Here is a 57,671-nt window from a genome sequence, read left to right as displayed (position 1 = left end):
GCCCGAAATCCTTATCCCAAGTGGGCCGATCCCGTCCCGGGCATCCCGTATACGGCATCGGTTCGACGCGAAGGATCACAGCATGCCCATACTTCAGGATTTCATGATCGGTCGCCGGGCGCTCGTCGCCGCCGGTGGCGCGGCGACGCTTGCAGGCGGCCTGGGCTGGTCGGCTGTCAGCCTTGGCACAATCCCTCCGAAAGCTCACAAAGGAGCCGATCCCATGACTTATATTACTGCCAGTGACGGCGCGCAGATTTTCTACAAGGACTGGGGGCCGCGCGATGCGCAGCCGCTCGTCTTCCATCACGGCTGGCCGCTCACGGCCGACGAGTGGGACAACCAGCTGCTCTTCTTCCTCTCTCAGGGCTACCGCGTGATTGCCCACGACCGGCGTGGTCACGGCCGCTCGACGCAGACCGATCACGGCAACGAGATGGACACCTATGCCGCCGACGTCGCGGCGCTGGTCGCTTCGCTCGATCTCAAGGGTGCGGTGCACATCGGCCATTCGACCGGCGGCGGCGAAGCTGCGCATTATGCCGCACGCGCCAAAGCCGGAACGATCGCGAAGCTGATCCTCGTCGGCGCGGTTCCGCCGGTCATGGTCAAGAAGGCCAGCAACCCCGGCGGCCTTCCGATCGAGGTGTTCGACGGGTTTCGCACGGCACTCGCCGAGGACCGGTCGCAATTCTATCTCGATGTCGCCTCGGGTCCCTTCTATGGCTTCAACCGCGATGGTGCGAAGGTCAGCCAGGGCCTGATCCAGAATTGGTGGCGGCAGGGCATGGTCGGGAGCGCCAAGGCGCACTACGACTGCATCAAGGCTTTTTCCGAAACCGACTTCACCGAAGATCTGAAGAAGATTGCGGTGCCGACGCTCGTCATGCACGGCACCGACGATCAGGTCGTGCCGTTCGCCGACTCCGCGCCGCTTTCGGCGAAGTTGCTCGCGAATGGCACGCTGAAGGCCTATGAAGGCTTTCCGCACGGCATGGCGGCGACCCACGCCGATGTGATCAACAAGGATATCTTGGCCTTCATCCGGAGCTGATGCGAACGGCCGGGACGGATCGCGGTGTCCGTCCCGGTTCCATTGCGGCGATCCAGTTATCTGTCGGGGCGGCCTACCCACTTGCTGGCTGCCGGCGCACGATATCGCGCCATCGCCTGCAACAGACATGCCGGATCGTCCTCGACGATCAGCATCTCGCGGTGAACGGGCTTCAGAAAGCCCTGTCCGACGACATGATCGAGGAAGGTCAGCAGCCGGTCGTAAAAGCCAAGGCCGCTGAGCAGAGCGCACGGCTTCGCATGGGTCCCAAGCTGCGCCCAGGTCCAGACCTCGAACAGTTCCTCGAGCGTGCCTATCCCGCCCGGCAGCGCGATAAAGCCATCCGACAGATCCGCCATCAGCGCCTTGCGCTCATGCATCGAGCCTACGATGCGCAGCTCGGTCAACCCGAGGTGCGCGACCTCCTTTTCTACCAGCGCCTGCGGGATGACACCAATGACCCGGCCACCGCCAGCCAGCACGGCATCGGCGACGGCGCCCATCAGGCCGACAGCCGCGCCGCCATAGACCAGGTCGATGCCGCTCCGTGCCAGCTGCTCGCCAAGGCGCCGCGCAGCGCATTCATAGGCCGGCGAGATTCCGGTGCTCGATCCCGAAAAAACGCAAAGCCGGCGCGACGTCTCCTGCTTGGGCGCGGGGCTCATCAGCAATATCCGGGCTGACGGATATCGAGCAACCGGGCGCTTTCGTGCCACAGCGCTTCGGCTGTGTCGGGGTCGATGGCGAAAGGACGCACACCAGGCCCGCCGAGTTCGCCGTCCGCCTCGATGAAGGCAATGTCGCAGTCTTCGCAATAGACTCCGCCGAAACTCGCCAGAGCGGGCGACGTGGCGCACCAGATCGTCGTGGCGGCGCCTTGCTGCGGACTCTTGAGGTCGCGCCGCGGATCGACAACGGCCGTGCCGTCCGGATGCACCGCGCCGAACTGCTCAATCTCCTCCCGGCTCAAGTGACGCGCAAGCGGTCCCAGTATCGAACCGGGATGGACGGAAAAGGCGCGAATGCCGTGCTCGGCGCCGCGCGCGTCGAGCGCGACGGCGAAGAGGGCGTTTGCCGTTTTGGCCTGGCCGTACGCCAACCATTTGTCGTAGGCGCGGTGCCGGAAATCGAGATCGGACAGGTCGAGTCCGCCAAGTTGGTGCGCGCGCGACGACAGGACGACCACACGCGCGCCGCCGGCTGCGCTTCGAAGCCGCGGCCACAGCGCCGCTGCAAGACGGAAATGACCGAGATGGTTGACCGCGAACTGGCCTTCCCGGCCAGAGGCATCGCGGAACAGCGGGGTCGCCATGACTCCAGCGCTCAGGATCAGGAGATCGAGCCCACGCCCGCTCTCCAGAAAGCCCGACGCGAATTCCGCGATCGACGACGGGTCGAGAAGATCCATCGCGGCGACTTCGACCTTCGGAATATGATGGAAGGCTTGCCGGGCCGCGCCCGCATCGCGCGCGGGCACGATGACATGGGCGCCTTTTGATGCGAGAATCTTGACCGTCTCAAAACCCAGATTCGATGCGCCGCCGGTGACGATCGCGGTCTTCCCCGACAGATCGACACCATCGGCGACGTCGGCGGCGGTGGTGAAGGGGCCGAAGGGCGTATCGAGCGGAAATTGCAAAGCCGTCATGGGAAGCTCCTGTTCGATAGGGAACGGCGGGCCGCTATGCGGCCCGCCGGAAGGATGTTGGTCGAAGAAAGGCTTCGGCGCCGTCAGAAGCCAAGCGGCCTCCTCTCAGAAATCGACCGTGCGCGCCTCGAAGGCATTCTGGAATGCGGCCTCGCGCTCCGCCGCAGGGGGATATATCCACACCGTATTGACCTCCATCTTGACCTTCTTGGCCTCGGGTCCGGTGATCTCGACGGTCCGGGGCGACCATCCGCGGGTGAAGATCGCGGCATCGGGACCGAGATCGAGGCACACGACATAGGATGGCTGGTCATAGGGCAGGGTCGTTTCGCCCAGCAGGTCGGCTGCCGCGTTGTGCCCGGCGAAGGCGCCCAGGCGACGCGCGTGCTGGCACGACATCAGCGAAAAATTGCCTTTGTCGTCGGTTGCAGCCTTTGCGGTATCGCCTGTGGCGAAGATAAGCGGCGCTCCGGGCACCCGCAGATCGGGATCGACGATGACGCGGCCGAGATTGTCGCGCTCGCCCGGCAACTGAGCGGTCAAGGGCGAGGCGCGCATACCTGCCGACCAGATCACTGTGTCGGTCTCGATCCGCGCGCCATTGTCGAGCGTGACACCGCCTTCGTCGAGGCCGGAAACCCCCGATCCGACGATCGTCTCGATACCGAGCTCGCGCAGCCGTGCCTCGATATAGGGACGCGGTTCGTCGCCCATGTCGTGCGCGATGCACGGCCCCTGCTCGACGATCACCACGCGCACCGGGGTGTCCTGCCCGAGAATTTCGCGCAGTCGGTCGGGCATTTCGGTCGCGACCTCGATCCCCGTGAAGCCGCCGCCGACGACGACTACCGTATTGCGCGCCGAGGAATAGGGACGTTCAGCAAGCGCCTGCAGGTGTCGATCGAGCGCAACTGCGGCATCGCGCTCGTTTACGCTGTGACCAAAGTCTGCGAGGCCCGGGATCGGGGGTTGAAATCCGTGGCTTCCCGCCGCGACAACCAGACGATCATAGGGCAGCATTTCGGCCGAGCCGTCCACGCCCGTTAGACTGATGACGCCCTTCCCCGCATCGATCTCGTCGACCCATCCGGCACGATAATCGATGTCGGTCGCGGCGAACAGCTCGCCGAGGGGCGCCGTCATCGACGCGGGATTGCGTTCATAGAGGCGCGGCCTGACGATCAGCGCGGGTTCGGGCGCGACGACGGTGATGGTCAAATCCGCGGGCGAGACGCCCTTCTCATCACGCAGCCGCGCCGCCGAAAGGGCGGCCAGCAGTCCGGCGAAACCGGCTCCGATAATGACAATTTTCTGTGCCACGGGACTCTCCTTGCTGATTGGGCCTCCTCCGACCCGCTGAAGCGGGCGCGGGGAGGATCGGCCCGAGCATCGCGGACCGCCCGGCCCTCGCCTATCGTGCAAGGGGCTAGCGGCTTCAGGCCGATGGCGAGGCAGACCTATTCCTTGGGACAGGGCGAGGTGACGGAATGTCGCACCCATCAAGTTGGCGGGCTGGCGGCACCGACCTTCAGAATCGATACAGAAGGTTCAGCAAGCTCGCCGCGACAAGGTCGCGTTCAAGAGGAGACAGGCGCATCGCAAGGGCCACGAGCGTGACCACGGTTTCGAATATCTGGGACGGTGCGTTGCGAATATAAGCACCTGCCAGCAAAGGCGCCCTTCGAACCCCACTGCCCGAGCGCACCGCAAATACTGCGAAGGCGATAACGCTGGCGCATTGCGCAAGCGGCAAATTTACCGAAGCCCATAGGCACCCTCCGAATGCGAACAGCTGAGAAAGTCGGGCGCTCGATTGCGCCGACAGGAAGATATTTCTCCGAACGCTGTTCCAGAGAATGCGTGAAAGGGTTGGGGGGTGGCCTCGCATGATTTCTGCCTCGATGTTTCGATGGCAGATTGCGTTCAGGAATGATTTTCGACCATTCTACTCAATGGCCTAATGACCCTGTGCGAAAATATGGGGTCAACGCTTGTCTTGGCAAGCAGCGCCCGGAGCACGGGGATCAATGGCCGGCAGCAGAAAGGCCGCTTGCGATTAGCGTGGGTGGGAAAGCAGCCGTTCATGGTTAAAGAGAAACGATACGACATTTTTACTCGCGTGAGATTTCTGCTGCTGCCCTAAAGATGCCGAGGGCCCCACAATGCCAAAAAACTACCGCATCGAGCTGGGTGGTCCGCAGCTTGATGCGGTGGTCGGCATAGAAGCGGGCGCAATTACCCTCTTCCGGCGGCCGTCTATGCCGCCACAATCCCACGCATCATCGAATCTCCTTAGAACGCGGCGCTATTGGTGCCCTCGTCCCTAACCCCGCCTTTACCTGCCAAGTTGTGCACACCGCGCGACGAACGCGCCAGTCTATGGCGCTTTGATGCTATCGGGCCGCGCGGCCAGAGCCTAGCGTCTTCGTCAGGGTTTGCCAAAAAGATCATGCTGCATGGTGCCGTCCCGCCGCCAAGTCGCGCGGGCTTAGTGCACTGGCGCGCCTGCCAAAGTCCCAACCGCTCATACTGCCCGCAGGACCTTTCTGTGGGGGAAGGAGAAGTCATGCCCACGCATCACGGACTCAAAAATTTCACCGGCCTCCATTATTTGTGCACTCACAGCGTCAACCGCAGTGACCGGTTCGGCCGCATGTTCCCCCACGCCCCGCCGCTCTATATCGACCCGCGCGACCTCGCCGCGATCGCCGACAAAGACGGCCCGATGAAATCGACCGGCCCCGCGAAAAAGACCACGAGTGTCCCCGTCGGGCATATATTTTTCGGCCAGTTCGTGGACCATGACATCACCCTCGACCTTACCAGCAGCTTTGCGCGGCTCGATGCGGCCGAATCGACGGTCAATTTCCGAACACCGACCCTCGACCTCGACAATATCTATGCCGACGGCCCCGACGGTTCGCCTTATCTCTATCACAATGTCGCCGCGGGCGGAGCGGGCAGCGAGTTCAACGGCATCAAGATCCTGGTCGGCGCCGACGCCCCCGGAGCCACCGCGCTCCAGCAACAGGACCTCGCGCGCTCGGCTCACGGCCGCGCGATAATCGGCGATCCGCGCAACGACGAAAACCGCATCATCTCGCAGTTACAGCTCGGCTTTATCCGCTTCCACAATCGCGTCGCCGACACCCTTCATTCCAAGGGGCTGACCGGACGCAACCTGTTCGACGAATGCCGCCGCATCGTCACCTGGCATTATCACTGGGTGGTGGTGAACGATTTTCTCCGCGCGATGGTCGGCGCGCCGCTGATCGCCGACATCCTCGCCAATGGGCGCAAGATCTACCGGCCCGACGATTGCCCGTTCGGCGCCGACGCAGGTCCCGATCCGTTTATCCCGGTCGAATTCGCCGTCGCCGGCTTCCGCTTCGGCCACTCGATGATCCCTCAGCGTATCCAGATTCAGGCGGGCAAGCCGGCGCTCGAAGTGTTCGGCGCCACTCTCGGTTTCGGCTTTCAGCCGCTCGGTGATCTCAAGGGGGTGGTCGAATGGCCGCAAGTGCTCGATCTCAGCAACGCGACCGTCGATCGCGCCGACAAGCTCGATACAAAGCTTGCGGCCAATCTGCTTGACCTGCCGTTCGTCGGCGCCGGCGACGTCAAATCGCTGGCGCTGCGCAATCTGCTGCGCGGCCAGGCCTTCCGCCTGCCATCGGGCGAGCATATCGCCGAGGCGTGCGAGCGACCGGCGAACGAGATCGCCAAGGTGACGAACAAGGCTCAGACGCTCGCTGGCGCCGCAACGCCGGCGGCGACGCTGGCCGGCGGCACCCCGCTATGGCTCTATATCCTGGTCGAGGCAGCGGAAATCGGCCGCGAAACGAGTTCCGGCAATTTCGACAAGGGCGAGGGGCTCGGTCCGGTCGGCGGTCGCATCGTCGCCGAAACCTTGATCGGCCTGCTCGAACTCGACGACCGTGCCTATCTCGGAAGCAACCGCGCTTGGTCGCCCATCCTCGCCGCCGACAAACTCGGCCCGAATGGTGTGTTCACTCTACTTGACCTCCTGACCTTCTGACCCAGGCCTCCCCCTCCGCGCCTCCAAATCGGGGCGCGGAATGCGGACAGGCACAGGATCCGCAGAACGAGCTAAAAGGAAATGCGCGGGACGGATGCGACTGGCCGATTGCGACTGTCCTCTGTGGATGGCTCCCGCGTTGCAAGCATAAATTGATGATCGGCGTTTTGGTCGGTTGCAGTCGTCTGTCCGGCCTGTTGATGCAGTCGGTAGGGACTGCTGGCCCTGATGGAGTCCGCGAACCGGGTCCCGATCGGCTTTTCAGGCTATGACGCCTTTGACAGTCCATGGGTTGTCCCGGCTCCCGGTCTGACCGGTATCGCCATCACATCGCATCGCGCTTACAACATCGTAAAGCTGATCTCCTCAGCCAAGCTCCTTCTATTATCCTTCCAACATCGGGCCATGATGGCGCTGATAAACTTGCCCGCGCGTCATGAGCGCCCAAGCGATCCGGGCCATCTTGTTCGCCATGGCGACCGTCGCGACCCTCACGGGCTTGCGGGCCAACAGGGCGACGAGCCGCGGATCTGCCGTGTCAGGCTTGTATTTCGCGCGGCGGACCAACGAGGTCGCGCCTATGACCAGCAGCCGGCGCAGATATTTGTCCCCCATCTTGCTGATCCGCCCTAGCCGTTCCTTCCCGCCGCTCGACTTTTGCAGCGGCGTGAGCCCGAGCCAGGCGGCGAACTGCCGGCCAGAACGGAACTGGTGAGGATCGCTGACCGACGCAGCCAAATCCGTTGCGCCGACCGGGCCGATACCAGGGATCGTCGAGAGACGCTGCGCGACCTCATCGCTACGCTGGAGTGCTGCCAGCCGAAGTTCGATCGCGTGAAGTCGCGCATGGATGTCGAGCGCTTGCTGCGAGAGCATCGCTACGATCATTGCTGCGTCGTCCGGCACCTCCGGCGTGCGCTCGCTGTCGACGATCTGCCGTGCCATGATCAGCGCGCGATCCCGCCCTTCCGGAATGACGATCCCAAATTCGGCGAGCAGACTTCGGATCATGTTTATCAGCTGCGTTCGCTGACCGACGAGCAGGCTGCGGCTTCGATGCAGCGCCAGTGTCGCCTGCTGCTCACGCGACTTCACCGCAACGAAGCGCATCGTCGGCCGCGTGACCGCTTCACAGATTGCTTCCGCATCGACAGCATCGTTCTTCCCGCGCTTCACGTAAGGCTTGACGTAAGCAGGCGGCATGAGCCGCACCTCGTGCCCCAGAGCGGTCAGCTCGCGCGCCCAATGATGCGACGTGCCGCAGGCCTCGATGCCAACAAGGCACGGCCCCGCCTTCGTAAAGAAGGGCAGAAGCTGAGCACGGCGAAGCGTCTTTTGCACTACGACATCGCCCGCTGCATCAACTGCGTGAACCTGAAAAACATTCTTGGCCAGATCGAGGCCGATCGTGGTAATCTCCATGGCGGATGGCTCCTCTGCTCGGGTTTGCATGACAGCAACCCATCTTGGCACCTAGATGCCGTGAGCGGGAGCCATCCACCTCATCCGCTTTTGGGGGCCAAACAGAGAGATCGGACGTTCCGCCATGAGTCAGAGCGCTCGCTCTCGGGATATCGAGGCGCCGGACCTTGAAGCCCTTTGCCGAAGAACCAAGGTTGCCGCGCTTTACCTTGTGCCTACGAATGACAATCCAACCACGACAACGTTGAAAGCGGACGAGCGCCTGGCGATTGCCGCAGAGATCCTGCCGCGCACCAGCTATGCCAGTCATCCCTGCGGCTATCATCTTTGGGTATCGCTTGGCGCCGGCGGCAACGCGGCGCAGGTCAGCGGCGCGCTCGCCGGCGCGGGCATGACCGCGATACCGGCGGACAGCTTTTCACCCAGCTATACAAGCGCCCCGGCGCTGCGCGTGTCGCTTGGCGGAACGATTGAGGCATCGGGCTTGCGCCGCGGGCTGACAATGCTCTCGATATTTCTGTCGTCCACCGGATCAAGGCCGCGCGTTATCTGATCCGCTCTCCATCCCCCATTAAAATGGCCGATTTCGGACAGGCAGCTTTTGCCCCGGCAAATGCGATGCCGTCATGCCGGCCGCCGAGCATAGTGGCCGAAGGCAGCGATGACGGCATAGCAAGCGGCGGGAAGGAGGAGCGCGAGCCCAAGATGCCCGGTGAGGTCCGCGATTGCACCGGTCGCGAGCGGGACCACGGCACCTCCAAAGATCGCGATATTGATGATCCCTGACCCGTCGGCGGCGCGGGGACCGAGCTTTTCGGAGGCGAGGCTGAAGATCGTCGGGAACATGATCGCGTTCATCAGGCCTATGGCGAGCAGGCTGTAGCCCGACAGAGCGCCGGTCGTGCTGGTGGAGACAAGGATCAGCGCGATCGCGCCGACCGCGACCCAGGCGAGCAGCTTGCCCGGACTGATGACGCGCATCACTGCCGATCCGATGAAACGCCCAACCATCGCGCCGCCCCAATAGAGTCCGATGAGCTTGCCCGCTGCCTGTTCCTGAAGGGCCAGGACGTGCCCCTGCATCAGGTAGCTGACGATCAACGACCCGATCGACACTTCGGCGCCAACATAGAGGAAGATGCAGAGAGCGCCGAAGCCGAAACGCGGACGCCTCAGCAGGTCAAAACCCGCAAGCGCGGCACTCGCCTCATGCCGCTCGCCCTTCAGGCGATCGCGGAACATCCACACGGTCGCCGCCACGACCGCAAGCGCGACCGAAATGCCGAGATAGCCATGCACAATCGCGAGGCTTTCGGAAGTGCGATAGGCGTCGAGCTCGGCGCCCGATAGCTGATCGGCGCTCACCTTTGCCAGACCGCCGAGGATAAGCGTCGACCCTGCGACCGGGAACAGCGTGGTACCCAGCGAGTTGAACGCCTGTGCGAAGGTCAGGCGGCTGTGCGCTGTCTCAGGCTTACCAAGCAGCGAGATCAGCGGATTGGCGACGACCTGCACGATAACCACCCCGCTCGCGAGGACAAACAGCGCAAGCAGGAACAGGCCATAGGTCGCATTCTGCGATGCTGGAATGAACAGGAGACAGCCTACCATCATCGTAAGCAGGCCCGCGACCGCACCGCGCATATAGCCGATCTTCTTGACAAGCTTCGCCCCCGGTATCCCGATGAGCAAATAGGCGGTGAAGAAGCAGAACTGTACGAGCATTGCCTGCGTGTAGTTGAGAGTGAATAGCTCCTTCAGCTTCGGAATAATCACGTCGTTCAGAGACGTGATCCCCCCGAAGATGAAGAACAGCCCCATGACGAACAGCCGCAGCTCCGGTGCGTCGACATAAGCTTCCGTTCTTGCATCCCCGGCGCTGGTTGGGGCGGGCGTATGGGCCATCCTGCTTCTCCAAAATAGTCCTATCGACGATAGGTGATGTCGTTATCGCGATCCGTAGGGTCGGCCATAATCAGGACGCGTATCATTTACCCGCGGCAAGGCGCATGGCGGCGCCGCCGCCGGGCGCGAGCCACAGGGTATAGCTATCACCCTTTTTCACCTTGATACTGTCGTATGCGATGCTGTGCCGCGCTTCGGTCAGATAAGTGGCGCCGTCGCCGTCCTCATAAATCGTCGCGACGTAGGTTCTGCCCGGTTCCAGAAAGTCGAAGCGCAGCGTCAACGTCCGCGCCGTCGCATCGTTGACGCCGCCAACATACCAGTCAGCACTGTTGCGGTCCTTGCGCGCGAAAATAGCATAATCCCCGACCTCGCCCGCGATCAGGTGGCTTTCCGACCAGTCGGCCGGCACTTTCGAGATGAAATCGAGCTCGCGCGGAAACTTCTCCAGCGTTTCGGGGAAATCGGCCGCCATCTGGATCGGCGAATAGATGGCGAGATAGAGGCCGAGCTGCTTCGCCAGCGTCGAAGCCAGCGCCGCATGGTTCGCACCCTCGAGACTGAGGACCCCTGGCGTGAAGTCCATCGGCCCCGACAGCATCCGCGTATAGACGAGCGTCGGTTCGTGATCGGGGCCGTTTGCGAAGGCGCTCCAGGCATTATATTCCATGCCCCGGGCGCCTTCGCGTGCGACCCAGTTGGGATAGGTACGGCGAAGGCCGGTGTCCTTCACCGGCTCGTGCGGATCGACCGCCACATGATATTTGGCGGCGGTCTGGACGACCTTCAGATGATGCTGCACCTGGCGCTGGCCGTCGTGCCACTCCATCGCAACGCTGTCGGCGGTGTCGCCCGGCGCGATTATGCCGCCCGCATCGGCGACATAGCCGGTCTTGACCGTCCCGACGCCGAGCCGGCCGTACAGCTTCATCGCATCGTCGAGCTGCGCCTCGTAAACCTTAATATTCCCGCCGGTTTCATGGTGTCCGATCAGCTGGACATGCTTGGCGCGAGCATAGTCGGTAACCGCCTTCAGGTCGAAATCAGGGGTCGCCTCGGTAAAGCTGAACTCGTCGCCGTGGCCGAACCAGTTGCCGTTCCAGCCTTTGTTCCAGCCCTCGACCAGGACGCCGCCGAAGCCGTGCTTCGCCGCGAAATCGATCGTCGCCTTCGTGCGCTCGGTTGTCGCGCCATGCTTCGGCCCCTCGGCCCAAGTCCAATCGCCGCGGATCATGCCCCACCAGATGCCGACATATTTCATCGGCTTGAACCAGCTGACATCGCCCAGCTTGTTCGGTTCGTTGAGATTGAGCTCGAGGTCGCTTTCGACCAGCCCCGCCGCGCTGCCCGCAATGCGGATCGTGCGCCATGGCGTCGCGAACGGCAGGTCGCGCACGACGCGCGGCCCCTTCGACGAGGGTGCCAGCGTGGCGCGGAATTTCTGCCCTTCGGCGCGCTTCAACCACATCCCCGAATAGTCGACGAGCGCTGCCTCGTGGAACGACAGATGCGTCCCGTCGTCGAGCCGCACGGTCATCGGCGTGTGCGCGGTGGCGACGGCATCGACCGGCGTCTTTTGATAGATCTGCTCGTACCGGTTCCACTCGCCGGCCGCGATCCACCACGCCGTGCCCTTGGGCACCAGGTCGAATTCGGTGATTTCGTCAGCAATCTTCGCGGTCTTGAGCCCCGCCTGTTCGGGGAGTTCGTAGCGGAAGCCGATACCGTCGTCGAACAGGCGGAAGCGGACGTTCATCGCGTGGCCGCCCCAGCTTTCGTTTTGGCGCAGGCGAACGAGCAGTTCGTTGTGGTGGTCGCGCACGAAGCGGCGTTCGCCCCAAGGCTGCTCCCAGCGGCCGTCAGCGCTCGCGCGCTCGATGCCCTCGATCGCGAAGCCGCGCTGGAGGCCGATCCCGTCGGTGAGCAGGAAGCCGAGCTTCGACGGCGCGAACAGCAATTGCCCCTTGCGCGACAGCGACCAGGTCGGCCGCTGATCGTTGTCGGTCGCGACGGTCAGCACCAGGCTACCGTCGGGCGAGGTTGCGGTGACCGACGCTGGCGCCTCCTGCGCGAAAGCGGGCGACGCGGCGAGAAGCGCGAGCGGGGCAAGGCGAAGCATGGACATCAATGTTCGATCCGGATCCAGAGGGCACCGCAAGGCGGCAGGGTGTCGGCGTCGGCGCCATTGAGCGCCACGATCGGCATTCCGCCGCGATGCTGCGCGGCAATGTCGATCGCCTCTCCGCCGAGGTTGAAGAGGCAGCGGATCGTTTCGCCTTCGGTCACGCGGTCGAAGACCAGCAGGTCGCCCTCGGCCACCCAGCCGCCGTCGCGGCCGTGACGGAGCGCGGGATGCGCTGCCCGCAGCGCGACGAGCCGCCGCGTCAGGTTGAGCAGCGACGCGGGGTCGCTATCCTGCCGGTCCACCGCGAGGCCGGCGTGCGCGTCGCCCAGCGGCAGCCACGGACTGGCGGACGAAAATCCGGCATGCGCCGCATCCCCCGCCCACGGCAACGGCGTCCGCGCGCCGTCGCGCGACAAGGTCAGCGGCCAGTTCTTCAGCGCTTCGGGATCCTTGACCATCTCGAACGGGATATCGACCTGATCGAGCCCCAGTTCCTCGCCATTATAGATGATGATGTTGCCGCGCAGCGCACACAGCAGCGCCATCTTCATGCGCGAATAGGCGGCGGCATCGACGCCGGCGGGCGTCCAGCGCGACACCGCGCGCGGCGCGTCGTGGTTTTCGAAGGCCCAGCTCGGCCAGCCGATACCCGGCGCGTCGGGCCATTGCTCGGCAGCTTCGCGAACGAGCTTCGGCGTCAGCCGGTCGGCGTAGAGGAAGTCGAAACCATAGGCGCTGTTCAGGCGCCGGTCGCCCGCGGTGAACAGCTTCATCTCGCGCACCGCATCGTCGCCGCCAACCTCGGCGACGGTGAAGCTGCCGCCATATTCGTCGGTTAGCGCGCGAATGCGTTCGAGGAACAGCGGAATGTCGGGATGCGACTGGTTGTGGATTTTCAGCTGAAAATCGAACGGCCGGGTGCGGACCTTGTTCGACGGCGGCGCCGGAGGATTGTCGCGCAATTCGGGATCGTGCATCGCAAAATTGATCGCGTCGATGCGGAACCCGTCGACGCCGCGGTCGAGCCAGAAGCGGACCACGTCCAGCAACGCATCCTGCACCGCGCGATTGTGGACGTTGAGCTGCGGCTGGGTCCCGAGGAAATTGTGCATATAATATTGGCCGCGCCGCGCGTCCCACGTCCATGCCGGACCGCCGAACACCGACTGCCAATTAGTCGGCGGCGAGCCGTCGGGCTTCGCATCGGCCCAGACATACCAGTCGGCCATCGCATTATCCCTGCTCGCGCGACTGGTCGCGAACCAGTCGTGCCGGTCCGACGTGTGTGCAAAGACAAGGTCGGTCGTCACCTTCAGACCCAGCGCGTGCGCGCGCGCGACGAGCGCATCGAAATCGTCGAGCGTCCCGAAGATCGGATCGACGCCGTAATAATCGGCAATGTCGTATCCGAAATCGTCCATTGGCGAGGGATAGAAGGGCGACAGCCAGATTGCATCGACACCCAGCGAGGCGACATAATCGAGCCGCGCGGTGATGCCGGCCAGATCGCCGATCCCGTCGCCGTTTGAATCGGCAAAGCTGCGCGGATAAATCTGGTAGATCGCCGCGCCCTTCCACCACGGCAGGTCGGCGTCGGCGACGGCGTGCGGTTGTTTGGCAAGGCTATGGTTCGTCGTCACGCGTCGTTTTTCCGCTTATTCGTTGGCCTGGCATATGGCGGTGCCGAAGGCGGGGAGAGTGAGGGACAGGCTGCCCGGTGCGGCGGCGTGCGCCGGGCAGTCGCCAAGGAGCGACGTAAAGGCCGCGCTTTTCATGTCGATGGCAATATTGGCCGAGACGGGCGTTGCAGACGTATTGAACGCCAGTAGCACTTCGCGGCCGGAGTCCGGATCGAACCGCGAGACCGCGAGCAAGCCGGGCTTTTCCGAAATGGCGCGCAGCTTCGTCGTCCCGTGCAGCAGCGCGGGCGTCTTGCGGCGGATCGCCGAAAGCGCCGCGATCTCGCGGTAGAGCGGATGCGCCGGGTCGAAATTGGCCGACGCGGTGGTCGCATCGGTGCCGATCAGGTCGTTGTCGTTATAGACGTCGACCATCGAGGCGAACATGTCCTCGCGCGCGAGCTGGTCACCCCCGTCGGACACGAAGCCCTGCTCGTCGCCATAATAGATCGTCGGGACACCGCGCAGCGTCAGCAGCATGGCATGGCCCAGCATCACGCGCTTCAGCAGGTCGTCGGCGCTCGCACCGGGGTTTGCCTGCTTCACGAACATCGCGAAGCGGCCCATGTCGTGGTTGCCGAGAAAGGTCGGGAGCTGCAGCGCCGCGGCCGGCCCGCCCTTGTACACCACATCGCCATCGAACAGCCGTTCGAACACGGCGGTTCCGGTTGTTCCGCCGACCGCATCGATCACCGCGCGCGCAAAGCTGAAGTCGAGCACCGCTGGCAATCCGGCGACGCGCGTGTGGCGCGCCAGCGATCCGGGGTCGACCGCGTCGTTATAGACTTCCCCGAAGATGTGGAAATTCGGAATCCCCCGCGCTTTCGCCCGCGCCAGCATCGCCGGCACGAAGGCCTGCCAGAATTCTGGGTTCACATGCTTCGCGGTGTCGATGCGGAATCCGTCGATCCCGAACGCGTCGATCCAGCAGCCATAGATGTCGATGAAGCCCTGCACGACCTTCGGATTCTCGGTCGCGAGATCGTCTAGCCCTGCAAAATCGCCATAGAGCGCAGACTCGCCGACCCAGTCGCTGTTTCCGCGATTATGATAATAGATCGGGTCGTTCAGCCACGCCGGCACCTTGGCCTTTTCCTCACCCTTCGGCACGACGGGCGTATAGGCGAACGATGGATCGGTCAGCTTCGCCCAGTTTTCGGGCGAGCGATCACCGTCGCCGGCGAAACCCCGATTGATCGCCGCGCCGCCGGCACCGCCGCGCCGTGAAAAGGGATAATCGGCAAGGCTGCGATAGCGGTACCCCGTCCCGTCGCCTTCGGTGTAGCGAATGACGTCGGCGGTGTGATTGGTGATGATGTCCATATAGACCTTCATCCCGCGCGCGTGCGCCGCGTCGATGAAAGCCCGGAATTCGTCATTGGTCCCGAAGTGCGGATCGACACGCGTGAAATCGGTCACCCAATAGCCGTGATAACCAGCGCTCTCGTCGCCCTTGGGTCCTTGCACCGGCTTGTTCTTGAAAATAGGGGCGAACCAGATCGCGGTGGCGCCCATCCCCTGGATATAATCGAGCCGCTTGGTCAGCCCGGCAAGATCGCCGCCGTGATAGAAGCCCTTGGCCGACGGATCGTAACCGGTTGCGAGCCGGTCGCCCGTCAGCCCGCCGCGATCGTTGCGCGGGTCGCCATTCTCGAACCGGTCGGGCAGCACGAAATAAATCACTTCGTCGGTCGCGGGACGCGCGCGGACGTCGGCGAGGCCGGCCTGCGCCAGCACCGGAAGCGGCGCCAGCATCAACGCAAGCGTTGCGAGCCCGCGGATCATGCCGCCACCGCCGCGCGCGAGGTTGCCGCAAGGAAATCGTCATAGCTCGCCATTTGCGCGACCTCCGCTTCGACCATCGCCGCAACGCCGGCCATATAGCGCGCAAGGTCGTCGGCGCCGATCCCCTCGGCGAGCGGATGCCACGCGCGCGGCGCAACCCCCTGCCCCACCAGCACTTGCAGCCAGCCCGATTCGGTGAACAGCTCCTCATGCTCGCGAAAGATGAGCCCCTGGGCGCGGAACAGTTCGATCTTCGCCGCGAGCGTGTCGGGAACCGGCATCTCTGTCCGATCGCGCCAATAGGCGGTGTCGCGGCGTTCGGTCGCCTTGAAATGCAGGATGATGAAGTCGCGGATACGCTCCCACTCGAAGTCGCTCTGCCGGTTGAACTCGGCGGCGACGGCGGGGTCGGTAGCACCCGATGGCAACATCTTGAGCAGCCGCGATATGCCGGCCTGCACCAGATGGATGCTCGTCGATTCGAGCGGCTCCATGAAGCCGCTGGCCAGGCCAAGCGCGACGACATTGCGGTTCCACATCCGGCGCCGCTTGCCGCTGACGAAGCGCAGCCGGTTCGGTTCCGCCTGCGCGGGTCCGTCGAGATTGGCAAGCAGGGTCGCGACGGCCTCGTCGTCCGATACATGGTCCGAACAATAGACATAACCGTTGCCGATCCGGTGCTGCAGCGGGATACGCCACTGCCAACCCGCGTCGCGCGTCGTCGCGCCGGTCCACGGCAGCTGCGGCGTGGCGCCGTGCGCGCACGGCACCGCCACCGCGCGATTGTTGAGAAGCCAGTGCGACCAGTCCTCATATCCGGTTTCGAGCGCGCCCTCGATCAGCAGGCCCCGAAAGCCCGAACAGTCGATGAAGAAGTCGCCCTCGACAGACCGCCCGTCATCGAGTGCGACGCCGGTGACATCGCCGGTCTCGCCATTCAGACGGACATCGACAACTTTTCCCTCGATCCGCTCGACACCGCTCGCTTCAGCGCGGCGGCGTAGAAAGGCAGCGTAGAGCGCGGCGTCGAAATGGAATGCATAGGGCATCTCGAGCAGATGCGGCGACGTGCGAGGCGCGTCGCGCTGCATCCGCCGCGCGTACGCGGCCCGCTCGTTGAGCGAATAATGGTCGAGCGTTTCGGCTACCCCGGCCGCCCGCGCGCGCAACCAGTATTGATGGAACTCAAGCAGGCCGAGCCCGCGCCCGACCGCACCGAAGGCGTGCATGTAGCGATGACCGGGCCGCGTCCAGCCGTTGAATTCGATGCCGAGCTTGATCGTGCCCTGCGTCGCGGCAAGAAACTCATCCTCGTCGATTCCGAGCGCGTCGTTGAACAGACGGATCTGCGGGATCGTCGCTTCGCCGACGCCAACGGTGCCGATCTCGTCCGATTCGACGAGCGACATCGACCAGCCCGCCGGCAAAAAGCGGCGCAAGCAGGCGGCCGCCATCCAGCCTGCCGTGCCTCCGCCGATGATAACTAGCCGCATGGGGGACATAAGATCAGCCTCTGCCCTGTAGCGCAACAAGAGGACGGGGGCGGCGCGACCCGGCCGCCCCCGTCAGGGAGGGTTCAGAATTTGAACGAAGCGCCCGCTAGGTAGCGGCTGCCATAGACCTGATAGTCGATCACCGCCCGGCTATCGCGCGGATCGTCGGTGACGAAGGGCTCGTTCGTCAGATTCTGACCCTGAATGAAGAGCGACAGCCCCTCGAGCGCGCTGCCCGGCTGGAAGTCATAGCCGATTTGGGCATCGACGATCGTCTCGGCGCGGGCGCGGCGACGGACACGATTGCCGCCGAAGCCCGACAGCTCGCCGATGAAGCTCGACCGGTAGCGCGCGCTGACGCGAGCGTTGAAGCCCCATTTCTCGAAATAGGCGGTGCCGTTGGCGACCCATTTCGAATAGCCGGGAATATCCTGGGCCGGCGCACCCGGTGTCGGCTGGATCTTGGTCTTCGTATAGGACGCACCGCCCGTCACGCCGAAACCGTCGAGCGCCGATACCAGCTCACCAAGGGGCAAGGTACCCGCCAGTTCGACGCCGTAAAGCTTGCCGCCCTTGCCGTTGATCGGGACGTTCGCGGTGCCCAGATAGTTCACGATGATCGGATTGCCGTTCACGTCGAGGCCCGGATCCTGGATCGGATAGCCGGTGAAATCGAAAGCGACGTCCTGATTGTAGATATAGCTCTTCAGATCCTTGTAGAAGAGCTGCACGGCCAGATAACCCTTCGACCCGAAATATTTCTCGAACGTCAGGTCGGCGGCATTGGCGCGCCACGGACGCAGGTCCGGGTTGCCCGCGTCGCCGCGGACGACGGCGCACTGGCGGCCGACGGGGCAGACGCCGCTGCCGACGTCGCCGATCGTCGTGCCATATTTCAGCGACGCGCGCATGTCGTCGAGGCGCGGGCGGATGATCTCGCGCGCCAGGCTGAAGCGGACCACGAAATCGCTGGCCGTACGCAGCGACAGGTTCAGGCTGGGCAGCACATCGACATAGTCGGTGCTCGCACGCTGCGGGATGCCCTGGATGTTCGGCGAACCATTCGCATTCTGGCCGATATAGGCGGCGCTCGCACCGTTCGAGTTCTGGTCGGTGAAAATCGCCTGCACGCCGACATTCCCGGTCAGCACCGACGAGCCCATTTCCTGGTCGATGTTGGCCTGGAGATAGGTGGTCATCAGCTTTTCGGACACGTCGTAGGATTTGACCACGACGTCGCCATAGGGATTGGCGACCAGCTGATAGATGCCGGCCGCGAGCAGGTCGCGCGGGTCGTAGCTGACGACGGGGCCCAGCCCGAGGTAGGACAGGTTGGTCGTGCCGAGGCGATATTGTTCGGGGATCGGCACGCTGGTCAGGCCGTCGGTGTTGGCGACGAGACCGACAAAGGCTTCGTCGGGAACCAGGCTCTTGCTGCGATCGGTATAGTTCACGCCGAACTGCACCGATTTCAGGAAGCCGTCGAGCTCGCGTTCGACTTCGACGCGATATTGCCAGAGCTCGTCCTTGATGATGCGGTTGTTGTAATAGCCGTCCTGGCCGCCGCGGATGCTCGTACCGTCGACACCGGTCTGGTCGCCGCCCCAGCCGAGCGGGCTGGTGAGCTGGATCAGATCATAGTCGCCATAGTTCAGGCCGGGGCTGAACACGGTGCCGTTGCGGTCGCTGCTGAAGCCGATCGTGTCGGTCGCGCCGACGCCCGCGCCGCGCCCGGTGCCGGCATTGCTTTCGAGGATCAGTTCGTTGCGGTCGGTATTCGACAGGCTGATATCAGCGGTGACGTTCCAGCCGTCGTCGCCTTCCCAGCGGTTGTTCCAGCCGAAGCTGTAGAGCTTTGCCTGCCGTTCGAAGACGTCGTTGCGCACGACCCCCTCGACATTGGTGAAGGTGCCCGACCGCGCGAAGACATATTGGCCGCTGCTGTCGACGTCGGTGACATTGACCCCGGCGCCGCCGAAGGCGAGGGGCAGCTCGATGCCGCGCTTGATCTGGTCGTCCTTGAAGTCCGAATAAAAGGCATCGATCGTCGAGGTGAAATTGGGGCTCGGCCGCCACTGCACCGTGCCCTGCAGGCCAAGCCGCGTCAGCTGGGTCGAGGTCGCGTAGCTTTTCGACCCGCCGATGACCACCGGGTTCGCCGCGGTACCGTCGCCGGCATAGCCCCACGCGTTGAATTCCTGGATCTGATAGGGTTCGTCGACATAGCTTGCCGACAATGCGATCCCCAGCGTGTCGTTCGCGAACTGGTCGACGTACACCCCGTTGACGCGGTAGCCATATTTCTTCGACCCGGCGTTCAGCTTGCCGATTTCGGCCCAGCTGCCCCGCCCGCCGACCGAGATGACGCGCTTGCCATAGTCGAGCGGACGGATCGTGCGCAGATCGACGGTACCCGAAAGCCCCTGCCCGACGATTGACGCCATCGGAGTCTTGTAGACGAGCACCTGGTTGATGACTTCGCTGGGATACTGGTCATATTCGACCGCACGGTTGTCGCCGGTCGAGGTCTGTTCGCGGCCGTTGAGCAGCGTGGTCGAGAAGTCGGGCGCGAAACCGCGGATCGAGATCGCGTTCGAACGGCCCGATACGCGCTGCGATGTCAGGCCCGGCAGGCGCGCGATCGATTCGGCGATCGAGGCGTCGGGCAGCTTGCCGATGTCCTCGGCCGAAATCGATTCGACCACCTGGTCGCGGTTCTTCTTGGCATTGACTGCGCTTTGCAGGCTGGCGCTGAAGCCGGTGACCACGATCTCGCCCTCGCCGCTGGAATCGTCCGCAGACGAAGCGCCGGTATCCTGTGCCAAGGCGACGCTCGGCGCGAAGACAATCGAGGCGAGGCCAAGTGCGAGGGCACTGGCGCCGCGGCGAAGGCTTTTGTTGTTTGTCATCTATGCTCCCCTGGCTTCGACGGGATCGCGCGCCCAGCATCAAGGGAAGCGGCTGCCAGCCGCGACTATCCTCTCCGATGCGTGGGATGATCCCATCTTTCGCCCTCGCAATTGAGGCCAATCGGCTGCGAGGGCCATAGGGTATACGTATACGCATAATATGCGCATTCCCGACGTGTCGCCCAAATGCCACAGCGGCTGTTCGAAGCGCGATGGGACTTGTAAAATCTTGGCAGGACCGCGGTCGCCGGTTACTTTGTACGCGCCGAGCGACCAACGATAAGGGCGCCGCGACCGGGAGAACAGCATGGGCCGACCACCCTCCGTCAAGCCGACGAGTTTCGACATCGCCTATCTTGCCGGCGTCTCGCAGCCGACGGTCTCGCGCGCATTGCGCGGCAGCAAATCGGTCAGCGCTGCGACCCGGGCCAATATCGAACGCATCGCACGCGAACTGAATTACATGGTCGACAAGAATGCGTCGAGCCTGCGCTCGCAACGCACCCACACGCTCGCGCTGCTCTTCTTTGAAGATCCGACGCCCGACGAATCGATGATCAACCCCTTCTTCCTGTCGATGCTGGGATCCATCACCCGCGAATGCGCGCTGCGCGGATATGACTTGCTCATCAGTTTTCAGCAGATGCACAACGACTGGCACGTCGCCTATCAGGACAGCCACCGGTCGGACGGAATCATCCTGCTCGGCTATGGCGACTATCAGCTGTATCTCAGCAAGCTCGAGCATCTGGTCGAGATGGGCACTAATTTCGTTCGCTGGGGCTCGGTGTCGAGCGAGGGGATCGGGTTGACGGTCGGGTCGGACAATGTCGGCGCGGGCGAACAGGCGGGAGCACACTTGGTGGAAATAGGCCGCCGGGCGATCGCTTTCCTCGGCGATGCGTCGGACCATGCGCCCGAATTTCAGGACCGCTACACCGGTCTGTGCCGGGCGCTTCGTGCCGCCGACATCGTGCCAGATGCCGCGCTTCAACGCGACGCCATATCCTCGGAGGCATCGGGCTATGCCGCGGCGCAGTCGTTGCTCGCTGGCAGAAAGCGATTCGACGCGATCTTCGCGGCGAGCGACCTGATCGCGATCGGCGCAATGCGCGCACTCTCCGAAGCAGGGCTGAAACTCCCGCAAGATGTCGCGATCATCGGCTTCGACGACATTCCCGCCGCTGGCCTGACCTCACCGACGCTCACGACGGTCATGCAGGACATGAAGGGCGCAGGGACGCTCCTTGTCGATGCTCTTCTCGCCAGCATCGACGGGCGACCGGTCGAGCAACGCATGTTGCCCGCCCGGTTGATCAGGCGACAAAGCACAGCAGTTTAGTCAACGTATTCGTATACGTGGTTGCCGCGCGCTTGCCCCGCACGCCGCCCGCTGCAACACGTCTTGCCGACAACAGCCGTCAGCGGCCATGGGAGAGAGATGATGGAAAAGCCGCGGCAGGGCTTCGCCGGCATGTGGAACGTCAGTTTCGGCTTTTTCGGCATCCAGATTGGTTTCGCGCTGCAAAATGCGAACATGAGTCGCATTTTCCAATCGTTGGGCGAGGATATCGAGAAATTGCCCGGACTGTGGGTCGCGGCACCGCTGACCGGGTTGCTCGTCCAGCCGATCATCGGCCACATGAGCGACCGTACCTGGCTCGGCCGCCTTGGTCGGCGGCGCCCCTATTTCCTTGCCGGCGCCCTGCTCGCGACGATCGCGCTGTTCCTCATGCCCGAAAGCCCGTCCATCTGGTTTGCGGCAATGATGCTGTGGGTTCTCGACGCATCGCTCAACATTTCGATGGAGCCCTTCCGGGCGTTCGTCGGCGATATGCTGCGCAAGGATCAGCACAGCATCGGTTATGCGGTGCAGACCGCCTTCATCGGTGCCGGCGCGGTCGTCGGCTCGTCGTTCCCGGCGCTGATGGAGGCGGCAGGCGTCGCCAATGTCGCGCCACCGGGGCAGATTCCCGATACGGTTCGCTATGCCTTCTGGTTTGGCGGACTAGCCCTGTTTCTTGCAGTTTTGTGGACCGTCGTTTCGACCAGCGAATATACCCCTGCGCAGATGGCTGCGTTCGAACCCGCGAATGCAGACGATGCTCCGGCCGGGCGCGCGCTGGCGTCGCGCAGCCACATCGGCAACTTTGGCTGGATTGCCGCCGGGCTGGCAGTCATCTTGATTCAGGTCGAATTTGCGCTGCTGCGCGAGGTGCTGCTGCTCGGCACGCTGTTGATCGGTTATGGCCTGGCCAGCATGATTGCCATCGCGCTCGCGCGCCGCGGCTATGAAAAGAACATGCTGTCAAGCATCGTCGGCGACTTTGCGGGAATGCCGCCGCTCATGAAGCGGCTCGCGGCGGTACAGTTCTTCAGCTGGTCGGCGCTGTTCATCATGTGGATCAATACCACGCCGATCGTCGCGCAATATCATTTCGGCACGACCGACGCGGCCAGTGCGGTTTATCAGGCGGCGGGCAACTGGGTCGGCGAGCTGTTCGCGATCTATAACGGTGTCGCGGCCATTGCCGCACTGACGCTGCTGCCGTGGTTGTCGCGCCATCTGGGACAGGCGCGGACGCACATGGTGGGGCTGGCCTGCGGCGCGATCGGTTTTGCGAGTTTCTTTTTGCTGCGAAATCCGACGCAGCTGATCTTCAGCGAGATTTTCATCGGTATCTTCTGGGCCTCGGTCCTTGCCATGCCCTATGCGATCCTTGCGTCGAGCCTGCCACAGGCAAAGCTTGGCATCTACATGGGTCTCTTCAACATATTCGTCGTCATCCCGCAGCTTCTGGTCGCGACCGTCATGGGGTCGATCATGCAAGCGTTTTTTCCCGGCAAGCCGATCTATACGATGGCCTTTGCGGCGCTCGCCCTGATGATGGCGCTCGCCGCCATGGCGCGTGTCGACACGGCGTCGATCACCCAATAACCTCCGCTCTGCTGCGGGTCGCGGCCGAATGTTCCGGCCCTCATCAGGCTTTTTGGGAAGGCAGGTGGTGGTAGTGACGTGATTACGTGGACAGCCTCTGCACTAGCGTATCCGTGCAACGATGCGGCCGTTGTCCTCTATGTTTCTCGAACTGCCCCGCGGCCGGGTGATAGGCTGCCGTGACGAAGGCAAGAAACCGCCGCCACCTTTCTCGCTTAACGCCCCACCGCGCGCTTGACGAAGCGCCGGACGCGTGGCCCGTCATCGCCTACGGAGAATGAGCGCAGCTCGGCCCAGTTCCCGGCATCCGCCTTGGTGCGGCGCTGATTGTGCCGGACATACTCCACCCATGTCGCAACAAAAAACTGCTCGACCCAGATTTCGGGGTTCGCAAGATCCTGTACCAGCTCCCAGTCGCGCGCTCCATCCCGCAGCCGGACACGGCGGCGTTCCGCGATAGCTCGCAGGAACCGCGCCTCGCATGCTGGCGAGACCCGATATTCGATCGCGATGAGGATCGGACCGGTTCGCGCTGTGGCCGGGATCGCCATGCGCGGCTCGCGCCAGCTGTCGAGTGGATCGAGACCCGCGCCTCGGTCTCCCGAAGCGGGCGATAATGTCCGCCGGCGAGACACGCCAAGATTACGAGGCCGACCGCGACCAGCGAAGTTTCTATGCTCGCGCGCTCCGCGATCCAGCCGAACAACCAGCTGCCCACGGTCATGCCGCCAAACGCCATCGTCTGGTAAATCGCAAGCGCGCGCGCCACGACCCAACGGGGAGCTGCAAGCTGCACCGTTACATTGAAGGTCGAGAGCGTCACGAGCCACCCTGCCCCGACGACGAAGATAGCGGCGCAGCTCAAAAGCAATGCCTCACTGACCGCGAAAACAATCGTGCCCATGCCAACCGCGAACGTGGCGCTCGTCACCGATGCCTCCGCGCTATAACGCCGTCTAGCCGAGGGAGGAACGCTTGCGCCGACGACTGCGCCGCCCCCGAGCGCTCCCAGCAACAGGCCATAAGCCCAGGGGCTTCCGGCAAAATTCTTTGCCGCAATCGGCAGAAGCGCGGGGATTGCAGCGGCGCCAACTCCGAAGAATGCAGCGCGGGCCATCAATCCGCTCAGCGCGGGCGACATTAGCACGTAGCGTATCCCTGCACGCATCGCCGATCCGATCGGCTCCCTCAGCAGCAAACGCTCGACGCGAGGCGGACGCCAACGGATCAGCACGGCGATCAGCCCCATATAGGATAGGGCATTGATCAGAAATGCAGCGGCGACGCCCCAGGCCGCGATGATCGCACCCCCAACCGCGGGCCCGAAGCTTCGCGCCATGTTGAAACCCATGCTGTTGTACGCGACGACGGCGGGAAGCTCGGAGCGAGGTACCATGTCGCTGACGGATGCTTGCCAAGCGGGAGAGTTGAGCGCGGTGCCGCAGCCGATAGCGAAGGTGAAAAGCAGCAAGATCGAGGGGGTGAGTCCGCCTTCCCACGCAACAAGCGCAAGCAACAGCGACGTCGCCAGCATGAACAGCTGGGCCACGATCAATATGATCCTGCGGTCGAGGTTATCCGCCACCGCCCCGGACCACAGCGACAGAAGGACGAGCGGCAGAGTCGTCGATGATTGCACAAGCGCAATCAGGACCGGCGACGCCGTCAAGATCGTCATCATCCACGCTGCCGCGACGAGCTGGATGAGAGCCCCGAAATTCGAGACGAGACTTGCAATCCAGACCGCGCGAAAAATCGGGATTGCCATCGGCGAGGACGTCCGTTCCGGCAGCGCCAAGTCGTTCGCATCGATCGACGGCGGCGCAGTGCCGCCAGGCACGCTTTCGTATGTGGCAGCGCGATGTCGAACACACTTTGGCGGAATTTTTCTGATGAGTGAGATATCCAAAGCCGTAAGCGTGTATCAGGCGGTTTTCCGCAAGGAGCCGCGCCCACAAACGCTACACATTCTGCAGAGCATGGAGCTGGCTTTCGGGCTTCAGGAAGATGAGCTGCTGACCCATTTGGTGGTGAGCCAGCTCAGAATTGCCGATCGCTTCGAATCCTTGTTCGAGAAACGGCTCAGCGACGAGGATGTACATAATTTAAAAATTGGTCACCATGTCAAAGACCTTGAAGAAGTCGTCGCTAATATAAAAAAGCTGACGTTCGACTTCAAAGTCGAGCGTGAGAGACTTAAACAACGGCCAGCGTGGTCGGTTTATCCATCAACGGATCCACTGGGTATGGTGAACAGAACCCCGTCATTCCCGGTGCTTCGTTATCTGGCCGGTGCATTTCCGAACCAGAATGGGGACTACGAGCGCGACGAGCGCATCCGTGCTGCTCGATGGAGCATCATCTTCATGTTGGAGCTCGCGATTGCGCTCGTGCTGACGCCGTTCCTGATGTGGTGGTGGATCCATGGGTGACTGCGTTAGGACAGCCGCGCGAATTCTGGGTGAGCACGAAATGCGGGATACCCGCGAGCAGCTGAATCCGCAGCCTTGGAGGCTTTATACCATTAGCGCAGTCCAGACTGCGCTGATCATCGGCCTGTTCATTTGGCGATGATACTGATTGCCCGCCTTGTCGCCGTGAAAAACCGTGCGCCCCAAGCCTCGGCGCATGTCGATCTGCCACCCTCAAAAAATTAACGGCGCGGTCATGTGTCATTGGAGCCTAACGCAATGAAAATGTGGTATAGACATGAGGGCAGGAGCAAAGCGTCCAAGCTCGCACTTGAAATACTTGAATATGTGGATGAGCATTTGAGGGGTTTCGAGTGGCGTCCCCGAATTACATCGATCGGTATAAGGGCAGACTGCGGTGACATTTATGACTTCGAGGTCGAGCTTGAATTCTCCCCGGGCGCATTTGTCGTTGTTCGATATGGCGATTGCGACGACACAGAACGAGGAGGGATATGCACCGACAGCGATGCGATCGGTCAGGCTATATTCGCCGTGTTTGAGGACTTTCGCAACAGAGGGATAAGTGCACTCTCCGCGATGCTTTATGACGCCCGCCATGAGGCACTGAAGACGCTTTCGACTTGGTCAGGAGGCGCAACGCATGCCGAACTGGTAAAACCGCGGCTGTTGAGAGACGAGTGGTGCGGAAGACAAGAATACCTATCAGATTTAGAATTTCGAGTGCTTGATAATAAACTCAGCCCTTCTGAACTCAATATTGTTGCAGACCATCCAAGTTTGCTGAACGCGAAGCTCAAAACGCACAGAGAACTTATGGACTTAAGATTCGCCAGGAAAACCGAACTGGCGCGCCAAGGAGCGGACGGGTCGATTGACCAAATCGCAATCAATGCTATCGCGCAGCGATGTGATATCGCTGACGGAATAAGGTGGGTCGCCAATCGGACTGTGGAAGCACGTCATCCTGATTTGTACTTGTATGTCCGAGACGGACACATTGGCTGCGAAGGTTACGACGCGCAAATTTCCAATTTTCACTGGAATGGTAGCTCGCTCACGTTGTGGAATTGCACCCTTCCCGAGATCGCGATCAGCCAATTGGCGGGTCAGCCGATAACCCGCTTGATCGAGCATCCCATATTGTCCCGCGACATGATCATCACTGAAGCCAGTTTGGCAAAAATTGGCGAGCGACAAGCCATCAAGGTAAATTTCGACCAGCCGAAGCGGCTATTTTGCAAAGCGTCTGGTCGTTCATGGTGAACATTTAGATCGAAGGTTCCTGCATACAGCTTAGCACTACCCCACCACGATCGCTGCTTTGCCTGGTGATATGCTTGCCGGTTCAGCCTTGTTCTGGACAGCCTCGTTACCGGTAGATTCCTCCAGTCCGCAAAAAGCTGCAATGTCCTACGCGAATACGAAGTCTCCGTTACCACCCGAACACGCCCAATTGGCCGTCGGCTCGACGACATGATAGACCACGCTCAACGGCCAGCTTGCATCTTCCCAGCGACCAGCGATCACCGAGCTAGGCCGTCCGCTCCGACGATGATCGACAACAAATGGCTTGTCAGCGCAGACGCGCCCTTTCAATAGGCGATTTCACCCCAATCATCCCAACGGTGCACCCGTTCGGCGAGCCAGGCGAAAAGGTCGTCACGCGATTTTGCATCGGCGAAGGACTGCGACCACGCGATATTGCGCGTCGGCATCCGCGCGCCAACCTTAAGTCCGGTCAACGTCACCAGGTAACGCCTTCCCAGATTTTCGCGCGCGAACAGATGGCGACGAAATCCAACCTGCTGTTCAAAGTTGATCAGCGCCCGCTCCCGTGCCTCGGCGTCGGGCCCCGCGCTCGCACTTACCGCGGCAACAACCGCCGCCATTGGCAAGTGCTCGAATTCCGGCTCGCGCGTGGCCTGCAGCATCATGAGGACCGATCTGCCCAATGCGCTCAGCCCCCCACCAAAGAGGTCCCTCCCCGCCGATGTCTCGACCATGCCAATGCTGGCGAGCCAGCACAGATAGAATCGCCAGAACATCATGTCCCCGCCGAAAACATCGTGGTTGCTCTCCGTGCCAAACCAGCGCGCATTGATCGCGGTCATGACCCTCAGCATCAGTTCATGCTGTTCGGGTGCGAAGTGGACCGGCGGGAATCCAAGTTCTCCCTCCCAGAAGGCGTCCCTGACGCTCGCCCAATTTCGCCCAGAGGCATCCTCGTAGCCGCGCGGATTGGCTCGAAGCCACCAGCCCCACGGGAGTTCGCGGACGTGACGCTCAAAGTCAGCCACGGCCACCCCCGCGACGAGGGTCGAGGCCGAGCGGCGGCGGCGCGCCATCGCGCGCGGGCGCCGCGTCTCCTTCAGCGATTGCTCGCAGCTGAGCTGCGAGGGCGACCGTTTCTCTGACAACATATGCGTCGTCGCGATATATCCGTCCAAGCTCCGAGGACTTCGATCCGGAGGAATTCGGCCTGGCGTTCGGAATAAGATCGAAGGCATGATCGCAACTGAAGCCGAACCACCACGCTTGCGAATCTTCGACCCGGTGGTCGGTTGCGTGTTCTACCGGATGGTAGACCGCCGGTCGTAATGTCACGTGACAGATGCGGCGCGCCTCGACGGCTATGTCCTTCACCACCCGCTCAGCTGGGGCCTTCGGCGCCGATTTTTTTCAAGGAGGATTTGGGCTTCATCTTCGTTCCTTCGTCACTACGACGAAGCCCAAATCCTCCTTAAATCACAACCTCAAAACTGTGCCATTGGCGCTGACGGCGGACAGTTAGTTGACCTTCCCTCCATCGACGATGAAGGGCGGGGGGGGGGGGGCACGCATCACGAAACCAATTTTTGCACTCAGATGGCGCGGTAGCGCCTCCATCAATTTCCACGCATCGACCTCTGACGTCGGAGGAAACATCAAATAAACAGAATCTTTGTCATCTCGTTCGATTTTTGTCGGCGCATGCCCCGTCGCTGCCAAGTGGGCGACCGCTTCCACTTCATTCTCAGGCATCACTGCAAATCTGATAGGGATGTTCATTGCCATCAATCATATCTGGCATCGGCGTCGAATGACTACAACCGGTCGCGAGCTGTCATCGTCGCCCCATCGGTTTCGAGCGTCCGCTTCTTCAGGCTGGCCGGCTGAAAGCCGCCAGGCCGAAGCTGGCCAGCTTCGCACGGCATTCGGATCAAATAACGGGCGGCAGTGGCCCGGCAGACGTCAAATACAACGAAAGCATCGTTAGCCCGCGCCGCAGGCCCGACGCGTCAATCGCTCCGCCAAGCGATACACGCAAGGCTGGCGCGCGCATGTCGCGGGCTGAGAAGCTGGGGGCGCATCGACGCCCGCGGCGTGCGGCCGCTTCGCCACCGGTTTATCGAGGAGGCGGTCGGTCGGGATGACAGCCGCATCCCATCGAGGCTAGGGGCGATGGGCGAATCGGTTCGTACCCGGCCGAACATAGCCTCATCCTTGTTGCCTAAGTGCAAATGCGGTTTCTAACCGGAAACTCCAAGCACCACGAAGAGCAAAGCCGCGGCAAAACTGGCGAGCGACGCGAACGCCACCGGCGCAGCAGCCCTCCAGCCGAGGTCAAGTAGGAGGTCGGTGCGCGATCGCATCGCGGTTGCCGTCACGGCGAGCAGCAGCAGCGCCTTTGAAGCGGCTAGGGACGTTGTCGCCATCGCGGTGGGAAAGGACAGCGCGCTGTTGGCAGCAACGACGCCAAGGAAAAGCGTGATGAACCACGGCACTGACAAGCGCCGCCGTAGCGGTCGCGTGGTGTCGCCAGCCGCGGGACCGATCCAGAGCGACGCGAGCAGCACAGCCGGAGCCAACATGGTCACGCGCGCAAGTTTCACGATGGTGGCATAAGCACCTGCTGCATTGGAAAAATCATATGCTCCGCCGATGGCCTGGCCGACGTCATGGATCGAGGCGCCAATCAGATAGCCTGCCTGGGCATCGGTGAGTCCAAGCTGCGCAGCGATGACGGGGTAGAGCGACATCGCAAGCGCGCTCGCCATCGACACGCCAACGAGAGTTAGCGCGAATTGCGCTTGCCCCAGCCGGCTCTTGCCGATGACACCGTAGAGCGCCAGCGCGGCGCTGGCGCCGCAAATCGCAGTCGCGCCGCCCGCCAGAAGACCGGCGTAGCGCGATTGGCCGGTGAGGCGCGCGCCGATCAGGCCGGCCGTCAACGCGATGGCCATGATCGCTAAAAGGGCGCCAAAGGGTTCAATGCCGAGCGCTACGATCTGGGCGGTGCTGACCTGAAATCCCAACAGGATGATGCCGATCCGCAGGAATTGCTGTGATGCTAGATCAAGTCCCCTATGTGTGCGCGGGTCGCGCGCCGCAAAGTTGAGCGACAGACCGATCATAAGTCCGAGGAGAATGACGGGCGCGCCATAATGATCGGACAGCCAAGCTGCGGCACCCGACGCGGCCGCGCTGATAACGAGGCCGGGAAAATAGTCGCGGATGGTTCGCGCCGGCGCCGAATGCGACCTTTCTGCAAGCTGAAGCTCGCCGAATAAGTCGCCGCCAAATGGTTCGGGAAAGGAAGAGGGGGCATCGCCCATCGTGACGCGATCCACGTGTATGTCCTACGGTGTCATATTTTCCTTTCCTTATCGGCAGTGAGCGTTAGGTTGCAAGGCGAAACATCTCGAAAAGAGGGAAGGGAGAGTGGATATGACGACCGAAGCTGCGCATGGGGAACGGTCAACGCGTATCGCCATCATGTTGGTGACCCTTCTCTTTCTGGGTAACGCTCTCAACTATGTCGATCGACAGGTTCTCGCCCTGCTAAAACCCACATTGGAAGCCGAGTTCGGATGGAGCGACTCGGACTATGCCCATCTGGGGTCGACCTTTCAGATTGCAGCGGCCGCGGCGCTGCTTGGTGTCGGCTGGTTCGTCGACCGGCTTGGCGTCCGCTGGGCCTACGCGATCGCAATTTCGGTCTGGAGCCTTGCGGGAATGGCGCACGCGCTTGCGCAGTCTGTACAGCAGTTCGTGGCGGCGCGCGTCGTTCTTGCGGTAGGCGAGTCGGTCAGCACGCCGGCAGGTATCAAGACAGCGGCGACCTATCTGCCTGTGCGCCAGCGCAATATGGCGATCGGCCTGATTAATACCGCACCCAATATCGGCGCGATCGTCACACCGCTCCTCATCCCGCCGCTCGCGCTCGCTTTTGGCTGGAAAGCCGCCTTCATCCTGACCGGCGCGCTCGGTCTCGTGTGGCTCGTCTTCTGGCTTCCCGCGATGCGCAAGGTGCGGCCGCTCGGCGATCTTCCTGAACGCGCGAAAGTCGCTTGGCGCCCCCTGCTTCGCGACCGCCGCACCTGGGCCGTGGTCGGGGCCAAATTCTGCACCGATTGCGTGTGGTGGTTCGTCCTGTTCTGGATGCCCGATTTCTTCAGTCGCGTGTTTGGCATGAGCCAAGGGGAACTCGGCCTGCCGATCGCTATTGTTTTCACGCTTGCCGCGCTGGGCGCGGTGACGTCGGGCGCACTCTATCCGATCTTGCTTGCGCGCGGCTATTCGGTCAATCGCGCGCGCAAAATGTCGATGTTCATCTTTGCACTCGCGGTCTTGGCGATGCCGCTCGCCCTGTACACCGCCAATCCATGGATCGCTGCGGTGTGCGTCGGCACCGGCTTGTTCGCGCACCAAGGCTTTTCGACCAACATCTTTGGCATGACCGCCGACATCATCCCGCCGCTGCGCGTTGCGACCGTGATTGCCCTGGGCGCCGTCGCGGGCAATTTGTCGGGTACCGCGATCATCGAATTTGCCGGCTGGTCGCTCGGCAACGGACTTGGTTATGGACCCCTCTTCGCGATTTGCAGCATCGCCTATCTGTGCGCGCTCGGCGTGGTCCATCTGATCGTGCCACGGCTCGAACTGGCCGATAACAAGGCGTGAGCACCGGGCTCGAGCGAGGCCGTCCCCCAGTCTTGGTAATCTGCCGCGCCAATGCGCGGCTTTTTCCCGCTGATCGCACGTTCGGGGCGCGATCTGCGCCGCTTCATTCATAGCCTTTGCGTGTGGCGCCGCACCGGCTTGTTCGGCCGAAAAGCACGGCCTTATGACATATGGTCGCAAACATAGGGAGCGACCGAGACGAGCACGGACACGGATCGTGGCGCTCGTCTGGCGCTAAGCTGCCGATTGCTCGACCCGAGCCGATCAACCGATCGGCTTTGCATGCGGCCGGCTCCCGCAAGCAAAAAAAGCCCCCTGCAGTCGATGCAGGGGGCGATGGCGATGACGCCGGTTGGGAAGGGTTGCCCGGTAGAGCGACTGGGCAAGCTTCAATTATATGCGGGCGCGAAGGCTCACCCCGAAGTAGCGGTCGGCATCGCGCGGGATCTGCAGGCGCTGACCATTGGAAACGTTGAGCAGCACATAGCTTTCATCGCTAATATTGCGCGCGTGCAACGTCAGGCGATAGCGATCTTCGGCGTCAGAAATGCCGATCGACGCGTTCCACTGGCCATAGGGGTCGATGACACCCTGCTCGCCAAGGTCAGAGAATTGCTTCGATACATGGCGATAGTCGGTCCCGAGATAGAGCTTCATGCCGCCGAGGGGCACCTCATAATCGGCTCCCAGCGTATAAGTAAATTTGGGGGCCAGCGGGAGGCGTGTGCCGTCGCGCGCATCGGGCGCGTTGGTGAGCGGATTCGGATTGAACTTCTTCACCTTTGCATCGGCATAGGCCGCGCTGCCGCGCAGCGTCAGCCCCTCGATCGGCACCGCCGTCAGATCGGCTTCGAACCCTTGGCTCTTGACCGTCCCGGCGTTGGTCAGGTTGGTGACGACGGCGCCGTTCAGCAAAACGAAGTTATTCGCCTGGAAGCCGTCATATTCGACGCTGAAGCCCGCGAGGTTCAGCTGCACCTTGTTGTCCAGGAAACGCGATTTCAGACCGATTTCGAACGCATTCGACGTTTCTTCGTCGATCGGGACCGCGTTCGTTGGTGCCGTATGGTTGAAAAAGACGTTGAAGGCTGGTCCCTTATAGCCCCGCGTGTAGCTGCCATAGAGCATGATGTCGTCCGACGGGGTGAATTGCAGTACCGCCTTGCCCGACAGATTACCGTTGCTGCTCGACCCGCTCGATGTATTCAGGCCCGTGCCCCCCGATGCGACGGTGCCGCCAGCCGGGCTCCCCGAGATGCCCGGTCCGGTTGCGGGCAGACCGGTCGTCGCATTGACGCCGGGCGCACGGATGTGGGTGAAGCTGAGTTCGTCCCAGGTGTAGCGAAGCCCGCCGGTCAGCGCGACAAGATTGCTGAAACGGTAGGTTGCCTGTCCGAATAGCGCGAAGTTGGTCGAATTGACGTCGCTGTTCGAGGTTGCCGTCGGAAACAGGGTGTTGACCGTGTCATTGATGTTGCACGGCTGCGCGCCCGTGACAGGATCGACCGGGAGCGTGGAAGTCGTACAACTGATGTCGCGGCGCGTGAAATCCTGCTTGTTGTCGGAATGCCAGGCAAAGGCGCCGACCTGGTAGAAGAAGGGCATCGACTGATCGGAGGCGATACGCGCCTCAACCGAGAATTGCTGCGTCTTGACGAGGCCATTGTCGTGCAGTTCTGCGGTCCCGACGATTGCGCGCGGCAGGAAGTCACCTTCGCGGATTTCCTCATTTTCCCAGTTGCGATAGCCCGCGACGACGCTGAGCGTATGCGTGTCGCTAAGGTCGAAATCGCCGCTGGCGGTGAGGCTCCACTGCTTGTCGCGCGTGCGGGTGACCAGATTGTGATTGATGAAGCGTTGGTTTTCTCCGAGCGCGACACCGCCCGGAAGGCCGAGCTCGGCGTCGAGCACCGCGCCGCGGCTCGCGCCAGTCACATCGGCGCAGCAATCGTCGTTGGCCTTGAAATAATCCGCGATGAACCGCAGGCGCGCAACGTCGCCGCGATAGTCGACGATCCCTCGCGTGCCCCAATGTTCATAACCATTGACCTTGTTATTGCGCCCGCCGAAGATGTTCGTGATGTTACCGTCATAGCTACCGTAAAAGCCGGTGACACGGCCGCTCCAGTCGCCGCCGATCGGGCCGGACACCGAACCGCGGAGGCGATATTCGTCGCCTTCGAACCATTCGGCCTTCGCTTCGGCTTCGAGCTGATCAGTGCCGCCCTTCGACACGATGTTAACGAGGCCCGCCGATGCGTTCTTTCCGAACAACGTCCCCTGAGGGCCCCGCAGCACCTCGAGCCGCTCGGCATCGACCAGGTCCATGAACGCCTGGCCCGAACGGCTGAGGACGATTCCATCGACGACCGTCGATACGCTGGGCTCGGCGGCGACCGAGAAGGTGATTGTGCCGACACCGCGCATCACGATCGCGCTGTTCGCGCTCGTTGTGCCTTTGCGAAACGTCACCGACGGAACGATCCGCGCAATTCCTTCGAGGCTGGTGGTGCCAGTGGCTTCGAGGCGGTCACCCGAAACGGCGGTGATCGCGATCGGGACTTTTTGAACATTCTCCTCGACCTTTTGGGCCGTGACGATGATTTCCTCGACCTCTTGCGCCCGTGCAGCGGTGGCGGACATGATCGCGATGACGCTGGCCGTTCCGACCGTCGCGCGCAAGATTCTGAAGCTGTACGCACTCATGGCATTCTCCTCCCGTGATCGATTCTGGGCGCATTTCTGCGGTCGGTTGCCCGGACGCGCGTAATGAGCCTCTTGTTTCATCGCTCCAGATGCGCTCGTCACGCCGGTATGTCAAGCGGTGTCATATAAGACTTGCGGCGCGCTGGAAATTGTGGTTCAAAAATCCCACGGCGAGAGGGATTGAAGCGTGAAATTGCGATTTTCCGAGCATGGAGACGGATTCGAGCTTCATTTTGGCGCGCATCTGCTATTGCGGCACACGCGCGACTGTCCTGCGGTGGTCATCGCGCGCGGCGCGCCGTCGATCACCATGTATCGCGGCAATTTCCAGATCGATGATCAGCCCGGCGACCATCTTGCTCCTGCGGAATGGCGCGCCGAGGGGGCGGATTTGTTGCTGATCCATGCGGGCGAGCCGGCGGTCCGGCTCCGCTGCGGGGCTGGATGGTTGCGGGTAGAAGCGCTTCTCGCCGGTTATGATCGGATCACGACCCGTTTCCATGCCGAAGCCGGGGAGGCGGTGTGGGGCGGCGGCGAGCAGATGAGCTATCTGATGCTCGCAGGCCGCCGCTTTCCAATATGGACGAGCGAGCCGGGGGTCGGGCGCGACAAGACGACCGAGCTTACGCGCATCATGGACGCCGAAGGCATGGCCGGCGGCGACTATTGGACCAGCAATTATCCCCAACCGACATTTCTGACGTCGCGGTGGCTCGCCGTTCATCTGGACAATTTCGGATATTGCGTGCTCGATTTCACCGATGAGCAGGCGCACCGCATCGAAAGCTGGGGATCCGAGGCGCATTTTGAACTTTTTACCGCCGACGGTCCGGCGGCGCTGGTCGCCGCGTTATCGACGCGGTTCGGACGTCAGCCGCCGCTGCCCGACTGGGCTATTCGCGGCGCGATCCTCGGCTTGAAATCGGGGGCATCGAGCTTCGACCGGATGGAGCGCTTTATCGACGCGGGCGCGGTCATAACGGCGCTCTGGTGCGAGGATTGGGCGGGCGTTCGCGAGACGAGCTTTGGTCGCCGTCTTTTCTGGGACTGGACGGCCGGAGTGCGCAGCGAGCAGCGCTATCCGGACCTCCGTGCCCGTATTGGCGCGCTCGCCGAACGCGGCATCCGTTTTCTTGCCTATGCGAACCCGTATCTTGCAGTTGACGGGACGCTGTACGAACAGGCGAAGGCCGATGGTCATTTTTGCATGCGTCAAGATGGCGAGGAGGTTTATCTCGTCGATTTTGGTGAGTTTGATTGCGCTATTCTCGATTTCACCCGCGCCGAAACGCGCGACTGGTTTGCCGAGCATATTCTGGGTCGCGAAATGCTCGATATCGGCATCGCCGGATGGATGGCAGATTTCGGCGAATATCTGCCGACTGATGTGCGGCTCGCCGACGGGTCGGACCCGATGGAGGCGCATAACCGCTGGCCGCTGCTCTGGGCTGCAGTGAACGCACAAGCGGTGGCGTCGCGGGATAAGACCGGCGAGGCGCTCTTTTTCATGCGTGCAGGATTTTCGGGAGTTCAGGCGCATTGTCCGCTACTCTGGGCTGGCGATCAGAGCGTCGACTTTACCCGCCACGACGGCATCGGCACGGTGATTACTGGCGCTCCGTCCGCAGGGCTCGTCGGCAATGCCTACAGCCATTCGGATTGTGGCGGCTATACCTCGCTCCATGGCAATGTCCGGAGCACGGAGCTGATGCAGCGTTGGTGTGAACTTGGCGCTTTTGCGCCCGTTATGCGCAGCCATGAAGGCAATCGCCCTGACGACAATCTTCAATTTGATTCGACGCCGGAACTGCTCGCCTGTTTTGCACGCTGGAGCCGCGTTCACGCGCATCTTGCGCCTTATGTGCGGCATTTGTGCGACGAGGCCGAAAAACATGGCCTCCCCGCCCAGCGTCCGCTCTTCCTTCATTACCCAGACGACCCCGCGCTCTTTACGGTGCAGGATCAATTTCTTTACGGTGCCGATCTCTTGGTGGCGCCGGTCGTCGAGGAGGGAGTCGAGGAGCGTCGCGCCATCCTTCCGGGGGAAGGACCGTGGCGCCATTGCTGGACGGGTGAGGATTTTGCGCCCGGTATCCATCGAATCTCTGCACCTATCGGCATGCCACCGGTATTCTACCGGCCCGGCAGCACCTTCGCGCCGCTGTTCGGTCGGCTAACGGAGGTGTTGGGACAATGAGCGAGCGGGCGAATATCCGGGATGTGGCGGCCAAGGCGGGCGTTGCGGTCAAGACAGTGAGCCGCGTGCTCAACGGTCACCCCTATGTCAGCGAGGATACGCGTCGACGCGTCGAGAACGCGATGGCCGAACTCGATTTTCGGCCCAGCGTCGCAGCGCGAATCCTGTCGGGCGCCAAGTCGAACCAGATTGCGCTGATCTACGACAATCACAGCCCCTATTATATGTTCCAGATTCAGACCGGCTGCTGGCAGCTTTGCAAGGAGCGCGGCATCCGGCTGCTTGCGCAGCCGGTCGATGTCGCCGACCCGCGGGTTGGCGATCAGGTACGTGGCCTCGTCACCGAAACGCATGTCGACGGCATCATTCTGTCTTCGCCGGTCACCGACTGCGAACCGGTTCTCGCCGCGCTCGAGACACTCGATATTCCGTTCGTTCGCATTTCGCCGGGAACCAACCATTCGCTCACCAGCTCGGTGTTCATGGACGATGCGCAGGCCGCCGATGACATGACGACGCATCTTATCAACGTAGGGCATCGCCGGATCGGCTTCATCAAGGGGCATCCGAGCCACCGCGCCTCGGACGATCGGCTCTACGGCTATCGGCGGGCGCTCGACCGTGCGGGCATCCCGTTCGAACCCGGCCTTGTCTGCGACGGCGAGTTCGACTTTGACAGCGGGGTCGCCGCGGGGCGTTTCCTGCTCGGGCTCGATAACCCGCCGACCGCGATTTTTGCCGCGAACGACGATATGGCCGCCGGGGTTCTCGCGGTCGCGCACGATCGCGGTATCGACTTGCCATCCGAGCTTTCGGTCGCGGGCTTCGACGACACAACCTTGTCGCGCACCGTATGGCCGCCACTCACGACCATTCACCAGCCGATGGCCGAACTGGCGCGCACCGCGACGCGCATCCTGATCGAAGGTGGCGACATCAGCCATCACCGTCTTCCTCATACCCTCGTCGAGCGTGCTTCGGTCGTTCCACCAGCCAGGATCAACATATGAGCCTATTGCCCGCCCCGCCTGCCTCGCGTCCGCTTGGAGCCAGCGGCCTATCCGTCTTTCCTATTGCGTGGGGGATGTGGCGGCTTGCCGAGAATGGACGCACGGCGGCCGAAGCGGCCCGTCTGGTTCATGCAGCACTCGATGCGGGGATCAACCTGCTCGACACCGCCGATATCTATGGTTTCGATGGCGTCGACGGCTTCGGCGATGCGGAAGCGTTGCTCGGCGAGGTATTGGTGACCGAACCATCGCTGCGCGACCGCATGATATTGGCTACCAAGGGAGGCATCCGTCCGCCGCTACCCTACGACCAAAGCCCTGCCTATCTTGCCGAGGCGATCGACGCGTCGCTGCGGCGGCTGCGGACCGACCATGTCGATCTGTGGCAGATCCATCGCCCCGACATTCTGGCGCACCCGCAAGAAGTGGCGCGGGCGCTCGACGATGCAGTCGCTACCGGCAAGATCCGGACGCTCGGCGTATCCAATTTTACGCTCGCGCAGACCGACGCGCTGAACGGCTTCCTGGGTAACAAGATTGTTTCAACGCAGCCCGAAATCAGTCCGCTACGCATCGATTGTTTCGAAAACGGCGAGCTCGACCGCGCCATGACCTTGGGCCTGATCGCTCTGGCTTGGTCGCCGCTTGGCGGCGGACGGCTGCTAGCGCCGAACACCGATCGTGAAAAGGCGGTTGCGGCTGCGCTGGACAGCGTTGCCGAGGCGCAGAATGTTTCGCGCGAGCTTGCCGCATACAGCTGGTTGATGGCGCATCCCGCGGGGATCGTACCGATCGCAGGATCGCAGCGTGCCGAACGAATTGGCGAGACTGCAAAGGCGCTCGACGTGCGTTGGACGCGGGCCGAATGGTATGAAGTGTTGGTGGCAGCCCGCGGCGCGCCGCTGCCCTGAAGATGGAAGGGCGGGTCACGCGGGACCGGACAAGACCCTGCGACGCAAACGCGTGCGCAGGGCGGAAAGAGGAAAGATTATGATCCAGCAGCAATGCGAAATCGCCTGGTTTTCGGCGCTGTGCGACGATGATTATGAATTTCTGGGTGTTTCCGACCCCTATTTGCGGTCGAGCTGGGAGCATTGCCGCAACATTGTCCTGCGCGCTGAAGAGGGCGGGTTCGACAATATCCTGCTGCCTTCAGGATACCAACTTGGGTTGGATACGACCGTCTTTGCCGCAGCCGTCGCGACCCAAGTGCAGCGAATGAAACTGCTATGGGCGACGCGCATCGGTGAGGATTGGCCCCCGCAGCTTGCGCGGCGAATTGCAACGCTCGACCGCATTCTTGGTCCCGATGCGACCGGCACCCGCGGACGGCTTAATGTCAATGTAATCTCGTCGGACATGCCCGGCCAGCAGCTCGCCGGTGGACCGCGTTATGCGCGCGCGACCGAGGTGATGAAGATCGTGCGCACGCTACTAAATGGCGAGGCGCTTGATCACCATGGCGAATTCTATCAACTGAAGCTCGAACCGCCACGGATCACGACGCTTTCCGGCAAATGTCCGCCCTTCTATTTTGGTGGGCTGAGTCATGAGGCGCGCGAATGCGCGGCTGAGGGTTGCGACGTCTATCTGATGTGGCCGGATACGATGGACAAGGTGCGCGAAACGATCGCCGATATGCGCGAACGCGCAGCGCGATACGGGCGCACGTTGAAGTTCGGCTATCGCGTGCACGTTATCGTCCGCGAGACTGAGGAAGAGGCGCGTCGCTACGCAGATCGCCTGCTTTCCAAACTCGACGAGGTTACCGGGACCGCGATTCGCGAGAAGTCGCTCGACGCCAAAAATTACGGGGTCCAGCGGCAGGCCGAGCTGCGAAGTGCCGCGGACGGCGACGGTTTTGTCGAAGAAAATCTGTGGACTGGAATTGGTCGCGCGCGCTCGGGCTGCGGTGCCGCGATCGTCGGAACCCCCGACCAGGTGCTCGCTAAGCTCCGCGCCTATCAGGCCGAGGGGATCGAGGCGTTCATTCTGTCGGGTTATCCGCACGTGCAGGAAGCCGATCTGTTCGCGCGCCACGTGCTCCCGCACATCGCGCACGCACCGCTCACCTTCTAGGAACGACAGGCGCGCGAATGTCTGTCGACATGTTCGATATCGCCATCATCGGCGGCGGCGTGAACGGCTGCGGCATCGCGCGCGATGCGGCGGGACGCGGCGCGCGCGTCCTGCTGCTCGAAGCCAATGATCTGGCTAGCGGAACATCCTCCGCCTCGACCAAGCTGATCCACGGCGGGCTTCGCTATCTGGAGCATTATGAATTCGGTTTGGTCCGCGAATCGCTTTCGGAGCGCGAACGCCTCTGGGCGATTGCCCCGCATATCGTGCGCCCGATGCGCTTTGTGCTGCCGCATGTAGAAGGTCTGCGTCCGCGCTGGCTGCTTCGAACAGGGCTTTTTCTTTACGATCATATCGGTGGGCGAAAGCGGCTGCCAGCGACCGAAACGCTCCGCCTTGCTGGCCATGTAGCAGGTCTGCCGCTTCAGGACGGGCTAACGCAAGGCTTTGCCTATTCCGACTGCTGGGTCGATGATGCCCGGCTCGTCGTCCTCAACGCGCGCGACGCGGCCGACCGCGGCGCCGAGGTGCGGACCCGCTGCCGCGTCACAGGTTTCCGCCGCAACGGTGATCATTGGACGATCGAGACGACGAGTGGTCGCTTTTGCGCCCGCGCGATCGTCAACGCCGCGGGGCCAGCCGTGATGGGTGTCGCCGGGCTCGGTGGAGCGGCGGCTGAGCGGCGGGTGCGGCTCGTCCGCGGCTCGCACATCGTCGTGCGCAAACTTTTCGACCATGATTACAGCTATTTTTTCCAGCTCCCCGACGGCCGGATATTCTTCGCCATTCCTTATGAAGGTGATTTTACACTAATCGGCACCACCGATCGCGATCATGCGGTCGGCCTTGCCGATATACATCCCTCGGCCGAAGAGATTGTCTATCTGTGCGAAGGCGCCAACCGATTCTTTCGCCGCCCGATTACGCCAAACGATGTCGTTTGGAGCTATGCAGGGGTGCGGCCGCTTGTCGACGATGGATCCGGGCAGCCCGAAGCCGCCACGCGCGGTTATAAATTGGCGCTGTCAGACGAGCAAGAGGGACCCGCACTGCTCTCGGTCTATGGCGGCAAGATCACGACCTATCGCCGTCTTGCCGAAGAGGCTGTCGACCGTCTTTCGCCCCGGCTGCCATTTCTGGCGTCGGAGGGCTGGACGGGGGAGGTGCCACTGCCGGGGGGCGACTTTGCCCTCGATGGCTTCGATGCTGCGGTCGAGGCATTACGCGCCCGCTTCGCCTTCCTTGAGCAGCCATGGGCCGAACGTCTCATCCGTAGCTATGGTACGCGGGCGGCCAATATTTTCGACGGCGCTTCGCGCCTCGATCAATGCGGGCGGCACTATGGTTGCGGCCTCACCGACCGCGAAATCGCATATCTCGTCGAACAGGAATGGTGCCGGACAGCCGACGATCTCTTGTGGCGGCGCAGCAAGCTGGGATTGCATCTGGGCCCATCGGCGCAGGGCTTGATCGCGTCCGTTTTTGACGAAAGGGGATGCGCGTGAGTATCAACATTGTCGCCATTGGCGGCACCGTATCGCCGATCAGCGGCACGGAGCAGGCGCTCGGCGTTGCTGCCGCACGCGCAATGGCGCAGGGCGCGCACGTCGATCTGTTCGGCGGCAGCTACCTTGGCGCATTGCCCCATTATCGCGGTCCGCTGCACCGTCCCGACGACGGAGCGAAACTCGTCGAGGCGGTACGCAAGGCTGACGGGATTTTGATCGCGGCGCCCGGCTATCACGGGACGATTTCGGGACTTGTGAAAAATGCACTCGATTATCTCGAGGATTTGGCTGGCGACGTGCGACCCTATCTTGATGGACGGGCGGTTGGCCTGATCGCGACGGCCTATGGCGATCAGGCAACGATGAGCACGATGCAGACTCTGCGCAGCATCGTTCACGCGTTGCGCGGCTGGCCGACGCCGATGGGGGCGACCATCCGGACCTATCGCGGCCTCTTTTCGCCTGACGGCGAATGCCTCGAGGATCGCGCGCGGCTCCAGCTTGAGCTCGTCGCCGACCAGCTGGTGTCGGGCGCAAGCAGTTTTGCAGCCGCGCGAAGGGCCGCCTGATGTCGGGAATCGAGCAAGCGGTCGAAGCCCTTGCGCAGGGCCGCATGATCATCATTACCGGCGACCGCCTGCGCGGCGGGGATATCGATTTCGCGATTGCGGCGCGCTACGTGACCGCCGACGCCGTCAATTTCATGGCCAGCTACGGCCGCGGCCTCATCTGTCTGGCGATGCGCCCCGAACGGGCGGTCAAATTGGGCATCAGCCTAATCAATCCTGGAGCCGAACGACAGTCGGGGCGTCCCTTCGGTCGGTCGATCGAAGCGCGCGCCGGCGTGAGCACCGGCATCTCCGCCGCCGATCGCACACAGACCATCCGTGTTGCTATGGCATCCGAATCAACCGGGGACGATCTCGTTTCGCCTGGCCATGTCTTCCCGCTCATCGCCGCGCCGGGGGGCGTGCGAGAGCGGGCGGCAGCAGTCGAGGCGTCGATCGAACTTTGCAAGCTCGCCGGTGCTGGCGACATGGCGGTCATCTGTTCGATCATGCGGGACGATGGCGAGATGGCGCGGATTGAAGATCTGGACGCCCTGGTTACCCGGCACGCGATCCCCGTCGCCGACATTGGCGCTCTGCTGGACCGTCTTGGCTCATAGCGGTTCAGGGCGGGTATGGCGATGAAAGGTGCAGACGAGGTGGGCGAGCGGCTTTTTCTCGTACTCGACGCGGGTACGACATCGACCCGCGCAATGCTCTACGACGATGGCGGGGGCTGCCGCGCCATGTCGCGCGCCGAGCTCACTCAATATTATCCCGCCCCCGGATGGGTCGAGCATGACGCAGCGGAAATTCGCGATCGCAGCATCGGCTGCGCCCGCGCAATGGTGCAGCACGCGGGCGGGGCCGATCGCATAGCGGCCATCGGGATTACGAACCAGCGCGAGACGATCGTTGCTTGGGACCGGTCCAGCGGCGAGCCTGTCGGCCGCGCAATCGTCTGGCAGGATCGCCGGACCGCGTCGCGCTGCGAGGAACTTCGCGCGGCGGGCCACCAGCCTTTGGTAACGGCGCGGAGTGGCCTCGTGCTCGATCCCTATTTTTCCGCCACAAAGATCGGCTGGCTGCTCGCGAACAATCCTGAAGCGCGCGCGCTCGGTCCGCGGCTCGCGGTGGGGACCGTCGAAAGCTGGCTGGTATGGACGCTGACGGGTGGCCTTCACATCAGCGATGCGAGCAACGCATCGCGCACCATGCTGATGAATCTGGAAAGCGGCCAATGGGATGACGACTTGCTGACGCTTTTCGATATTCCGCACGCTATGCTTCCGGAAATCGTCGATTCGGCGGGAGAGATTGGCAAGACCCGTGCTGCTATATTTGGTCGGCCGATCCCGATCTGCGGGCTCGTCGGCGACCAGCAAGGTGCGATGCTCGGTCAGGCATGCCTCGCCGAGGGTGCGGCAAAAGCGACGCTTGGTACGGGTGCATTTGTGCTCTGCCATACCGGCGACCGGCCGGTACGAAGCGCCAACCGCCTGCTTGGCACCGTACTGGCGCAGGTCGGTGGTCGACGTAGTTACGCGCTCGAGGGTTCGATCTTCGTCGCGGGCAGCCTTGTCCAATGGCTCCGGGACAAGCTCGGGATTATACGTGACGCTTCCGAGACCGAAGCGCTGGCGCGATCGGTAGCGAACAGCGGCGGTGTGACCATAGTTCCCGCGCTGTCCGGGCTTGGCGCCCCCTATTGGCGTCCCGAGGCGCGCGGCATCATCGCGGGGCTGACTCATGCGACGGGACGCGCTGAGATTGCGCGCGCTGCACTAGAATCGATTGCTCACCAACTGCACGACCTCAAATCGGCGTTTGCGGGCGATGGATGCCATTGGAACAGGCTGCGGATCGACGGCGGCATGAGTGCCAATGATTGGGTGGCGCAGGATATTGCGGACATCCTCGACCTTCGCGTCGAACGCCCTCACGACGTGGAGACGACCGCCCGCGGTGCCGCGATGCTGGCCGCTATCGGTATCGGACGCTTTGCGTCATTGACTGAGGCCGCCGAGATGTGCGGCGATGTGGACCGTTTCGACCGGGCGATGAGCAGCGAAGGGCGCTGTGTGCGGCTCGGTGAGTGGCACGGTCTTGTCGCGTAGCCTAAGATCAGGACGATAACCAGAAGACTAGTTTAGGACATTCTTGTAGACTGCAACCCCGGCCGGAATAATCTTGCGATCGCCCAGCACGACACATTCCGGGATGCTTGGCGGAACGTCGCAAGATTCATTCCCGTAATTAAACGCAAAAATATGGTCGCCCGCCTGCCGAAGTCGCAGACCTTCTGGCAAGTTGTGCGTGCTTAGATTGGTGTCAAGGACGGCGAGACCGAGGAGCGCGCGAACGATGTCCGGCGTCGGCCAGGCACCAAGATAGCGGATGCTACCTGCTCTCCAGCTGGCGGTAGTCCCGTCCGCAGCCACCAGCTCAGGCTCAGCGTCGGTTTCTAGATGTTCCAACCACTGTTCAATCCGCCACCCATCACCTTCATGGGCTAATCCGGGCCGCAGACTCTCGATCCGCGAGACTTTGCCGGGAAACAACGCGCCGGGCGGAAGCCCGTCGGGAATTGCAAAATCAGTACCCCGACTGCCCGAACGGGGTCCGACCACGACTTGCCCACAGAACTTCTCCAGATTCCGCAGCAGCACGTCGGACACGATCGGCAGGCAGGGAATAACGCAAAGCTCGTAGCCGTCGAGCGATGCGGAGGGATGGACGATATCGACGTTCAGTCCCATTTGGCGAAGCCCCGAGTAAAAATCGAAAGCTGCCCAAAGCGCTGACAAACCGGCGCCTTGCGGTTGAATGCTCGTCACCCAGTCGGCCTCATAGGAAAATATCAGGGCAACCTGGCGGGGGCCCGAGCCCAGAGGCCCCAGATCGCCAATCTCGCGCGCGACCGTCTCGACTTCGCCCAGTACTGGAGCGGATTCATCGTCGGGTCGGAGCAGGCCGGCGTGCAATTGTTCCTGCCCAAACGGCGCCTGTCGCCAGCGAAAATAGCTAACCAGTTCAGCGCCATGGGCCATTGCTTCCAACGTCCAGAGTCGAACCATACCGGCCATGGGCGCCGGATTATGCCGCGCCCAGTTTACCGGCCCTGGCTGCTGCTCCAAGACCCACCACCGGCCATTCGCCGCACATCCGCGATACAGATCATGATGAAAAGCTGCGATGTCGGGATGGCCTTGGCGTGCGTAAGCAAGCTTCCCAGCATCCGAAAAGCGGAAAGACTCAAGAAATCCGAGCGGGTAACTGTCCCATCCGACCGCGTCGAGATCGGCCCCGCCGAATGGCGCGCCGGCGATATTCTTCGGCTGATAGATTAGGGCAGAGGAACCGTCAGCTTGCCACCTACCAAACCGCCGGGGAGATTTGCAACCAAAGGCGGGTTGGCGCGTAGCTCCCCCCGCTTATTGAATGGAGTTCGCATGCGAAAGATCGGGATCCTGGCTTCGGTCGCAATCGTCGTGACGCTCGCGGCATGCAGCGCAATTCCGCGGCCGGGGCCGGTAGGCAATCGCGCGGTTCCCGAGCCTGTAAAATCTGTCGACCTGCAGCGTTATATGGGGCGCTGGTATGAGCAATTCCGCTACGAAGCGTCGTTCCAGAAAGGCTTCGAGGTGGTTACCGCGGATTATTCGCTCAATGCCGATGGCACAGTAAAGGTCGTCAATCGCGGCCGTAAGGGCGGACTTGACGGAAAGCTCAAGCAGTCCACCGGAAGAGCGAAGATTGCGGATCGGGCGACCAACGCCAAGCTCAAAGTTTCCTTCTTCGGACCCTTTTATGGGGATTACTGGGTGCTCGATCATGGCGACGACTATGAATGGTCGATCGTGGGTGAGCCCTCGGGGCGCTATCTGTGGGCGCTCACTCGCGCCGAAAAGCCCTCATCTGAGCTTTTGCGCGGGCTCGAGGAGCGGGTGAAGCAACTCGGCTACGACTGGACGCTTGTTCGCATGACACGGCATTGATCGCGAAAGCGTATGCGCCGCGAATGCGGACGCGCGGCGGAGGCGGTTTGCCGCGGGCCGGTATGTCGATGGCGGCGGCTCAGGGGTTGCAGATGGAGCAATGCCCCGGTTCGGCCCTCCGGTCAGGATCGAGGCATCGTTCCGCCACATGGCCGCAATTGCCGCATTGGCGAACCTCGATCCAGGCCTCGCACGTCGGATTTGCGCACCAGCGACAGGGCCGACCGTCCTTCGTCTGCGGCGTCCAGCCCGGATAATCGCAGCTGGGGCAGCGGGCGGCGAGGGCGCGTAGCAGGTCCTGCGCGGCAAGCGATATCGACGCCATCCGCTGCGGATTATGATGCGCGCGCATATCGGCTTCGAGCCATATCGAGCCTTCGTGCGCGATAGCGGCGCTGGCCTGCGACAGCAGACGTTTCCTGTCCGATACACCTTTCGCGATAATCGGGCCGTCTTTTCCCGCCATCAATATAATGGCGTGGCCGGGAAAGCCGATCGCTTGGGCAAAGGCTTCGACCTCGTCGATCGATTGAGCCTGCATCTGGCGGAAATTGGTGTCGAGGCTGAGATAGCGGCCCACGATCATCGCGCCCGACCGCCTCTCGATGAGGCCGACCAGTTCGAAGCCTGCCGGGATGAAGGGGAAGGCCGGATGCGGTCCGAATGCGCCCTCGCTCGCGACCGCATAATCGGCTTCCGGCGCGGCGGCGAGCCCGGCGCGGGCTTTTGCAGCCAGGGCCTCTTGCTGGCTCCCCGCCCGGCGGATATCGCGCGTGAAGGTTCCGAAGCGATCGGTGTCGATCGGCGGACGCGGCAGAAACGCGAGGCCGAGCGGCGCCAGGGCGGGAATGATGACGCGCTCCTTGCCGTGCATCGTCGCAACGACGGCAGTCTTGCCCTGCGTGTCAAAAGGATGGATCACCGGCTGTTCCGATCGACGGAGCGAAATAGTCCGAGCGCATAACCTCGACATCGGACAGGAATGTTACGCCCGGGCGCCGTTCGAAGAGGCGCGACAGGCCGCTGGCGACATCGGCGATGATCGCCTCGTCGCCGACGCCCACGAAGATCACGAGGCCGCTTTCATCGTTGAAGATGGTCCTGCCCTGATGAAAGCCATGATGACCCATGCCGGCAACGTCGCGGATCATGGTCCAGCCGCTGACGCCGGCCGCGCGTAGCAAATCTTCGACCAATGTTCGATCTTCGGCCCGCATCACGATCTCGATCTTGCGGCGCCGGTGCAACGGAAGTGTGTCGTCCTTGATGGTCATGATCAAATCTCCTGCTTTAACAATCGATAGCGAGAAGGCTCCGGCCTTCGCTGCAGTCGGCGCCATCTTCGCGCCAACGCCGCGCGCGGGCAGTCTCGGGATCGATCACGATGAGTTGCACCCAGCCCTTGCCAAACAGTCGCCGGAGGATGTCGCTGGACTCGACCAGCGCGGCCACGCGATCGAATGGTGCGTGAACGACGGTCAGCAGACGCTGGGGGATATGGTGAGGAAGACCGTCGTCGCAAAAGAGCGACTGGCGAGGCAGGCCGATCTTGAGATCGCCGCCATTGCCTTGGACGACGCCGATGCCGCCGATGACATTCTGGGTGACCTTGTCGCCCGAACCGTAATTCTGATTGTCGATCGTCGAAAAGAGATATTGGCAGTTGATCCACTGCGCCACGACCATGGGCGCCGTCAATATGGTTGCCAGCGCACTACCATCCGTGTCGGTCCGCCAATCATAGCTATGGAGGAACGCGCGTCCTTGAAGGTCGATCATGCGGGTGAGGTCGCGCGGGCCAACAATGAAGGCGGCGTTTCCGGCCAGGCCCCACTCGGGCCTGACTTCGCCCCAATGCACGGCACCTGTCAGCAGGTCATCCGGCGCTCTGCCCAGCAATAGGGCGCGGCGGGCACGATTGGCCTCGGCGGCGCGGGCGAGACTGGCCGAAAGCGCCGCGAGGTCGGCAGCGTGGGTGGGGGGTATCCGATCAACATCGAAGATCACGACCTCATCCGTGGTCGTATTATGCTCGGCAGCCACGAAATAGGTTGATCCGGGCATCGCAATACCCTCCTTGGCCAGGCCCGAACGGACATCTTCATCGTTCAGCATCGCTGCAAGCAGTCGCGCGTTCGCGCCGCCGGCATGGCCGCCGCAGGCGCCGCAATCGAGCGCGGCCGCATAGGGATTGTTGACCGCACTTGCGCCATGGCCTGTGAGCACCACAAGCCTTGCGGTATCGGGCTGCAACCCGGTCAGTCGGAACAAGGCCGAGGCATAGCCAATCTTGTCGGCGAGCGAGAAGCCGGCATGATCCTCACGGGCATCGCCCGTGGGGGCGAGAGCGCGCTGTCGGCGCGTCCGAAGCGCAGCGGCTGCGCGGCCCGTAGCGTGCGGCGCAAAGGTCCGTGCCAGCATCAAGGCAGCGGCAAGCGGTCCGGTCGCCTCTGCCGCGGCAAAGGCCGTCGCAGGCCCAGCTTTCGCAGCCGCGAACAGATCGGTAGTGCAGGCATCGCCACGCGCCCTGTCAGCGATTGCCTCAGCCTCGCTTTCCCGGCCGGGAACCGGACGCTCCGAAATGTCGTGACGGGGCGAGAGAAGCACCGGCAGCAGGCGGGCGCGATGGGCACCAGCGAAGGGATGCAGCGCGATGGGTAGACCGAAAAATCCGGCATAGCCGAAGGTTTCATAATTGCCTTCTGCTTCCAGAGCTCGCCGGAAGGGGTCCGAGCGCACGTCGATGCAGAAGACCAGCTGGGCATCGGGCCGTGCTCGCGGATTGCTGGTTCGAGCGGCCTTTTGCAGCGCCGGTATGAGGCCGTTTGCATAGCTCCGCTCGGCCGCCGTCATGAACAAGGCGCCAAGCCTGTCGTCATCGACTCGCGCCACGATATCGAGCCTTTGGGCATTGCGCGGGCCGAGCGCCTTGGCGGTCAAACCGAAGTGCGCCAACAGCGCGGCGCGCCTATCTTTGCCGGCGGACGGCGCGCCGAGCGGCGCAGACAATGCGTCGGCGCGCGCCAGCAAGATCCAGAGCGCGACGAGATCTGCCATCGTTGCCGGGGCATCCGCCACGCGGTCAGGGTCGGCATGTTCGCTGCGCCAGCGGATATGGCCTGCCCATCCGGGGAGACGTGCAACCAGGCCGGACAGATAAGCGAGCGGGTCAACCTCCGCTTCCAGGCTCGCCAAGCCTTCGGAAATTGCCTCGAGCGGGTCGCGCGGAACGCTTAGCAGCAACGCAGCGCCCCGAGCGCCGGTGAGCGTCCGGTAATCCGGGTCATAGGCTGCCATAGCCAGCACGGCGCGATAAAGTCCGAGGTCGCGGTTCGGTAATGGCATCGCCGTCATGCCATGGTCGAAAAAGGCGCCGCACCATTTTGCGATAAATGCAGCATCGGAGCCGAGTCCTGCTCTCCGCTCGGGCCGATCGCCGCGTCCGATCACCAGCAGGCGCGCCATCAGCGCGTCGAGCATCGTTACGCCCGGCGCTATGGGAGCCGCGGCGCGATAGATGCCGCCCAGATGTCCGATGGCCGCATCGCGCAAGGCGGCTTCGTCGATGCGGCCATTATCGAGGAGCCGCCGCCACAGCGCGAGCGGCAGGGTGCGGTGCGCGCCGAAAAGCTTTGACGCCTCCTCTACGGCCTGCGCGAAGGGCAGCTCCTCGAAACCCGCCAGCGGGTTGACGGCAATCGCGCTTTCGAGCGGCCATAGCGGCGCGACCATACGCCCGGCGAGCGCAACGAGCCCGGCGACTTGGGTCCGGGCGAGCCGGTCATCGGTGCGTTCGATGGGAGCAATCATGGTCATGCGAGGTCTCCGATACGGGTGGCGCGAAGGGCGCCGGCGTTGAGAAGGCGGACGTAGAGCGCCGGCGGGAGCGCTGCGCCGCGCGCCATCCGCGCGGCTTGTAAGAGCCATGCGACAAGGAAGAGGGCGGCGAGCGCAATCAGCAAGGGTGATGGAAGCAAGGGTTCGGCGTGCGCTTCATAAAGGCTGGCGATCAGCAAAAGACCCGCGGCGTTCGCCGCGATCAGGGCCGTGACCAGACCGACCAGCCGGGCGCGCGCGCGGCGCGGGGCGGGAGCGCCATATCCCGCAATCAGCGTAGCGGCGGCTGCGGCGACGGCGAGGGTCAGCGCCACCAGCTCTCCGCCCACTTCGGCGGTAAAGGCGAGATAGACGCCTGCAAGCAGCGCGACGAGGGCAGCCATGCGGACGGCGGCGCGCGAAATCGGAACCCCCTCGCGTTGGCGCATTCCGATGAGCGAACCCGACCCGAGAAAGAGCCAGGCTTTGAACAATCCGTGGGCTACGATGTGCCAGAGCGCGGCGGCATAGGCGCCAAGGCCGCAGCTCATGATCATGAACCCCATTTGCGATACGGTCGATCCGGCCAGCGCTCGCTTGGCGTCGGGGCGGACGGCCATGATGCCGAGGCCCCAGAGGGCTGCGAAAAGACCCAGACAGACCGCGGCATAGCGCGCCGCAGGCGCCGCCTCGAGCACCGGCGCAAGCCGCAGCAGCAAAAAGCCGCCGGCATTGACAAGCCCCGCGTGCATTAGCGCCGACACCGGCGTTGGTGCGGTCATCGACGAAAGCAGCCAGGCCGAGAAAGGCGGCAGAGCGCATCGCGCGGCCGCTGCGATCACGAGAAGCGTCGCCGCGAGGTGGCCGGAGAGAGGCGATAGGCTGCCGCTTCGCGAAAGCGCAGCGCCTATATCGGTTGTTCCGCCATGTCCCCCGACAATCGCGAGCGCGGCGAGAAGCGCGAGATCGCCGATCAGGAAAGTCCGCCGCGCGCGCGTGGCGGCTTCGCGAGCCTCGGGAAGCGCATTGGCGTGCCCGATGAGGCTGGCTAGCAAAATGCCGCTCACCACCCAGGCGGCGGCGAAAGCCAGCAAATCGTTCGTCAGGACGAAAAGCAGCACCGATCCGATCAGCAGGGCAATCCGCGCGAAATAGGACGTGCGCAGCGGATCGCTTCGCATGAATCTGCGTGAGAAGGCCGCGACGATCGCGCCCACGAAGAGGATCATCCCGGCAATGACGAGTTGAAGAACGGAGAGCGGCCTTGGTCCTTCGCCGGCCAGAAAAGCGAGACCGGCAATTCCGACAGGTGCGATCCAGATGGACGGGTGCATGCTCGTCAGCGTCGAAGCGGCGGCGTTTCGTGCGATGGCAGCGGTCATGCGAATTCCTTTCGCGTCGCCGATGCGCCATCGTTCAAAATTGACAAAACGAGTTTTTGAAATATCTTGCATTGACAAATTAAATGGTTGTCGCACCGTGCGGCCATGGCCAGCGCTCCCAACCTCGACCTCGATCTCCTCCGCTGCTTCGTGACGATTTCCGAAGTGGGGAGCTTTACCCGGGCTGGCGACCGGCTCGGCCGGACACAATCGACGATCAGTCTGCAAGTGAAGCGGCTCGAGGAGCAGCTGGGCCGGACGCTCTTCGCGCGTACGCCCCGATCGCTCAGCCTCACCGATGACGGCAAGCGATTGCTAGGTCCGGCCCGGCAGCTGCTGCGCCTCAACGATGCGGCAATTGCCGAACTGTTCGAACCCGATATGGCGGGACGCGTCAGGCTCGGGGTGCCTGAAGATTTCGCCACCGCCCATCTGCCCGCTGTATTGTCAGCTTTTACGAAGGCGCATCCTCTCGTCGAGCTCGAGGTGACCTGCGATCTCACGCTCAACCTTCTGGACAAATTTCATGCCGGCGCATTCGATTTCGTGCTCGTCAAGCGCGAGCCGTCGGCGCCGCTCGAAGGCGTTCGGGTGTGGCGCGAGCCGTTGGTCTGGGTCGCGCGCGATCAATTAGCGGCTACGGGCCTTGCGAGCATTCCGCTCGTCGTCTCGCCCGAGCCGTGCGTCTATCGCAAGCGCGCGGTTGATGCGCTCGAGGCGATCGGTCGCGACTGGCGTGTGGCCTATACGTCGACGAGCCTCGCGGGCAGTCTTTCGGCGGTGAGCGAAGGCCTCGGCATTGCAGTTCTCCCTCGCGAGATGGTGCCGCCGCACCTGACCTCGATTGCCGGTGAAGCCGATCTGCCATCGCTTTACGACACCGAAATCGCGCTGATCGAGGCGGCGGGACTCTCCGACACGGCGCACCGCCTTGCTCAACATGTTGTCGCCGCCCTTGAACGCGGTAGCTGAGTTCCGATGGTTTCCCGCCTTCATCCGGCGTCAGATATTCCGTTCGGGAAGTTTGATGGCGCTTTATCGGTCACAGATGTTCATAGGAGCGTGCGTCAATATGCACGTCTATTCGACGAATGGGCTAAGGCGGTTGGCCTCCGAAGCCAAGGTTAGGGGACGAATTCGTTACGCCGAACCATGCGTCAATCATCTACAAACGACCGCCAATTTGCGTGCCGTGCAAATTCTGCTTGGGCACACGAAGATTGAAGACACGGTGCGGATAGCGGGGCGTCGACGTTGAACATGCTCTGACTCTGGCAGAAGGCATCGAAGCCTAGCAATCCAATGTCGATATCATTGAGAGCGAACGCTCTGGCGTGCTTTCGAACCTCCGCTCACTTTATTTGGTCCCCAAGAGCGGACGGTCTCCAACTGGTCAGGTTCGGTCTAGCAGAGTCTGAACGCTTCCGGATTTCTAACTCTCAAACCGGGCGGGCAGCCCCGACCGGCCACCTGAGCATGTGAGCGACGGGTTGCTGGTGCCCGCCTGTTGCCGGACCGGATGGAAGCAGGCCGGCAATGATTTGGAACCGCGTGCTGTAAAGCGCGGCGACAACCCCTCCGCCGGGCGAAGGGGCCGCTCCCGCGACTAGGCCGACGCGCCGCCGTCGATGTTCAGCGTGGTTCCGGTGATGTAGGTCGCATCTGGGCCGGCCAGAAACGACACTGCTCCTGCGATCTCCTCGACCCGGCCGTAGCGACCGAGCGGAATGGCACCGATCATCTGCTTCGCGAACTCGCCCTCAGCGGGATTCATATCGGTGTCGATGGGGCCCGGCTGCACGGTGTTGACGAGGATATTGCGCGACGCGAGGTCCTTTGCCCAGCCGCGCGCCAGCGCCGCCACTGCCGCTTTGGTCGCGCTGTAGATCGCGGTCGCGGGGAACGCCATCTCGCCCGAGATGCTGCCGATCAGGATAATACGCCCCCCATCGCGCAGGTGCGGCAGCGCCGCGCGCGTGCCGACGTGCAGGCCCTTCACATTGACCCCGAATTGACGGTCATAGCTCTCGTCAGTGTCGTCGCCGACGGTAGAGAATTCGGCGACGCCGGCATTGTGGACAAGGATATCGATCCCGCCTAGCGCGGCCGCTGCCTGTTCGACGCCCGCCCGCTGTGACCCGGGCTGGGAGGCATCGGCCTGAAAGGCAAAGGCGGTGCCGCCCGCGCGCTCGATCGCCGCCACGGTCGCGTCGGCCGCCGCCTTGTTGCCCGAATAGGTGATCGCGATCGCCGCGCCATCGGCCGCGAGGCGCTTGGCGATTGCCGAACCGATACCGCGCGATCCGCCGGTGACGAGCGCTTTTTTGCCCAGAAGTGACATGTAAATTCTCCAATCATGCCCGCGATCACGGCGTCGTGCGCAGTCGGCAAGGCACAAGATGGGTCGTCAATCCAATAGTTCAATATTCCCGAACTATTAAAATTACGTTGTCGGCCTATATTGTGTCTATGCCCCGCTTCACCCATCCCAGGCTGGAAGACGTGCCGCTCGAACTGGCGCTCCATGCCCTCGCCGATCCCAACCGTCTGGCCATGGTCGCGCGCCTGGCCGGCACCGAGCAGCTGAGCTGCACCAACGCTGCCCCGTGCGACTCGATTCCCAAGAGCACGCTGTCGAACCATCTCAAGCTGCTGCGCGCCGCAGGCCTGATCGAGACGACCCAGGCCGGTCGCGAGATGATCAACAGGCTGCGCCGCAAAGAATTCGAGCAACGCTTTCCCGGACTTTTGAACGCAATCCTCGCCAACCGGTCCGCCTAGTAGAAAGCAAGGCGCTAGTGATCGTCGTCGGACGCGGTCGAACCGCTCGCTCGGATTTGCCAGTCTCACTTGTACGTTCGCTTCATGCGCGAGACGGAAGCGACCATTCAGCGGCTGGCCAGCATCGAGATTCTCCCGCAAAGCTTGGCATGCTGATTTACGGTGAACCCGTGGTCGACAGAGCCGCTCTCGGCGCGGGACCGGCATCTGGATTTCGCACGATCCAGCCGTGACCGTTGCGCAAGTCGAGCGGGATGAGCCAGCGGTGCAAAAAAAGCATTCCGAGATCGCCGTCCATAATCATGTCCGCGGTGAACAGAAGGTCGACTGGAGGTCAACGCCTTGGGGTCACTTGGAAATGCGCCGACTGCGGCCCTTCTGCATCCGCCTGCAAGCCGAACATGGCCGCATTACGCTTTGCAACCAGTACCGTGCGTCCATTTCCGGAATTAAGCTCCATACATATCGGCCCGCGTGGGCTGATCACATGGGCCCTGACGACAAGAGCCGTGCCCTGCTTTCTCCCCCTGGATTGCTGTCGACGATTATTCGCCCGTGTTGCGTCGGAGAGGCGCAGAAAGCGTTATCACGGTGAGCGAGAGAACCAGCCAGCCGAGCGCTGCGTACACCGCTTTGGCGATCCGCCAGGGCCTTGCCCATGCATCGGAGCGAATTGAACAGATGCCTTCTTCGCGCAGGTCCAGAAGGGGGATGAAGACATCGGTGGCATAAATCCAGGTGTCGATGGCTTGACCGCAAGGGATGCTCGTTCGCACCGCTGAGCCCGGCACCACCTCGATGCCCAGAGAATTCTCGCCTGCGACCGCAACGCCCTGTACAGGCGTGAGAGACAGTTCGAGGGCAGGGGGACCCGAGCCGCTGAAGTCCAATCCGAGCATCGGAAGTGGCTGCCCGTGATTGGCTGCTTCGACGCCGATCCAACCGACAAGGAGGAAGGCGGCGCAAGTCGCAAGCGCTCTTGTCGGCGACAGCCCGTAGCGGAACAATCCACCCCAGAAAGTGACCAGCGCGGCTTCATAGATCGGGCCGAACAATTGGCGAAGCCCTGGCCACATGCGACTTCGCTGCTTCTTGATGTCGCGGCGGGCCTTTTCGGCTAGCACAATATTCGCCTCATCGGCAAAACCATGCAAGCGATAGACCCGCGCAAATGCCTCATAGGGTTGGGGCGACCAGTCCTGGATGCGGCTCTGGACCTGGCGGCCGAGCCACGCCACCCTGGCAGTGGCGCCCGACTGGCTGTCCCGCATCCCGGACAAGCGGCGCGACGTAGAATTGCCTAGCGCGCGCCCACGCATCTCGACAAATCGCCGAACCGAAATGCCTTCGAGCAACAGTCTCGCATCCTCACCCCAGAGCGCGCCGTCCTGATCGTTCAGAGCAGCGCATTCGAGACCGCTCAGATCACTGACTGGAAATGCAGCGGACATGCATTGTCGCACCAGCAGATCGCGGCGAACGGCATCGAGCGAAGTCCAATCGGCGTCGAAAAGCGGAGCAAGAGCGTCTGCCCGGTCCGCAAATCGATGGCCGAGCGGGCCTTTGAACTCTCCCGCGCTCGACTGTTCGGTCATTTGGCTGACGGACTGCTCGGAAAAGGAAAGCTTGCCCGATTGGTCAATCCTGGCCTTGCAGTCGATGCGCGCGCCGCCATATGCGAGCGCTAACCTGACGTCCCAAGCGCGAGTGTCAGCGACCGGCGGGTCTTGCTCTATGATCCGCATCCGGCCCTCGCTGCCTTCAAGCATTCCGGTCAAGAAGGCGACATAGGCCGGCACGGTGTCCAGGGTTACCCGGCCTGCCCCCATAAGGTGGTACACGGCGCATCCCTTATTCAACAGATAGTCGGCCACAATCCGCCGGTGGCAGCGCCACCAGACGGCCTCGGAGCACATGATGGCACTGGACTTCTGGCCGCCCCGTTCAAGTAGTTCGGCGAGTGCGACCTGGAACGGCTTGGTCGTGGCATAGTCCGCATAGTTGTGAAAACTCTGGTTCTTCCAGAAACCGTTCGTGGCCGGATCGACCGACAGCTGCCGCGGCCTCCGCCCGCCAAGGTCCTTCAGATACACATGCCCAATTTGATATTGCTCAAGCGTGCGCGGAAGTGTGTCGAGATTATATTGAGGGTTGGTTCGCGAGCGCGGATGAGACCGTATATCGACGATTTGCGTTACCCCGACGGCGCGCAGGATATCGACGAAGACTTCGATCGTCCGTGTTGAATGGCCGATCGTGTAAATCGACAGGGCGGCGGCTTCAGTCATCGTCTGCCCCTTTTCCCAACGCCTGTCTGACGGCGGATTTGAGAGCGGGAAGAACATCGGATTCGAACCAGCGATTTCGCTCGATCCAAATTTGTGATCGCCAGGATGGATGAGGTAACGGAAAATAATCCGGTAGATAGTCTCGGTAATGGCGGACACGCTCTTCCACCTTGCCGGGCCCCAAGGCGGCCGCCTGCGCGTAGGATCCCACGAGCAAGGTAAGACGAATGTGGGGCATGTGGGCGAGAAGGCGTGATCGCCAAAGCGGCGCGCACTCCCGGCGAGGAGGGGCGTCGCCGCCCGCGCTGCGCCCGGGATAGCAAAACCCCATAGGAAGAATCGCAATTGACTGCGCATCGTAAAAGATGTCGTCCGACAGGCCGGTCCACGCGCGCAGCCGATCGCCCGATGGATCGGCGAACGGAACGCCCGACGCGTGGACTTTAGATCCTGGAGCCTGGCTCGCGATTAGCAGTCGCGCTTCGCGCGAGGCCTGCAGAACGGGGCGGGTTCCATGCGGGAGATGCAGAGCGCATGTCTGACATTGCCGCACCTCCTCGATCAGACTTTCAATAGAATTCATGTTGAAACCTGCAACTGCATCTGCGTGGCTTCAACCAGGAACGCCGGTGGTCGGCGGCGGTTGCGGGCGCTTTCCCTGCGGATCTGGCGTTCGGGCAGACGTTGCGCCGAGCGGACGATTCAGCGGACTGGCGAAATATCAATCCTGCGTCCGCTGCCCGTCTAGCTGAATAATCGTCGCCATTCGAACGATGTCCGACAGCGTTTTCGCTTGCATCTTCATCATGGCATTCGCCCGATAGACCTCCACCGTCCGTGCGCTGATCGAGAGATCAAAGGCTATGGCCTTGTTCGCCTTGCCGGCGACAAGGCCATCGACGACCTCGCGCTCGCGCGCCGAAAGCGCGGCCATGCGGTCCATGATCGCCCGTCGTTCCGCCCGCGCGGTTTCGCTACTGGTCTGCTGTGTCAGCGCCCGCTGGATTGCACCCAGCATGATGTCATCGTCGAAAGGCTTCTCGATGAAATCGGCGACACCGGCCTTCATGGCCTGAATGGCGAGCGGGACATCGGCATGACCGGTAATCATAATGACCGGGATGGACGCGCCCCGAGCCTTCAATGTCTCCACCAACTCCATCCCGCTGATCCCTGGCATCCGTACGTCGGTCACGACGCAAGCGCCATCGAGTGGCGGTGACGCCTTCAGAAAGGCGTCGGCAGACGCAAAGCCCCGGACGCGGATGCTGGCGCAATCAAGAAGAAATTCGAGCGAACCGCGCGCGCCGTCATCGTCGTCGACCACATAGACGATCGGATCATTCGCCATCAATTAACTCCTCTTGGCCCATTCTCGGCAAGGTGAAGCTGAACCGCGCGCCGCCGCCGGGCACCGGATCGACCCGGATCTTCCCGCCATGTGCCTCAACGATAGTGCGCGAGATCGACAAGCCCACGCCCATACCGGTGCGCTTCGTGGTTATGAAGGGCTGAAACAATTGCGCCGCCACGGCGGGATCGATTCCGGGGCCATTGTCGGTCACGGCGACCCGGGCCATGTCGCCATCGGACTCGATCCCGATCGTCATTTCGCGGTTTCCCACGGCCGTATCGGCAAAAGCGTCGACCGCATTGCGGACGAGATTGAGCACCACCTGCTGAATCTGCACCCTGTCGACGAGCACCAGATCCACGGCTGGATCGAAGGCGAAGCGAATGCGGATATCATGTTCGCGCGCACCTACCAGCGCAAGCGCGCTCGCCTCCTCCACCAGCTTGGGCAGGCTTTCGACCGTTCGCTCGGTTTCGCCGCGTGACACGAAATCGCGCAGCCGCCGAATGATGTCGCCCGCGCGCAGAGCTTCTGCCGCCGCCCGTTCAACGGCGTCGGTCAGCCGATCCATCGGAACCTGCTCGCGCGCCAGAAGGATCCGGCTGCCCTTGAGATAATTGGCGATCGCC

43 protein-coding genes and 2 pseudogenes (1 of these 45 only partly in view) are annotated in these 57,671 nt (G+C 62.6%); 20 read left to right on the top strand and 25 right to left on the bottom strand.

Features of this window, described 5'->3' with window-relative positions; genetic code table 11:
• The first annotated feature begins 223 nt into the window (after window positions 1–223).
• Window positions 224–1,054 (top strand): alpha/beta fold hydrolase, encoded by an 831-nt coding sequence (locus EBMC1_RS12330; protein WP_003047116.1) that lies wholly within the window; start codon window positions 224–226, stop codon window positions 1,052–1,054.
• A gap of 56 nt (window positions 1,055–1,110) precedes the next feature.
• On the opposite strand, the gene EBMC1_RS12325 is transcribed toward EBMC1_RS12330, so the two are convergent.
• From EBMC1_RS12325 to EBMC1_RS12315, 3 genes are all read right to left on the bottom strand, one after another.
• The gene (locus tag EBMC1_RS12325; RefSeq protein WP_003047113.1) at window positions 1,111–1,719 is read right to left on the bottom strand and encodes a TIGR00730 family Rossman fold protein; all 609 of its coding nucleotides are present in this window, start codon (window positions 1,717–1,719) and stop codon (window positions 1,111–1,113) included.
• On the bottom strand, window positions 1,719–2,702 hold the full coding sequence (locus EBMC1_RS12320) for an SDR family NAD(P)-dependent oxidoreductase (protein WP_003047109.1): 984 nt from the start codon (window positions 2,700–2,702) through the stop codon (window positions 1,719–1,721). The genes EBMC1_RS12325 and EBMC1_RS12320 overlap by 1 nt, the downstream gene beginning before the upstream one ends.
• Window positions 2,703–2,807: 105 nt before the next feature.
• Window positions 2,808–4,022 (bottom strand): NAD(P)/FAD-dependent oxidoreductase, encoded by a 1,215-nt coding sequence (locus EBMC1_RS12315; RefSeq protein WP_003047106.1) that lies wholly within the window; start codon window positions 4,020–4,022, stop codon window positions 2,808–2,810.
• Window positions 4,023–5,268: 1,246 nt separating this feature from the next.
• On the opposite strand from EBMC1_RS12315, the gene EBMC1_RS12305 reads away from it, so the two are divergent.
• Window positions 5,269–6,741 (top strand): peroxidase family protein, encoded by a 1,473-nt coding sequence (locus tag EBMC1_RS12305; RefSeq protein ID WP_003047104.1) that lies wholly within the window; start codon window positions 5,269–5,271, stop codon window positions 6,739–6,741.
• Between the two features lie 384 nt (window positions 6,742–7,125).
• Here the strand turns inward: EBMC1_RS12305 and EBMC1_RS12300 are convergent, their stop codons facing one another.
• Window positions 7,126–8,163, bottom strand: coding sequence for an IS110 family transposase (locus tag EBMC1_RS12300; RefSeq protein ID WP_003047100.1), 1,038 nt, complete (start codon window positions 8,161–8,163; stop codon window positions 7,126–7,128).
• A 244-nt stretch (window positions 8,164–8,407) separates the two neighbouring features.
• Between EBMC1_RS12300 and EBMC1_RS12295 the strand changes: the two genes are divergently transcribed.
• On the top strand, window positions 8,408–8,716 hold the full coding sequence (locus tag EBMC1_RS12295; RefSeq protein ID WP_003047097.1) for a hypothetical protein: 309 nt from the start codon (window positions 8,408–8,410) through the stop codon (window positions 8,714–8,716).
• 71 nt (window positions 8,717–8,787) lie between these two features.
• On the opposite strand, the gene EBMC1_RS12290 is transcribed toward EBMC1_RS12295, so the two are convergent.
• The 6 genes from EBMC1_RS12290 to EBMC1_RS12265 all read right to left on the bottom strand — a co-directional run bounded on the left by EBMC1_RS12290 (window position 8,788) and on the right by EBMC1_RS12265 (window position 20,059).
• The gene (locus tag EBMC1_RS12290; RefSeq protein ID WP_003047094.1) at window positions 8,788–10,068 is read right to left on the bottom strand and encodes a sugar MFS transporter; all 1,281 of its coding nucleotides are present in this window, start codon (window positions 10,066–10,068) and stop codon (window positions 8,788–8,790) included.
• Between the two features lie 82 nt (window positions 10,069–10,150).
• Window positions 10,151–12,193, bottom strand: coding sequence for a glycoside hydrolase family 97 protein (locus EBMC1_RS12285; protein ID WP_003047091.1), 2,043 nt, complete (start codon window positions 12,191–12,193; stop codon window positions 10,151–10,153).
• A complete protein-coding gene (locus EBMC1_RS12280) occupies window positions 12,193–13,833 on the bottom strand; it encodes an alpha-amylase family glycosyl hydrolase (RefSeq protein ID WP_003047089.1) in 1,641 nt (546 codons plus the stop codon). The genes EBMC1_RS12285 and EBMC1_RS12280 overlap by 1 nt, the downstream gene beginning before the upstream one ends.
• Before the next feature lie 15 nt (window positions 13,834–13,848).
• Window positions 13,849–15,657, bottom strand: a complete 1,809-nt coding sequence (locus EBMC1_RS12275) for an alpha-amylase family glycosyl hydrolase (protein ID WP_003047087.1) — start codon at window positions 15,655–15,657, stop codon at window positions 13,849–13,851.
• Window positions 15,654–17,159, bottom strand: coding sequence for a tryptophan halogenase family protein (locus EBMC1_RS12270; protein WP_040590228.1), 1,506 nt, complete (start codon window positions 17,157–17,159; stop codon window positions 15,654–15,656). Before EBMC1_RS12270 ends, EBMC1_RS12275 begins: the two co-directional genes overlap by 4 nt.
• A 74-nt stretch (window positions 17,160–17,233) precedes the next feature.
• Entirely contained in the window at window positions 17,234–20,059 is a 2,826-nt protein-coding gene (locus tag EBMC1_RS12265; protein ID WP_003047082.1) for a TonB-dependent receptor, read from the bottom strand.
• A gap of 307 nt (window positions 20,060–20,366) precedes the next feature.
• On the opposite strand from EBMC1_RS12265, the gene EBMC1_RS12260 reads away from it, so the two are divergent.
• Together EBMC1_RS12260 and EBMC1_RS12255 are read left to right on the top strand one after the other, a co-directional pair.
• Complete coding sequence (locus EBMC1_RS12260; protein ID WP_003047081.1) at window positions 20,367–21,401, top strand: LacI family DNA-binding transcriptional regulator; 1,035 nt, start codon at window positions 20,367–20,369, stop codon at window positions 21,399–21,401.
• A gap of 102 nt (window positions 21,402–21,503) precedes the next feature.
• A complete protein-coding gene (locus EBMC1_RS12255) occupies window positions 21,504–22,997 on the top strand; it encodes an MFS transporter (protein ID WP_003047075.1) in 1,494 nt (497 codons plus the stop codon).
• A 215-nt stretch (window positions 22,998–23,212) separates the two neighbouring features.
• Here EBMC1_RS12255 and EBMC1_RS12250 read toward each other — a convergent pair.
• A pseudogene (locus EBMC1_RS12250) lies at window positions 23,213–24,765 on the bottom strand (MFS transporter).
• A 124-nt stretch (window positions 24,766–24,889) separates the two neighbouring features.
• Between EBMC1_RS12250 and EBMC1_RS12245 the strand changes: the two are divergent.
• Window positions 24,890–25,429, top strand: coding sequence for a hypothetical protein (locus EBMC1_RS12245; protein WP_003047064.1), 540 nt, complete (start codon window positions 24,890–24,892; stop codon window positions 25,427–25,429).
• Window positions 25,430–25,687: 258 nt separating this feature from the next.
• Window positions 25,688–26,695: a hypothetical protein gene (locus EBMC1_RS12240; RefSeq protein ID WP_003047061.1), complete on the top strand. Its 1,008-nt coding sequence runs from the start codon at window positions 25,688–25,690 to the stop codon at window positions 26,693–26,695.
• Between the two features lie 329 nt (window positions 26,696–27,024).
• On the opposite strand, the gene EBMC1_RS12235 is transcribed toward EBMC1_RS12240, so the two are convergent.
• The 3 genes from EBMC1_RS12235 to EBMC1_RS12225 all read right to left on the bottom strand — a co-directional run bounded on the left by EBMC1_RS12235 (window position 27,025) and on the right by EBMC1_RS12225 (window position 30,027).
• Window positions 27,025–27,879, bottom strand: a complete 855-nt coding sequence (locus tag EBMC1_RS12235; protein WP_003047058.1) for a hypothetical protein — start codon at window positions 27,877–27,879, stop codon at window positions 27,025–27,027.
• A 340-nt stretch (window positions 27,880–28,219) separates the two neighbouring features.
• On the bottom strand, window positions 28,220–28,486 hold the full coding sequence (locus tag EBMC1_RS18425; protein ID WP_156001194.1) for a hypothetical protein: 267 nt from the start codon (window positions 28,484–28,486) through the stop codon (window positions 28,220–28,222).
• Between the two features lie 455 nt (window positions 28,487–28,941).
• On the bottom strand, window positions 28,942–30,027 hold the full coding sequence (locus EBMC1_RS12225; protein WP_003047056.1) for a YeiH family protein: 1,086 nt from the start codon (window positions 30,025–30,027) through the stop codon (window positions 28,942–28,944).
• A 112-nt stretch (window positions 30,028–30,139) separates the two neighbouring features.
• Here EBMC1_RS12225 and EBMC1_RS12220 point away from each other — a divergent pair, with 112 nt between their 5' ends.
• Window positions 30,140–31,375: an MFS transporter gene (locus tag EBMC1_RS12220; protein ID WP_003047053.1), complete on the top strand. Its 1,236-nt coding sequence runs from the start codon at window positions 30,140–30,142 to the stop codon at window positions 31,373–31,375.
• Between the two features lie 393 nt (window positions 31,376–31,768).
• Here the strand turns inward: EBMC1_RS12220 and EBMC1_RS12215 are convergent, their stop codons facing one another.
• Complete coding sequence (locus tag EBMC1_RS12215) at window positions 31,769–34,081, bottom strand: TonB-dependent receptor (RefSeq protein ID WP_003047050.1); 2,313 nt, start codon at window positions 34,079–34,081, stop codon at window positions 31,769–31,771.
• A gap of 187 nt (window positions 34,082–34,268) precedes the next feature.
• Between EBMC1_RS12215 and EBMC1_RS12210 the strand changes: the two genes are divergently transcribed.
• From EBMC1_RS12210 to EBMC1_RS12175, 8 genes are all read left to right on the top strand, one after another.
• The gene (locus EBMC1_RS12210; RefSeq protein WP_003047044.1) at window positions 34,269–36,278 is read left to right on the top strand and encodes an alpha-glucosidase; all 2,010 of its coding nucleotides are present in this window, start codon (window positions 34,269–34,271) and stop codon (window positions 36,276–36,278) included.
• Window positions 36,275–37,288 (top strand): LacI family DNA-binding transcriptional regulator, encoded by a 1,014-nt coding sequence (locus EBMC1_RS12205; protein ID WP_003047041.1) that lies wholly within the window; start codon window positions 36,275–36,277, stop codon window positions 37,286–37,288. Before EBMC1_RS12210 ends, EBMC1_RS12205 begins: the two co-directional genes overlap by 4 nt.
• Window positions 37,285–38,199: an aldo/keto reductase gene (locus EBMC1_RS12200; protein ID WP_040590226.1), complete on the top strand. Its 915-nt coding sequence runs from the start codon at window positions 37,285–37,287 to the stop codon at window positions 38,197–38,199. Before EBMC1_RS12205 ends, EBMC1_RS12200 begins: the two co-directional genes overlap by 4 nt.
• 79 nt (window positions 38,200–38,278) lie before the next feature.
• A complete protein-coding gene (locus tag EBMC1_RS12195) occupies window positions 38,279–39,367 on the top strand; it encodes an LLM class flavin-dependent oxidoreductase (RefSeq protein WP_003047034.1) in 1,089 nt (362 codons plus the stop codon).
• A gap of 17 nt (window positions 39,368–39,384) precedes the next feature.
• Window positions 39,385–40,872 (top strand): glycerol-3-phosphate dehydrogenase, encoded by a 1,488-nt coding sequence (locus tag EBMC1_RS12190; RefSeq protein ID WP_003047028.1) that lies wholly within the window; start codon window positions 39,385–39,387, stop codon window positions 40,870–40,872.
• Window positions 40,863–41,444 carry an NADPH-dependent FMN reductase gene (locus EBMC1_RS12185; RefSeq protein WP_003047024.1) on the top strand — a complete coding sequence of 194 codons (582 nt, stop codon included), beginning with the start codon at window positions 40,863–40,865 and terminating at the stop codon, window positions 41,442–41,444. The genes EBMC1_RS12190 and EBMC1_RS12185 overlap by 10 nt, the downstream gene beginning before the upstream one ends.
• Window positions 41,444–42,043 carry a 3,4-dihydroxy-2-butanone-4-phosphate synthase gene (locus tag EBMC1_RS12180; protein WP_003047022.1) on the top strand — a complete coding sequence of 200 codons (600 nt, stop codon included), beginning with the start codon at window positions 41,444–41,446 and terminating at the stop codon, window positions 42,041–42,043. Before EBMC1_RS12185 ends, EBMC1_RS12180 begins: the two co-directional genes overlap by 1 nt.
• Before the next feature lie 15 nt (window positions 42,044–42,058).
• Window positions 42,059–43,540 carry a glycerol kinase gene (locus tag EBMC1_RS12175; protein WP_003047019.1) on the top strand — a complete coding sequence of 494 codons (1,482 nt, stop codon included), beginning with the start codon at window positions 42,059–42,061 and terminating at the stop codon, window positions 43,538–43,540.
• Window positions 43,541–43,567: 27 nt separating this feature from the next.
• On the opposite strand, the gene EBMC1_RS12170 is transcribed toward EBMC1_RS12175, so the two are convergent.
• The gene (locus EBMC1_RS12170; protein WP_231292922.1) at window positions 43,568–44,752 is read right to left on the bottom strand and encodes a beta-galactosidase; all 1,185 of its coding nucleotides are present in this window, start codon (window positions 44,750–44,752) and stop codon (window positions 43,568–43,570) included.
• A gap of 84 nt (window positions 44,753–44,836) precedes the next feature.
• Between EBMC1_RS12170 and EBMC1_RS12165 the strand changes: the two genes are divergently transcribed.
• A complete protein-coding gene (locus tag EBMC1_RS12165) occupies window positions 44,837–45,421 on the top strand; it encodes a lipocalin family protein (protein WP_231292917.1) in 585 nt (194 codons plus the stop codon).
• A 79-nt stretch (window positions 45,422–45,500) separates the two neighbouring features.
• Here EBMC1_RS12165 and EBMC1_RS12160 read toward each other — a convergent pair whose 3' ends face one another.
• The 4 genes from EBMC1_RS12160 to EBMC1_RS17905 form a co-directional block, all read right to left on the bottom strand.
• A complete protein-coding gene (locus tag EBMC1_RS12160; RefSeq protein WP_003047009.1) occupies window positions 45,501–46,343 on the bottom strand; it encodes a DUF6671 family protein in 843 nt (280 codons plus the stop codon).
• Window positions 46,327–46,761, bottom strand: coding sequence for a P-II family nitrogen regulator (locus EBMC1_RS12155; RefSeq protein WP_156001192.1), 435 nt, complete (start codon window positions 46,759–46,761; stop codon window positions 46,327–46,329). The genes EBMC1_RS12160 and EBMC1_RS12155 overlap by 17 nt, the downstream gene beginning before the upstream one ends.
• Entirely contained in the window at window positions 46,712–49,153 is a 2,442-nt protein-coding gene (locus tag EBMC1_RS12150; RefSeq protein ID WP_231292921.1) for a DUF2309 domain-containing protein, read from the bottom strand. The genes EBMC1_RS12155 and EBMC1_RS12150 overlap by 50 nt, the downstream gene beginning before the upstream one ends.
• Window positions 49,154–49,233: 80 nt before the next feature.
• Entirely contained in the window at window positions 49,234–50,619 is a 1,386-nt protein-coding gene (locus tag EBMC1_RS17905; protein WP_003047000.1) for a proton-conducting transporter transmembrane domain-containing protein, read from the bottom strand.
• Between the two features lie 105 nt (window positions 50,620–50,724).
• On the opposite strand from EBMC1_RS17905, the gene EBMC1_RS12140 reads away from it, so the two are divergent.
• Entirely contained in the window at window positions 50,725–51,591 is an 867-nt protein-coding gene (locus EBMC1_RS12140; protein ID WP_003046996.1) for a LysR substrate-binding domain-containing protein, read from the top strand.
• Between the two features lie 81 nt (window positions 51,592–51,672).
• A pseudogene (locus EBMC1_RS18985) lies at window positions 51,673–51,914 on the top strand (tyrosine-type recombinase/integrase); the annotation flags it as partial.
• 311 nt (window positions 51,915–52,225) lie between these two features.
• Here EBMC1_RS18985 and EBMC1_RS12135 read toward each other — a convergent pair.
• Window positions 52,226–52,960 (bottom strand): SDR family NAD(P)-dependent oxidoreductase, encoded by a 735-nt coding sequence (locus EBMC1_RS12135; protein WP_003046994.1) that lies wholly within the window; start codon window positions 52,958–52,960, stop codon window positions 52,226–52,228.
• A gap of 128 nt (window positions 52,961–53,088) precedes the next feature.
• Here EBMC1_RS12135 and EBMC1_RS12130 point away from each other — a divergent pair, with 128 nt between their 5' ends.
• Window positions 53,089–53,400 (top strand): ArsR/SmtB family transcription factor, encoded by a 312-nt coding sequence (locus EBMC1_RS12130; RefSeq protein WP_040590225.1) that lies wholly within the window; start codon window positions 53,089–53,091, stop codon window positions 53,398–53,400.
• 545 nt (window positions 53,401–53,945) lie between these two features.
• On the opposite strand, the gene EBMC1_RS18145 is transcribed toward EBMC1_RS12130, so the two are convergent.
• The 4 genes from EBMC1_RS18145 to EBMC1_RS12115 form a co-directional block, all read right to left on the bottom strand.
• On the bottom strand, window positions 53,946–55,688 hold the full coding sequence (locus EBMC1_RS18145; protein WP_003046988.1) for a DUF488 domain-containing protein: 1,743 nt from the start codon (window positions 55,686–55,688) through the stop codon (window positions 53,946–53,948).
• Window positions 55,681–56,271: a uracil-DNA glycosylase family protein gene (locus tag EBMC1_RS18140; RefSeq protein ID WP_003046976.1), complete on the bottom strand. Its 591-nt coding sequence runs from the start codon at window positions 56,269–56,271 to the stop codon at window positions 55,681–55,683. The genes EBMC1_RS18145 and EBMC1_RS18140 overlap by 8 nt, the downstream gene beginning before the upstream one ends.
• 138 nt (window positions 56,272–56,409) lie before the next feature.
• Window positions 56,410–57,039, bottom strand: coding sequence for a response regulator FixJ (gene fixJ, locus EBMC1_RS12120; protein ID WP_003046973.1), 630 nt, complete (start codon window positions 57,037–57,039; stop codon window positions 56,410–56,412).
• Window positions 57,029–57,671 carry the 3' end of a sensor histidine kinase gene (locus EBMC1_RS12115; RefSeq protein ID WP_003046970.1) on the bottom strand. 812 nt of this gene lie beyond the right edge of the window, so the window shows 643 of its 1,455 coding nt (coding positions 813–1,455); its start codon lies off the right edge, out of view; the stop codon is at window positions 57,029–57,031. The genes fixJ and EBMC1_RS12115 overlap by 11 nt, the downstream gene beginning before the upstream one ends.

The organism is Sphingopyxis sp. MC1 (genome assembly GCF_000371385.1).
Taxonomy (GTDB): domain Bacteria; phylum Pseudomonadota; class Alphaproteobacteria; order Sphingomonadales; family Sphingomonadaceae; genus Sphingopyxis; species Sphingopyxis terrae.
This window is presented reverse-complemented; position numbering and strand designations above follow the sequence as displayed.

Coding starts and splice junctions, on each gene's coding strand:
- EBMC1_RS12330 (WP_003047116.1), top strand. CDS start 224: ATGACTTATATTACTGCCAGTGACGGCGCGCAGATTTTCTACAAGGAC.
- EBMC1_RS12325 (WP_003047113.1), bottom strand. CDS start 1,719: ATGAGCCCCGCGCCCAAGCAGGAGACGTCGCGCCGGCTTTGCGTTTTT.
- EBMC1_RS12320 (WP_003047109.1), bottom strand. CDS start 2,702: ATGACGGCTTTGCAATTTCCGCTCGATACGCCCTTCGGCCCCTTCACC.
- EBMC1_RS12305 (WP_003047104.1), top strand. CDS start 5,269: ATGCCCACGCATCACGGACTCAAAAATTTCACCGGCCTCCATTATTTG.
- EBMC1_RS12300 (WP_003047100.1), bottom strand. CDS start 8,163: ATGGAGATTACCACGATCGGCCTCGATCTGGCCAAGAATGTTTTTCAG.
- EBMC1_RS12290 (WP_003047094.1), bottom strand. CDS start 10,068: ATGGCCCATACGCCCGCCCCAACCAGCGCCGGGGATGCAAGAACGGAA.
- EBMC1_RS12285 (WP_003047091.1), bottom strand. CDS start 12,193: ATGTCCATGCTTCGCCTTGCCCCGCTCGCGCTTCTCGCCGCGTCGCCC.
- EBMC1_RS12275 (WP_003047087.1), bottom strand. CDS start 15,657: ATGATCCGCGGGCTCGCAACGCTTGCGTTGATGCTGGCGCCGCTTCCG.
- EBMC1_RS12270 (WP_040590228.1), bottom strand. CDS start 17,159: ATGTCCCCCATGCGGCTAGTTATCATCGGCGGAGGCACGGCAGGCTGG.
- EBMC1_RS12265 (WP_003047082.1), bottom strand. CDS start 20,059: ATGACAAACAACAAAAGCCTTCGCCGCGGCGCCAGTGCCCTCGCACTT.
- EBMC1_RS12260 (WP_003047081.1), top strand. CDS start 20,367: ATGGGCCGACCACCCTCCGTCAAGCCGACGAGTTTCGACATCGCCTAT.
- EBMC1_RS12255 (WP_003047075.1), top strand. CDS start 21,504: ATGGAAAAGCCGCGGCAGGGCTTCGCCGGCATGTGGAACGTCAGTTTC.
- EBMC1_RS12245 (WP_003047064.1), top strand. CDS start 24,890: ATGAGTGAGATATCCAAAGCCGTAAGCGTGTATCAGGCGGTTTTCCGC.
- EBMC1_RS12240 (WP_003047061.1), top strand. CDS start 25,688: ATGAAAATGTGGTATAGACATGAGGGCAGGAGCAAAGCGTCCAAGCTC.
- EBMC1_RS18425 (WP_156001194.1), bottom strand. CDS start 28,486: ATGGCAATGAACATCCCTATCAGATTTGCAGTGATGCCTGAGAATGAA.
- EBMC1_RS12225 (WP_003047056.1), bottom strand. CDS start 30,027: ATGGGCGATGCCCCCTCTTCCTTTCCCGAACCATTTGGCGGCGACTTA.
- EBMC1_RS12220 (WP_003047053.1), top strand. CDS start 30,140: ATGACGACCGAAGCTGCGCATGGGGAACGGTCAACGCGTATCGCCATC.
- EBMC1_RS12215 (WP_003047050.1), bottom strand. CDS start 34,081: ATGAGTGCGTACAGCTTCAGAATCTTGCGCGCGACGGTCGGAACGGCC.
- EBMC1_RS12205 (WP_003047041.1), top strand. CDS start 36,275: ATGAGCGAGCGGGCGAATATCCGGGATGTGGCGGCCAAGGCGGGCGTT.
- EBMC1_RS12200 (WP_040590226.1), top strand. CDS start 37,285: ATGAGCCTATTGCCCGCCCCGCCTGCCTCGCGTCCGCTTGGAGCCAGC.
- EBMC1_RS12195 (WP_003047034.1), top strand. CDS start 38,279: ATGATCCAGCAGCAATGCGAAATCGCCTGGTTTTCGGCGCTGTGCGAC.
- EBMC1_RS12190 (WP_003047028.1), top strand. CDS start 39,385: ATGTCTGTCGACATGTTCGATATCGCCATCATCGGCGGCGGCGTGAAC.
- EBMC1_RS12185 (WP_003047024.1), top strand. CDS start 40,863: ATGCGCGTGAGTATCAACATTGTCGCCATTGGCGGCACCGTATCGCCG.
- EBMC1_RS12180 (WP_003047022.1), top strand. CDS start 41,444: ATGTCGGGAATCGAGCAAGCGGTCGAAGCCCTTGCGCAGGGCCGCATG.
- EBMC1_RS12175 (WP_003047019.1), top strand. CDS start 42,059: ATGGCGATGAAAGGTGCAGACGAGGTGGGCGAGCGGCTTTTTCTCGTA.
- EBMC1_RS12155 (WP_156001192.1), bottom strand. CDS start 46,761: ATGGCGCCGACTGCAGCGAAGGCCGGAGCCTTCTCGCTATCGATTGTT.
- EBMC1_RS12150 (WP_231292921.1), bottom strand. CDS start 49,153: ATGGTCGCGCCGCTATGGCCGCTCGAAAGCGCGATTGCCGTCAACCCG.
- EBMC1_RS17905 (WP_003047000.1), bottom strand. CDS start 50,619: ATGACCGCTGCCATCGCACGAAACGCCGCCGCTTCGACGCTGACGAGC.
- EBMC1_RS12140 (WP_003046996.1), top strand. CDS start 50,725: ATGGCCAGCGCTCCCAACCTCGACCTCGATCTCCTCCGCTGCTTCGTG.
- EBMC1_RS12135 (WP_003046994.1), bottom strand. CDS start 52,960: ATGTCACTTCTGGGCAAAAAAGCGCTCGTCACCGGCGGATCGCGCGGT.
- EBMC1_RS12130 (WP_040590225.1), top strand. CDS start 53,089: ATGCCCCGCTTCACCCATCCCAGGCTGGAAGACGTGCCGCTCGAACTG.
- EBMC1_RS18145 (WP_003046988.1), bottom strand. CDS start 55,688: ATGACTGAAGCCGCCGCCCTGTCGATTTACACGATCGGCCATTCAACA.
- EBMC1_RS18140 (WP_003046976.1), bottom strand. CDS start 56,271: ATGAATTCTATTGAAAGTCTGATCGAGGAGGTGCGGCAATGTCAGACA.
- fixJ (WP_003046973.1), bottom strand. CDS start 57,039: ATGGCGAATGATCCGATCGTCTATGTGGTCGACGACGATGACGGCGCG.